The sequence below is a fragment of the Aeromonas sp. QDB23 genome, assembly GCF_027707745.1.
Taxonomy (GTDB): domain Bacteria; phylum Pseudomonadota; class Gammaproteobacteria; order Enterobacterales; family Aeromonadaceae; genus Aeromonas; species Aeromonas allosaccharophila.
On sequence record NZ_JAPCJA010000009.1, the window covers coordinates 57,403 to 106,574 of the forward strand.

Genomic DNA, 49,172 nt, shown 5'->3' on the forward strand with positions numbered 1-49,172 from the left:
TGTGCGGGTATTGGCGCAGCCCCCCACCAAACTGCGCACCGCCATCTGGTTGACCTGACGGGCGTGGATCTCCCGCACCAGACTTGGGTGCAGCTTGAGGAAGTTGATCTCGAACTCCTTGATGTACTGGGTGCTCACCACATCCTGACCGGCATGATCGATGGCCAGCTGGCAGCCGAGCATCCGCAGGGAGCGCAGCGGCCGCTTGAGCGCCTCGAAGTGACGGGTCACCTGGGATTCGGAGAGTTGCAGGATCAGCCGCTCGTTGGTGCTGCGCGGCAGCTGGAACAGGGCGAAGAAGAGCCAGCGCTGGAACTCGCGGTTGAGCAGGCTCTGGGCACTGAGGGTCAGACTGATGGGGCAGCTCTGCTCGGAGCGCTGGCGCAGCAGGGCGAGGGTCTGTTCCGCCACCAACCGATCCAGTTGCAACAACAGCCCGACTTTCTCCGCCATCGGCATGAAGATCCCCGCCTGCAGGGCTCGCCCCTGTTCGTCGTGCAAGTAGGTGAGCAGCTCCAGCTGCAGCACTACCTGCCCCCGATCCTGCTGGATCGGCTGGGTGTAGAATTCGATGCCGTGCTCTTCGAGGCGGCGACTGATCAGGGTACGCCAGCGCACCGTGCCCTTGCTGCTCTGCTCCTCATCCAGCTGCTTCTCGTAGAGGAACCAGCCGTTGTGCCCCTGCAGACGGGCACTCTTGAGGGCCAGCTCCGCCTCCTCCTGCACCTTGAGCAGGCTGTCTTCGGCCTGATAGCAGACGGCGCCGAGATAGACCGCCGTGTCGGGATTGATCTCCTGCGGCCAGTGCAGTCGTTGCAGGCTCTTGAGCAGCTGGCTGGCACTATCCACCATCTCGCTCTCTGACATATTGGGCAGCAGCACCGCAAAGACCTGACCGGCATAGCGGGCCTGCAGGGCGCCGTTATGCTTGCGCACGAAGGCGCCGATGGTGGCACTCGCCTCCAGCAGCAGGTCGTGCCCCAACAGCTCGAACTGTTCGGCCTCCAGATCCTCCAGACAGGCGAGATCGATCAGCAGCACGCCGCCGCTCATCACGCTCGCCTCCATGATGGCGCTCTCCAGCCGGTTGTCGAAAAACAGCCGGTTGCCGATGCCGGTCATCTTGTCGACGAAGGCGTTGCTGCGAATGAAGTTGTCGAAGCGGCTGCGCTCCTTGCGGGCATCGGCCAGCTCGGCCAGCAGATGGTCGAGGGCCTGACTGGCGGCCACCGGCCACTCTTCGGCGGGGTCGTGGCTCAGCTTGGAGAGTTTGTCATCGAGGATCAGCTGGGCGCGAATGCCCAGTAGTTCGGCACCGCGCAACTGCTGGCGCAGCCAGCGAATGGAGTACCAGAGGCCGAACACCACGATAAAGACGCCGAACGAGATGCCGGACATCGCCCTGATGGAGTATTCCGCCTCCTTGAAGGGACGCTCCAGCTTGAAGTTGGCCTGCATGCCGGTCTGATGGGGCAGCGGGTGGCTGTATGGTTGCAGCAACTGTTCGTCGACCGGATTGCGCACATCGCGGAACCAGTAGACCCGCTGGTCGTTCTGGCGCACCTCCAACTCCACCACATGAGCCGCCCGCAACAAGGTGGGCAGCCAGCGACTCATATCCTCCATGTCGTGAGCGACATCGAGCTGCTTGTCGATCACTTCGACCAGCGCATCGACCTTCTTCTGCTGCAACTCCATGCCCAGCTCGCGAAAGCTGAACACCCCGCCAATCAGCACGGTCGCCATGGCCGCGATCACGCACAGGGTGATAAATGAGACAAGCTGTGTTGTGAGTTTCATGCGCCTTTCCGTATGCCCGGCATCATCCATTGGAGCTCATGGTAGCAGCGGCGGAGTCACCATCACTATGGACGGGGATCCCGCTTCTGCAATTTAAGCGGGCAAGCATAACCCAAAGCAGAGGGAGAATACCAAGGATGACGGGCTGCGAAAGCGGGAGAGGACAAAGTGACGGGCAGAAAAATGGTCCCTCAAAGGGGACCAAAAGGAACACTCATATCAAAACTAACACTCTGTGCTACTGACAAAAAACAGATACAGGAGTATTGAACACACGGTGAGTCAAACCGCAGGGCTACTCTAATGCAGTTCGGATAAGCTGGGCAATTGTCATTTATGACAGGTCAGCGATTGAATCTTGCCAAAGTTAATAATAAAAACATTTAAAATCATATAGTTAAAAAATCAATCAACAAGTGCGACACGTCTGACTCAAATTGATTGCACTAATGCACTATGATGACCTATCCCATTTGTGTCTCATGAAACTGGCAGGTACCCCTTGTTGCGCATCTCATCGGTCTGGATCTCTCTGCTGCTGTTTACCCTGCCCATCGTGGCCAGCCAGTCGCTGGGGTTATGGCTTGCCAAGCCGTTGGCCAACTACCTGCTGGAACAGAAAGTGGCCGAGATAAAGCAGGCACTGGAAGAGCGTCACAAGGAGCTCGATACTGCGCTAACGGAGCAGTTGGCGCAATTTGACTTTGACTGTGGCCCAACGGATATGGCACTGCTGCGCGACCCCCGCTACTACAGCGCCCACATCCGCCTGCAGGGGCTCACACTGGCATCCGGCGCCAGCTGCTCGAGCCTGGGGCCGGGGCTTCCCATTGTCATCACGAATTATCAAGATGATATCCGGCTCGGTAACTTCGGCTTAACCGCGACACCGGCCAAATTCAATACCGAGCAGGAGCTGGTGGCCTACTACCAATCTGGCGAAAATATCGCCTACTGGGTGCTGGATAACAGCTGGAGCCACCAACTGCTGCAGCACCCCTGTGCCAACTGCTTCTATCTGGAATTCAGTGAGCAGGATCCCGAGGTGACCACCACCTACTTCCCCCGCGGCGACAAGACCATCAAGAGCGAAGAGGGACGCCGCAGCATGAGCTTCACCGATCCGGCCGTGCTGACCAGACAGACGGTCTGGGCGGGCAAGGCGCTCAATCAATATGCTCTGCAGCAAGTCAGACTTTACGGTCTCTGGGCTGGCACCCTTCTGGGTGTGGTGCTGACAACAGGTTATTGGTTATTGCGCAACTACCGACGCTCTCTCAAGGGGCTACTGCAGGCGGGGCTGGCACGACAACAGTTCATCCCCTTCTACCAGCCCGTGGTGGACAGCCAAAGCGGCCAGGTTGTTGGATTCGAGGCGCTGCTGCGCTGGCAACGGGGCAACGAACTGATCCCGCCCGGCACCTTTATCGACTATGCGGAAGAGCAGGATCTGATCCTGCCGATGACCAGCCAACTACTGGAAAAAGTGATCGCGGATCTGCCCCAACTCGCACCCAATCAGTGGGTCAGCGTCAACATAGTGGCCGCCCATCTCGAACAATCACACCTGCACGACTTGCTGCAGCGCCATCAATGGCCCTCTCCTGCCCGACTCACCTTCGAACTGACCGAGCGCAAGCCCATTATCGACATCGGGGCCGCAAGCAACCAGATCTCCGCCCTGCAGGCAAAGGGCTATCACTTCAAGCTGGATGACTTCGGGACCGGCTACGGCGGCTTTGCCTACTTGCAAAGCCTGGGGATCCGCCAGATCAAGATCGACAAGATGTTCGTCGACACAATAGGCACCGACGACCTCAAGCGCAGCGTACTGGATGCCACCATCGCCTTTGGCCGGGAATCCGGCATGGAGATGATCGCTGAGGGAGCAGAACGTCAGGAGCAGGTGGACTATCTGCAGCGACACGGCGTGCATCTGATCCAGGGTTATGTCTATGCAGCGCCGATGCCGCTGAACAAGTTGACGCTCTGGTTGCTGGCCTGGCAGCAACATCACTCGAAGGCGGCATAAGTACTCCCCGCCGCACAGGCAAGCCTTGATCAATCGGAAGTCGAGTGGCAAAACCCGACCTCCTCATCTCTTGTAACAAAATGATTTTTCCTTGAGCAGGCAATCGCCTTTATCATTGGCGGGGCCGTCACCCCGGTGACTCGGCCCCACTTTCGCCATACCCCGTCGGTTTAGACCGCCCAGAGATGAGAACCATTGCCTATGAAGACAGTTATCCGGCAAGAGATTGCCCTGCCCGTCGGCCTGCTGACCCTGCTCTTTTTCAAGACCCTGGGCAGCGACCTGCTGACAGAGACAACTCCGCTCGGGATCTATCTTCCGGTATCGGCGGGGCTGCTGGCCATCGTCACCTGGGCCATCTTCTCGGTGGTGCGCCACTCCGACGCCCTCGCCATCAAGCTGGGCGAGCCCTTCGGCACCCTGATCCTCACTCTCTCGGTCATTTCTCTGGAGGTGGTGATGATCTCCTCGGTGATGCTGACCGGCGAGCCCAACCCCACTATGGCGCGCGATACCATGTTTGCGGTGGTGATGCTGGTGAGTACCGGGCTGGTGGGCTTCACCCTGCTGTTTGGCGGCTGGCGCTACCACACCCAGAGCTTCAATCTGGACGGGGTCAAATCCTATCTGGTGGCCATCATTCCGCTGGCGCTGCTCTGTCTGGTGCTGCCCAACTTCACCGAGGGTGGCGCAATCGGCAGCATGTCGCGCGCCATGTCATGGATGCTGATCATCATCTCGATCCTGCTCTACGGCGTCTTTCTGCTGATCCAGACCCGCAGCCACAGCCACTTCTTCGTCGACAGCGATCACGAGGATTACGAGGAGCACCACGGCCCGCTGCAGAGCAACATCTACCATACCCTGCTGCTGCTCGCCTATCTGCTGGTGGTGATACTGCTGGCCAAGACCCTGGCCGTGCCTATCAACTTCGGCGTGAAGATCATGGCGGCGCCTCCTGCGCTGGGGGGCTTTATCGTCGCCTGTATCGTGCTGGCACCCGAGGCGGTCGGCGCCATCAAGGCAGCCATCAACAACCAGCTGCAGCGGGCGATGAACCTCTACTTCGGCTCGGTGCTGGCCACCATCGCCCTCACCGTGCCTGCCGTGCTCTTTATCGGCGCCATGCTGGGTCAGGAGGTGCGCCTCGGCCTCTCCGCCGCCGACATGGTGCTGCTGGTCACCACTCTCATGGTGTGCAAGGTAACCTTCAGCAGCGGCCGCACCAATGTGCTGCACGGCGCTACCCATCTGGTGTTGTTCGTGGTCTATCTGTTCCTGATGTTCGAGCACGAATAACCGCATTCAACCAGCGCCAGAAACGCAAAGACCGCCCGATTGGGCGGTCTTTTATCATCTACTCCCGGATCTCACGGGCGCCAGTGAAGCGGCTTCTCCCTCATCCCCAACCCTTCTCCCGCCAGGGGAGAAGGGGGACCAAGGCTTACAGGCTGGGCAGCACCCCGACCGGGATCAGGTCGTTGTAGCTCGCCTGAGCCAGCAGCTCGGCAGCCGCTTCGATGTCCGGCGAGAAGTACCTGTCCTTGTCGTAGAAGCTCACCTCTGCCCGCAGGCGTCCCTTGGCCAGCTCGATCAGCTCGGTACTGCGCAGCGGCGCGCGGAAATCGAGCCCCTGTGCCGCCGCCAGCAGTTCGACCGCCAGAATGCCGCGGGTATTCTCGGCCATGTCTGCCAGCCGACGACCGGCGAAGGTGGCCATGGAGACGTGATCCTCCTGGTTGGCGGAGGTGGGCAGGCTGTCCACCGAGGCGGGATGGGCCAGCGTCTTGTTCTCGGAGGCGAGCGCCGCCGAGGTGACCTGCGCGATCATAAAGCCCGAATTCACCCCGCCGTTGTTGACCAGAAACGCCGGCAGACCGGACATCCGCGAGTCGATCAGCAGCGCCATCCGCCGCTCGGAGAGGGAACCGATCTCGGCGATGGCCAACGCCAGATTGTCGGCAGCGAAGGCCACCGGCTCGGCGTGGAAGTTGCCGCCGGAGAGGATCTCCTCGTCATCGGCAAACACCAGCGGGTTGTCGGAGACCGCGTTGGCCTCGCACACCAGCACCTCGGCGGCGTGGCGGATCTGGGCCAGACAAGCCCCCATCACCTGCGGCTGGCAGCGCAATGAGTAGGGATCCTGCACCTTCTCGCAGTTGTGATGGGACATGCCGATCTCGCTGCCATCCACCAGCAGGTGACGATAACAGGCGGCCGCGTCGATCTGGCCGCGCTGACCGCGCACCGCGTGGATGCGGGCATCGAACGGACGGCGGCTGCCAAGGGCGGCTTCCACACTCATGGCGCCGATGGTGATGGCACCGGCGAACAGATCCTCGGCGTGGAACAGCCCCTCCAGCGCAAAGGCGGTGCTCGCCTGGGTGCCGTTGAGCAGCGCCAGCCCCTCTTTTGGCGCCAGCGCGATGGGCTCGAGCCCGGCAATTTTCAGCGCCGTGGCGGCGTCGATCAGCTCGCCCTTGTGGCGCGCCTTGCCTTCACCGATCAGCAGGCAGCTCATGTGGGCCAGCGGTGCCAGATCGCCGGAAGCGCCGACGGAGCCCTTCTTCGGCACCACCGGATAGACCTCGGCATTGACCAGCTTCATCAGCGCCTCCAGCACCTCCAGCCGGATGCCGGAGAAGCCCCGCGCCAGCGAGTTGAGCTTGAGCACCATCATCAGCCGCACGGTGGCGTCATCCATATAGGTGCCAATCCCTGCCGCGTGGGAGAGCACGATGGAGCGCTGCAACTCGTCAAGCTGCTCCACCGGAATGCGGGTGTTGGCCAGCAGGCCAAAGCCGGTGTTGATGCCATACACCACCCGGTTCTGCTCGATCACCTTGGTGACCACCGCAGCGGAGGCGTGGATCCCCGGCAGGGCGGCCGGATCCAGTGAAACATGTACCGGCTCGCGGCTGACGCGGCGCAGGGTGGCAAGATCCAGCTCGCCCGGAGTAATAGTCAATTCAAACATGGTGTTACACCTTTCCTTTGACACCGTGGGCGCCGTCAATCATCGGCAGATCCAGTTTCGCCTCATGGGCACAGTTGATGGCAATCTCGTAACCCGCATCCGCGTGGCGCATCACGCCGGTGGCCGGATCGTTACGCAGTACCCGACCGACGCGGCGGGCCGCATCGTCGGTGCCGTCACAGACGATCACCACGCCGGAGTGCTGGGAGAAGCCCATGCCGACCCCGCCGCCGTGGTGCAGGGAGACCCAGGTCGCACCACCGGCGGTGTTGAGCAGGGCGTTGAGCAGCGGCCAGTCGGAGACGGCATCGGAGCCATCCATCATCGACTCGGTCTCGCGGTTCGGGCTGGCCACCGAGCCGGAATCCAGATGGTCGCGGCCAATCACGATAGGCGCCTTCAGCTCGCCATTTTTCACCATCTCGTTGAAGGCCAGACCGAGCCGCACCCGATCCTTGACCCCGACCCAGCAGATCCGCGCCGGCAGCCCCTGAAACGCGATGCGCTCGCGAGCCATGTCGAGCCAGTTGTGCAGGTGGGGATCGTCCGGGATCAGCTCTTTCACCTTCTGATCGGTCTTGTAAATATCCTCCGGATCGCCGGAGAGGGCCACCCAACGGAACGGGCCGATCCCCTCACAGAACAGCGGGCGAATGTAGGCTGGGACGAAGCCGGGGAAATCGAAGGCGTTCGCCACCCCCTCCTCCAGCGCCATCTGGCGGATGTTGTTGCCGTAATCCAGAGTCGCCGCGCCACGGGCTTGCAGGGTCAGCATCGCCTCCACCTGACGGGCCATGGAGCGACGGGCGGCCAGATTCACCTCCTGCGGGGCGCTTTGTTGCAGCTCGCGCCACTTGGCAACGCTCCAACCCTGCGGCAGGTAGCCGTGGATCGGGTCGTGGGCAGAGGTCTGGTCGGTCACCACATCCGGCGTGATGCCACGGGCCACCAGTTCGGCAAATACGTCGGCGGCGTTGCCGAGCAGACCGACGGAGACGGCGCTGCCGCTCTGCTTGGCTTCCTCGACCATGGCCAGCGCCTCATCCAGCGTGTGGGCCTTCTTGTCCACATAGCGGGTCTTGAGGCGAAAATCGATACGGGTCTCGTCGCACTCCACGGCGATCATCGAGAAACCGGCCATGGTGGCAGCCAGCGGCTGGGCACCGCCCATGCCACCGAGACCACCGGTGAGGATCCAGCGGCCCGCAGGCTCGCCGTTGAAGTGCTGATTGGCCACCGCGAAGAAGGTTTCGTAGGTACCCTGCACGATCCCCTGAGTGCCGATGTAGATCCACGAACCCGCGGTCATCTGGCCGTACATCATCAGGCCCTTCTTATCGAGCTCGTTGAAGTGCTCCCAGTTGGCCCAGTGCGGCACCAGGTTGGAGTTGGCGATCAGCACTCGGGGCGCGTCCTTGTGGGTCTGGAACACCCCGACCGGCTTGCCGGATTGCACCAGCAGGGTCTGATCCTCCTCCAGCCGGGTCAGCACCTCGACAATCTTGTCAAAGCAGGCCCAGTTGCGGGCGGCGCGACCGATGCCGCCATAGACCACCAGCGACTGGGGATGCTCGGCCACCTCGGGATCCAGATTGTTCATCAGCATCCGCAGCGGCGCCTCGGTGAGCCAGCTCTTGGCTGTCAGTTCGGTGCCGCGCGGGGCACGGATCACGCGATTGGGATCGTGGCGGGGATCCTGCTGTTGCACAGACATACACACTCCTTGTTGTATCAATACGGTGCCTTCGGCGATGTGTGGCCAAAGGGTTAACGGGTCAACAGATGAACCAGCCGCGCGGCCACGCGGGCGCTGCGGTTGTCCTGATCCAGCGTCGGGTTGTACTCGGCCAGATCGGCGAGCCTGAGCTTGCCGCTGGCCCGGATATGGGCGATCAGTGGTTCGATCACCGCCAGCTCCACGCCACGGGCGGCGGGGGCGCTCACCCCCGGCATCACGGCACCGGGCAGCACATCAAGATCGATGGTCAGATATAGGTGATCACAATCGGCGATAAAGGCATCCAGCCCGCTTAGCAAGGCTGGCAGCTCGGTCTGAGTCATCGCCTCATCCAGCACATGCCACACGCCCAGCGCCTTGGCTCGGGCAAACAGGGCTTGGGTATTGGCAGTCTCGGCCACCCCGAGGCAGGCGTAGTGAAATGGCGTACCCTGAGCGGCGCACTGCTCGGCGATCTGGAAGAAGGGAGTGCCGGAGCTTACCAGCTCCTGTTTCATCCGCAGGTCAAAGTGGGCGTCGAAATTGATAATGCCGACCTTGCCACTGCCGCTCAGATGCAGGTTGAGGCCACTCCAGCTGCCGAAAGCAACCTCGTGACCGCCCCCCAGCACCAGCGGGAAGTGGCCCAGATCGAGCGCGGCGGCGACCCGTTCGGCCAGTCGGCCGTGGGCGGCGTCGAGATCGCCGTCGGGGCAGCTCACATCCCCGCCATCGTAGACGGGCCGGTTCAGGTGCCAGGCGGTGTTGGCCAGCAGCTTGCGCACCGCTTGCGGCGCACCGACAGCACCAATGCGCCCCTTGTTGCGGCGCACCCCTTCGTCGCAGGCAAAACCGAGCAGTACTACACCAGCTACCTCTTTTGCCCCGGCTGCCCAGGGCTGCACCTCTTGCCAAGGCAGAACTTTGTCGTGCCAGCGCAGGGCCAGCTCACCATCTTCCGGATCCTGCCGCCCTTGCCAGAGCGACATATCGACCGGGTTGAACTTATCCATGAAGGCTCTCCTCACCGTTGAAGATGCGGCTTGCCAGCTGATCGACGCCGACCATGTAGCTCAGCTCGGCCGGATGGGCGCAGTGCCAGATCAGGAAATCGGCCACCATCCCCACCCTGAGCTGGCCAAGGCGCTCCTGCTCGCCGAGCGCTTTGGCGGCGTGGCGGGTCACCCCGACCATCGCCTCCACCGGCGTCAGGCCAAACAGGGTGCAGGCCATGTTCATCGCCATCCGCAGCGAGACGATGGGGGCGGTGCCCGGGTTGATGTCGGAGGAGACAGCCATCGGCACACCCGCCTTGCGCAGGGCGGCAATCGGCGGCAGCTTGGTCTCTTTGAGGAAGTAAAAGGCGGTGGGCAGCAGGGTGGCGACCACGCCACGGTGGGCCAGCGCCAGGATCCCTTCCGGATCCAGATACTCCAGATGATCCACCGAGAGGGCGCCAAAGTGGGCGGCCAGCGTGCTGCCGCCGAGATTGGAGAGCTGATCCATGTGCCCCTTCACCGGCAGGCCGTATTGATCCGCCGCCAGATAGACCTGCTCGGTCTGGGCCAGCGAGAAGCCGATGTGCTCGCAGAAGACATCCACCGCATCGGCCAGACCCGCCTCGGCGGCGGCCGGGATGATCTCCTGACAGATGGTCTCGACCCAGCTGTCAGGATCGTCGTGATACTCCGGCGGCACCGCATGGGCCGCCAGCAATGTAGTCTTGACCCGGATCGGCAGCGCCTCTCCCAGTCGGCGGGCCACCCGCAGCATCTTGAGTTCGTCATCCAGCGTCAGGCCATAGCCGGACTTTATCTCCACCGTAGTGACCCCTTCGCGGATCAGGGATTTCACCCTTGGCAACGCCAGCTCGAACAGTTGCTCTTCGCTGGCGGCACGGGTGGCACGCACCGTGCTGATGATGCCACCGCCCCGACGGGCGATCTCCGCATAGGGCACGCCCTGCTGACGCAACTCGAACTCTTCGGCACGGCTGCCGGCAAAGACCAGATGGGTGTGACAATCGATAAGACCGGGGGTAACCAGCTTGCCCTGCATATCCAGCCAGTGGGTGGGATGGGAGCCCTTCAGCTCGGCCATCGGCACCAGCGCGTGGATCTTGCCTTCCTTCACACCGATGGCGTGGAGCGGCAACAAGCCGTAGTCGGCCAGCTCATCATTCAGGGTGGCGGGCGTCACGTTGAGCCAGATCCGCTCGCAGTTCAACAGTTCCTTGTTCATAGCGACCTCAAATGTATATACATATATTTATAGTCGATCTCTATGATGAAAGAAAGAGCGGAGTTCACATCCTGATAACAGCATCAAACTTAGAGTTTAAGCACAAAAAAGCCCACCAGGAGGTGGGCTTTGCAAAATAGAGCTGTATAGACATTCACTCTAACTGAGCCTTGGAGCTGAGCTTGTAGCGGGAACCGGGGGAGAGTAAACGGGCATAGGAGACCAGATGCCCCTCCGACCAGGTACGCCGGTGCAACAACAGGCAGGGGGAATCTACGCGGATCTGCAACAATCCCGCCTCACCGGCACTCGGCAACACGGCTTCCACCACGTGCTCCATCTCGGAGAGGGGGCAGACATCCATCAGATAGCGGTTGGGGGTTTGTCGGGTGAAATCCTGCTCGCCATAGCCCGGCAGGCGCCCGGCATCGACGAAGCGCTCCTCCAGCTGCAGTGGCTCGCCATCGGCCTGATGGACGATCAGGCTGTGAAAGATGGGGGCGCCAACCCGCAGTCCCAGTTGTACCGCTACCTTCTCGTCGGCGGCCAGCCGTTGCAGGCGGATCACCCGGGCGCTGTATTCACTGCCCCGCTCGGCAATCTCGTCGGCGATGTTGCGAATGGCCAGCAGCGGCGATTCGGTACGCCGGTCCGCCACGAAGCTGCCGGAACCGGCGGTACGCACCAGCCACCCCTCGGCCACCAGTTCGCGCAGCGCCCGATTGACCGTCATCCGGCTCACGGTGAACAGCTCGCACAGGGCAGCTTCGGTCGGGATCCTGTCCCCCGCCTGATAGTGGCGTTCGCGGATCCCGTCCAGAATGTGCTGCTTGATCTGCAGATAGAGGGCTGGCGCCACCATGAAGCTCCCTAGCGCCGACGATGGGGCGGACGCATGTCCGGCCAGGCGCGATAAACATCGGGGATCTGATCCGGCCCGCTGATGCAGAGATCGAGATCGTGCAGCAAGCCATCCTTGATCCCGTAGATCCAGCCATGCACCGCCAGCTCCTGCCCCTTGCGCCAGGCGTTCTGGATGATGGTGGTATGGCAGACGTTGGCGACCTGCTCGGCCACGTTCAGCTCGCACAGGTAGTCGAAGCGCTCATGCTCATCCTCGATGGCCTCGAGCTCTTCACCATATTTGAAGTAGACATCCTTGATGTTGCGCAGCCAGTTGTCGATGAGACCCAGCTCCTGGTTCTGCATCGCGGCCTTGACGCCACCGCAACCGTAGTGACCGCAGACGATGATGTGCTTCACCTTGAGCACTTCTACCGCGTATTGCAGCACGGAGAGGCAGTTGAAATCGGTATGCACCACCAGATTGGCGACGTTGCGGTGGACGAAGACATCCCCCGGCAGCAAGCCCATCAGCTGGTTGGCGGGCACCCGGCTGTCGGAACAACCGATCCAGAGGTATTCGGGGGCCTGCTGGGCAGAAAGGGTGGCAAAGAACTCGGGATCTTCGGCCTTGATCCGTTCGGCCCACTCACGGTTGTTGGTAAACAGGTCGTTCAACAGTTTCACTTCTGCTCTCCCTAATGTGGCAGTGGCGGCAACATAACACACTCAAGGGTAACCAAAGCAAGGCCGACCAGATCCTTGCGAAACAAAAACAGGGCCATCAGGCCCTGTTTTTATGAGAGGAAGCATCAGGCCTCCATGGCATCTTTCAGCTTCTTGAGTGCGTTCTTTTCAAGCTGACGCACACGCTCGGCAGAGACGCCGTAGGTATCGGCCAGCTCCTGCAGAGTGGTCTTGCTGTCATCATCGAGCCAGCGGGCGCGGATGATGTGCTGGCTGCGTTCATCCAGCGTAGCGAGGGCCGAGCTCAGGCGACGGGTCGCGTGATCGTCCCAGTTATCGTTCTCGATGGTCGCGGCCAGATCGGAGGATTTGTCCTCCAGATAGTGAACCGGTGCGAAGCCGCCCTCTTCTTCATCGTCACCCACCAGATCGAACGCCTGATCGTAGTTGGCCATCCGCGCTTCCATCTCGGTCACATCGCTTGTGGAGACGCCGAGATCAGCCGCCACGGCCTGAACCTCTTCGTGGTTCAGCCAGCCCAGACGCTTTTTGGATTTACGCAGATTGAAGAACAGCTTGCGCTGGGCCTTGGTGGTGGCCACCTTGACCATGCGCCAGTTGCGCAATACATATTCGTGGATTTCGGCCTTGATCCAGTGCACGGCAAAGGAGACCAGACGTACGCCGACCGTCGGATCGAAGCGCTTGACCGCCTTCATCAGGCCGATATTGCCTTCCTGTACCAGATCGGCCTGAGGCAGGCCGTAACCGGCATAACTCTTGGCGACATGAACGACAAAGCGCAGGTGCGACATAACCAGCTGACGGGCAGCCTCGAGATCGCCATCCTGCTGCAAACGCTCAGCCAGTTCACGCTCTTCCTCTGCGCTCAGCACCGGAATAGAGTTTACTGCCTGGATATAGCCTTCCAGACTACCTTGCGGAATCAGAGCCATAGTGCGCTGCAATGAAGTTCCCATCTGTTACCTCTTACTTTTCAATCGAATCAGTCTAACACCCTGAGAGGGTCTGTCTACTGACCGGATGCCATTCTGCGGCGTGTATCAAAGAACATGCCCAGTTTTAGACCGGCTTATCTTAAGCCTGCAGGATGAATCATGAATGAACAGTCAAAAAAAGGGGGTCACAATGAAGGACCCCCGAAAAGTAGCATGCTAAGTCCATTGTTGCGGAGCTCGCAACCTTCACATGCTTGCCAAGTCTGACGAGCAAGGCAGAGGGGCCACACTCGTATAAATGCTTCAGCTTAATAGACTGCTTATAAATCAGAAGGTTCCACGGATCCAGCAAAGATCCGGAAGATCATTGTTATTCAGAATACTCTGACTATGGGGGCCAAGCCAGAAACGGCCCCTTTTTTACTTGATCCACCTCGCAAAATCCAGCGATTTACCCTGATGATAAAGTAATCAGGATGGTTCGATGTCGCGAATGTGGCGATGGACCGAGAACCAGGAGGCGATCAGCCCCAGCAGGGCACCCAGCAAGATCAGATTGATCCCGTCTACCGCCCCCATGCCGACCAGCCGGAAGTTACTGTTATACAAGCCCGCCAGCTCCTTCACCACCCCTTCGCTCCAGATCACCATCACTTCGGTCAGCCACCAGGCCAGCATGCCGCCGATCACCCCGAACCAGATGCCGGTATAGAGGAAAGGACGATGAATAAAGGAGTCTGTCGCCCCCACCAGCTTGAGCACTTCGATCTCGGAACGCTGGTTGAGGATGTTGAGACGCAGGGTATTGCCGACGATCAGCAGCACGGCCGAGAGCAGCAACACGGCGATACCGGTAATGGTGTGGCGCAGCAGGTTCATGATCCCCTGCAATCGGGTCAGCCACTGCAGATCCAGCTTGCCCTGCTCGACCCCATCCTCGTTGTTGAGCTTGCCGAGCAGCTCGGCGGCCCCTTCCGGATTCTGCCAGCGTGGATCCGGGATCACACTCAACACCGGCGGCAGCGGGTTGCTGTCCAGATAATCGAGGGCATCGCCGAAGCCGGAGATCTCGCGAAACTCCCGCAGGGCATCGTCACGGCTCAGATAGGTGACCGAATCCACCTCGGGATAGAGCAGGATCCGGTGCTGCAGATCGAGAATGCTCTGCTCCGGCAGATCCTTGCGCAGGTAAAGGGAGATCTGGGAGCTGGTCTGCCAGCTCCCCTCCACTACCTCGGCGTTTTTCAGCAGCACGTGGAAGCAGGAGGGCAGCGCCAGACTGACGCCGAGCACCGCCAGCGTCATCAGGGAGGCGAGCGGATTGCGCCACAACTCCCCGAGACTGGCAAACGCCTGCCGCACATGGTCAACCCCGTACATCATCAGACGGCGCAGCGGCGGTTGTTTATGACGAACGATAGCCATCAGAGCTCCTCCCCGGCCGAATACATGCGGCCCGCCTTGAGGGTCAGGGTGCGATAGCGCATGCGGGCGATCAGTCCCAGATCGTGAGTGGCAATCAGCACCGAGACCCCAAAATTGTTGAACTCCTGAAATAGCCGCATGATGTCCATGGAGAGCTGGGGGTCCAGGTTACCGGTCGGTTCATCCGCCAGCAGCAGCGGCGGTTTGTTGACGATGGCACGGGCGATACCGACCCGCTGCTGCTCACCACCGGAGAGCTGGCGCGGCTGGTAACGCTCCTTGCCGAGCAACCCCACCTTATCGAGCGCCGCCGCGACCCGCTTGTTGATATCGGCGTGGCTGTAGCCATCGATCACCAGCGGCAGCGCCACGTTGTCGAACACGGTGCGGTCCATCAACAGCCGGTGATCCTGAAAGATCATCCCGATCTGGCGGCGGACATAGGGGATCTGGCTGCGCTGGATATGGCTGACATCGTCGCCATGAAAGAAGACGCGACCATCGGTCGGGCGCTCCATCACGCTGATCAGTTTGAGGAGGGTACTCTTGCCCGCCCCCGAGTGCCCGGTCAGAAAGGCCATCTCCCCCTTGCGCAGGTGAAAGCTGACCTTTTGCAGCGCCTGATGGCCGCCGCTGTATACCTTGCTGACCTTGTCAAAACGAATCATAACGGTTCCCTGAAATTGACAAACCCCGACCGGAGTCGGGGTATGGAACACTTACTCATCACGGCTGAGCTGACTCATCGCGGCCGGACTTATTCATCGCGGCTAAAGAGCGCCTCGATGAAGTCGTTGGCAACGAAGGGACGCAGATCGTCGATCCCCTCGCCCACCCCGATATAGCGGATCGGGATCTGGAACTTGTCGGCCACCGCGAAGATGACGCCGCCCTTGGCCGTCCCATCCAGCTTGGTCAGGGTGATACCGGTCAGGCCCACTGCCTCGCTGAACAGCTTGGCCTGGCTCAACGCATTTTGCCCGGTGCCAGCATCCAGGGTCAGCATGACCTCGTGAGGGGCCTCTTCGTCCAGCTTCTTCATCACCCGCACCACTTTCTTGAGCTCTTCCATCAGGTTGCTCTTGTTCTGCAGGCGACCGGCGGTGTCGGCGATCAACACATCGGCGCCGCGGGAGCGGGCAGCCTCGATGGCGTCATAAATCACGGAAGCGGAGTCGGCACCGGTATGCTGGGCGATCACCGGAATATTGTTGCGCTGACCCCAAACCTGCAACTGCTCGACCGCAGCGGCACGGAAGGTATCACCCGCCGCCAGCATCACACTCTTGCCTTCGGCCTGGAACTGCTTGGCCATCTTGCCGATGGTGGTGGTCTTGCCGACGCCGTTCACGCCGACCATCAGGATCACGTAAGGCTTCTTGCTGGTGTCGATCACCAGCGGCTGCTCGACCTTGGCCAGCATCTCGCCCATGTCCTGTTTGAGCAGGCCATAGAGCGCCTCGGCATCCTTGAGCTGTTTGCGATCCGCATGCTGCACCAGGCCTTCGATGATGCGAGTGGTGGTATCCACGCCGAGATCGGCGGTCAGCAACTGGGTCTCCAGCTCTTCGAACAGCTCATCGTCAATCTTCTTGCCACGGAACAGACCGAAGAAGCCGGAGCCGATATTCTCCTTGGTGCGCACCAGACTGCGCTTGAGGCGAGCAAAGAAGCCCTCCCGCTGCGGTTTGTCCTGAGTGTCGTCGTCCACCTTGGCGGCCAGTGGCAGGGCGGCCAGCGCGGCGGCCTCAGCCTCCATCTCGGCGACCAGCCGCAGGTCTTCCGCTCGCTGGGCCTCTTTGGCGATACGCGCTTCTTCCGCAGCTTGAGCTTCAGCGGCAATACGCACTTCTTCTGCAGCGCGGGCTTCGGCTGCAATACGAGCCTCTTGCGCAGCACGGGCTTCGGCAGTAATGCGAGCCTCTTCCGCGGCGCGGGCTTCGGCGGCAATACGGGCTTCTTCCGCGGCACGGACTTCGGCAGCAATACGAGCCTCTTCTGCAGCCTGAGCTTCGGCGGCAATACGGGCTTCTTCCGCGGCACGGACTTCGGCAGCAATACGAGCCTCTTCTGCAGCACGAGCTTCGGCGGCGATACGGGCCTCTTCCGCTGCACGGGTTTCAGCAGCAATGCGAGCCTCTTCTGCAGCACGAGCTTCGGCAGCAATACGAGCCTCTTCCGCAGCGCGGACTTCGGCGACGATACGCGCTTCTTCTACGGCGCGGGCTTCGGCTGCAATTCGGGCCTCTTCCGCGGCGCGGGCTTCGGCAGCGATACGAGCTTCTTCCGCAGCCTGCACTTCTGCGGCAATACAAGCAGCTTCGGCAGCTTGTGCTTCTGCCGCGATACGAGCGGCTTCGGCAGCTTGCGCCTCTGCGGCTGCACGTTCCTCTTCGGCGAGCAGCGCTTCGTTGACGATCACCGGCTCCAGATCGGAGGCGCACTCCTCAACCACCAGCGGACCGTGGTCGTCCAGCTCGGTCGGCAGGCAGCAATCATCTTGCAAAACGGTATTGTGTGCGCTGGCAGGCACTTCGGGGGCAACAGCCGGCGTACTATCGGAAACGGGAGCGGGGGTAGCAGCGACCTCGGGCTCAACGGTAACGGGGGTGGCTTGGGGTGTCTGTGGTTGGACAGCCTCAGCCTCTTCTTTCTTGCGGCCGAAACCCAGCCAGGAAAACAAACCTTTTGCCATCTAAAAATACTCACATCAAAGGCTGACTGCTAAGATAGCCGTCCCTTGGCGGGTCGGCATAAAAATGAACCGCCTTATACTACCACTTTATTTTCTGACGATGAAACGCGATGCCCAGAGTGAAATCCAGCCGTAGCAACCCGAGCAAGAGTCCCGCCCCGCAAGGAAAATCGGGCTTTGTAAGAATCATCAGCGGCCAGTGGCGAGGCCGCAAATTGCCGGTCAAGGATGTGGAAGGGCTCAGACCCACCACGGATCGCGTCAAAGAGACCATCTTCAACTGGCTAGCCCCCCACATTCGCGGCACCCGCTGCCTCGACCTGTTTGCCGGCAGCGGTGGACTCGGCCTGGAGGCGCTGTCGCGCTATGCCGAGCAGGTGACCCTGATCGAAATGGACAAGGGGGCCGCCGACCAGATCAAGAAGAATCTGGCCGCCCTCGGCAGCAGTCAGGGTCAGGTGATCCAGTCTGATGCGGTGAGCTGGCTGCAAGGCCCTGCCACCCCTTTCGATCTGGTGTTCCTCGATCCACCGTTTCGCCGCGAGCTGCTGCCGCAAGTTTGCGAACTGCTGGAGCAGCGCGGCTGGCTGGCAGCGGATGCCCTGATCTATCTGGAGCGGGAAAAAGAGATGGCCGATCTGGCGCTGCCTGCCAGCTGGCAGTTGCTCAAGGACAAACAAGCAGGCCAGGTCTGCTACCAACTCTATCTAAGGGAGGTAAACAATGAAGCGAGTCTTTAATCTGCTGGCGATGGGGCTGGTACTGTTCTTCTGGTTTGGCGTGCTGGTGAGCCTGATTGCCCCGCTGCCCGGCAAACTCAACGGTTTTCTGCCGGTCTGCGGCGTAATTGTCGCGCTGCTGCACTGGCTGCAGGCCAGCATGATCAAGGCAGCTTGCAAACGCTACTTCGCGGTCACCAAGACCGAGTTTGTCACTGTGCTGATATTTGGTGTGTTTGGCATGGTCGACATTCGTCAGCGCCTGCAAGAGATCGTCAACGCCGCCCAGCGCGGCAATCTCTCGGGCAAACCATAAAAGAAAAGGGGACGGCGGTAGCCGTCCCCTAGAGTCGTGTCGTCCTGTCCGTAGAACTGCAATGCTCCCTGCAATCCCTGACGTTATCCTAATCCTTTGGAATATCCCCTTTCCAATCCGTTGGCGTGTCCTGCGGCGTTCCTGGCCTGGCAATTCATCCTGAACTGCTTCACTGTCTCCATCCTGGAGGTGTCCATTACCACGTCCTGTGGGGGTCCTTGCGTCTTCCTGACCGATAACCATCCGGGTTATCTCACTTCATCCTGAAGTATTCCTCTCGCATCCGGCGAGGTCCTGTTCATCCTGAAGAACGAGGTTCCGTTCGTTCTGCTCTCATCCCGAGAGTGTCCTGCCGCGTCCTGCGGTGTTCCTTTATTCATCCGTGACGATAATCATCCTGATTATCGAGCTCATCCTGAGGTGTCCCTTGTCCACATCCTGCGGACTATTCCATCTTTATGCGCTGCCCTGCATCCTGCCGGACCAGCTCCGTCCTTGTGAGACCCATAGTAAGGAAATGCGCACCCCGAACAAGGGCCATCCGATGATAAAGATCTGATGCCGCTCCCATTTCAAAAAACAAACTTAAAAACTAACCCTTTAATATCAGATAGTTAATTAGTTTCACAGGAAATCTCGATCATTCTGGCATGGCTTCGCGTACGGTTCAAAGCGCCAGCCTCTTACAGTGGCTATGGCAGATCTCTTACACGGGTTTCGCCCCCAAAAACGGGGCAGGAAAACGGTTCAATCCTGTCGTTAAGACTTAAAAATTAGTTGAATAAATATGCTTAAAAAAACAGCAAAAAAAAAGAGCCGAGACCAGGCTCGACTCTTCACATGCAATTTCTTAATCAGCTCAAGCGGTTGGCCGGATTGAGATAGGCCTTGCGCAGCGATTCCGGTGCCAGCACCTCCAGTTCACCGCTGATGTTGTTCAGCCAGCTGCGAAACTCCGGGGTGTCCTGCACTTCGGTCTCCACCACCACGCTGCGCTTGTCATAGCGGGTCATGCGCGGGTTGTTGCCGGGGATCTGATTATCCACCAGCGACTGGCTGTTGGCATCGATCCGGCCGACGAAGCGGATCGGGCCGCTCACATCCTGATAGCCCTGATCGCGGATCAGCTTCTGGATATTGAAATCCTTCGGCTGGGTGGCGCTGAAGTTGGTCAGCTCCACGTTCTTGATATGGTCAAACGGGATACCGTAGACCTTGGGATCCAGCTCGGACAGGGTGCAGAGCAGGATCGGACCGTCCGGCTGATTGAGAATGCCGAGCGGGTTGATACGGTCGTAGCAGAGCCACACGGTGCGCTCTTTGATCACGCGCTGGATCTCGGCACTGAACTTGCGACCACGCCAGAGCGCATCGCGGATCAGGGTGCTGCGGCGGATCTCCGGGTTGCCGGCAAACGGACGCGGTGACTGGTGGACACTCTCCAGCCAGCGTTCGGCCAGTTCACTCTGGCTGTCGCGGATCACCTGGCTCGCCTTGTCGACCAGCGGATTCAATTCGGTCAGTACACTCGCCGGCAACAGTTGGCTCGCCTGATCACTCCAGGTTTTCAGGGCCACAGCCAGCGAGAGCGGCATGATATTGGCAAAGTCATTGAGGCCGTGGCGCTCGAAGCACCAGCCATGGGGTTTGCTGCGCTCGTCCGAGGTGAGGTCGAACAGTCCCATGCCGGACATCTCCTCCAGGTCCCGTTGCACGGTACGCAGACTGACGTGGATACCTTCCTCTTCCAGTTTTACCTGGAGTTGGCTGGCGGTCAGCTTGTAAGGGCGGTGCGGGATGCAACGCGCCAAGGTCAGTTGTCGTAACAGCTTCTTGCTCATGGTGCTTGCCTTCACTGGTTTAGCGTTGACTGTATGCTAGTCGTGACTTGCGACAGTCTATGTCGCAAGTTTTGCTGCGACAACTGTCGCCATTTTCATACAAACACAATCATGATGTTGATATATAAGAGAAAATATGAAAAAAGCAGGGGCGGAGAGGGATAAAATCAGCAACAAAACCATCAAATTAAAGTTCTAGGGGATGAACTTGCGACAGGTAAACAATCCAAAATAAAATAATTAAACAGAATAATATCTCGATAGGGGGAGGCGTACCTCCCCCGAATCATTTACAGCAGCCACGACCAGGCTGACTTGGTGATGGCTGCACCGACCATGTAGCCAAACACCGCCAGCGCCGCCACACCGGCCACCAGCTTCTGACCGCGGGCCGGGCGCTTGAGCGCCATGACACCCAGACCGATATAGAGCACCAGTGCCATCAGCTTGGCCATCAGCCAGGGTTGTTGGCCGGGGCTCAGCTGCAAGGTCACCGCCAGCAGCACACCAAACAGCAGCAGGAAGGTGTCGTTGATATGGGGCAGGATCTTCAGCCACTTCTGCTGCAACCGATCGCTGCCGGCCAGCGCCAGACTCCAGCGATAGATAAAGAGCAGCAGACTGACCAGCGCCAGCGTCATATGCAGGTGTTTGAACATGGGGTAATAGGCAATCATTTTGCTTCCTTGTCGTCGTCGGGTAGCCCGCTGTTCCAGTTGTGGGCATGGATACGCTCCTGCCCCTCCTCGTCGTCTTGCAACAGATCGGAGAGGATCTCCCGGTATTGCAGGCTCTTGTTGATATAAGTGTGTTCGTCGTCCAGATAGTTGACCTGCTCGCGCAACAACCAGTTATCGTGCTGCTTGAAGGTCTGCCCCGCCCGCCAGGCTTGGTTGGCTCTAAACCCAAGCTGGGTCAGGGCCTCCACCCCCAGATCGACCGCCGAGCCCAGGGTTTCCCGGTGCACGCTCTCGACCCCGTGCCGCAGGATCTCGTGGGCATGGGGTCGATCCAGCGCTCGCGCCAGGATCTTCAGGTGCGGGAAGTGCTTCTGCACCATCTCAATCACCGCCAGCGAGGTGGCAGGATCGTTGATGGAGAGCACCAGCAACTTCGCCTTGTGCGCCCCTGCGGCATGGAGCAAATCGATCCGGCTGGCATCGCCATAGAAGACCTGATAGCCATACTTGCGCAGCGTTTCTATCTGGCTGGCATCCTGCTCGAGGATGGTAGTGCCGATGCCGTGACCATGCAGCAGACGCCCCACGATCTGACCGAAGCGGCCGAAGCCTGCGATGATCACCGGATGCTCCACCAGCTCAGGTTGCTCATGCTGCGGTGTGTCGCTCTGGTTACGGTAATCGAACCAGGGCTGGATCACCCGATCGTTGAGGATCAGCAGCAGCGGGGTCAACGCCATGGAGAGCGCCACCACCAGCGTCAGCAGCGAGATGGTCTCACCGGGCAACACCCGGTTTTGCGCCGCAAACGAAAAGAGCACGAAGGCAAACTCGCCCCCTTGCGCCAACGCCAGTGCGAAGGTCCAGCGCTGACTCGGCGAGATGCGGATGGCAAAGCCGAGCGCCATCAGCACCAGCCATTTGAGCGCCATCAAACCAACCACCAGCGTAGGGATGAGGAAGGGGTGCTCGGCAAACAGGCCAAAATCGATCCCCGCCCCCACCGACATAAAGAACAAACCGAGCAGCAAGCCCTTGAACGGCTCTATGTCCGCCTCCAGCTCGTGGCGATATTCGCTGTCGGCCAGCACCACACCGGCGAGGAAGGAGCCAAGAGCGGGCGAGAGGCCCACCGACTCCATCAGCACCGCGATGGCGATCACCAGCAGCAGGGCGGCGGCGACGAAGATCTCCCGCATATGGGACTGGGCGATGGCGCGAAACACCGGCCGCATCAGGTAGTGGCCACCCAGCACGATGCCGGATATCGCCGCGACCACCAGCAGACCATGTTGCCAACCCGCCAGTTCGGAGCCGCCATTGCTGGCGACCGGCGCGATGGCCAGCAGCGGCAGGATCGCCAGGATCGGAATGACCGCAATATCCTGAAACAGCAACACGGCAAAAGCGGAGCGACCGCTCTCGCTCTGCATCAGTTTGCGCTCCTGCAGGCTCTGCAACACGATGGCGGTGGAGGAGAGCGCCAGGATCAGGCCGATGGCCAGCCCCTGTTGCAGCGGCAGACCGATCAGGTGCGCCACGCCGGTCAGCGCCGCCGTAGTGAGCAGCACCTGCAGGCCGCCGGTGCCGAGGATCGGCCCCTTCAGCTGCCACAAGAGGGCCGGACGCAATTCCAGCCCGACCAGAAACAGCATCAGCACCACGCCAAACTCGGCGAAGTGCATCACATCCTTCTGTTCGCCCACCAACCCCAGCAGGAAGGGGCCTATGATGATCCCCGCCAGCAGGTAGCCGAGCACCGAGCCCAGCCCCCAGCGTTTGGCCAGCGGCACCGCGATAACGGCGGCAGAGAGGTAGATAAAGGCATCAAACAGGATCCCGTGGCCCATCAGTCAGCCCTCCGTGTGAAGGTCTGATCCGGCTCATGCGCTCGGCCAACAAGCTGCCCGTATTTCATCAAAGCACCTCCAGCAAGTCGCGCAGATAAGGGCGCCCAGCCAACTGCTCCGGGGTCAAGTGATCATCACGCAAGGCACAAAGCAGCTGGCGGTAATCCTGCCCACAACGGCGAAGGGCGGCGGGATCCTTGATCTTGTGAAAGGAGTGCAGCACGAAGGGGGGCAGCCAGTTCATGCCGCACAAGGTGGCAGCCTGCTGAAATGGCAGCAGAAAATCGAGCAGCGGTCGGCTGTTGTACCCCTCGCTGCAGTAGGACTCCGGCGCCCCGCCGGTGGTGATGGCGCTCAGCCACTGCTTGCCCTTGAGGGCATGGGCTTCGGGGCCGTAGGCGTAGCCGTACTCCAGCACCAGATCCATCCACTCCTTCATGATGGCCGGGCAGGAGTACCAGTAAAACGGGTGCTGAAAGACGATGATGTCGTGCTCACAGAGCAGCGCCTGCTCCCGCTTCACATCGATGAACATGTCGGGATAGTGCTGGTAGAGGTCGTGAACCGTGACCCCCTCCAGCCCCTCAATCGCCTGCAACAGCTGCTTGTTGGCCCGCGAGCTCTGCAGAGCGGGATGGGAAAAAATTACCAGAATGCGTTTCATGACCACATCACCCGAACAAAGCCTTGCAGTGCAAGGCACGGTAAACAGAAAAGGGGAGTCTGGGGAGCTGCATCGTAAAGGTGCACCGGAAAGCGACCTTATCAGGAAGCGCCATAACCTGCCAACTCGGGGATCAGCTCCCGCAGCGCCGGATTGAGGGTCTGGTGGGCGGGATAGCAGAGCCCAATCCGGCGAAACATCCGCGGCCCGCTCACCGGCAGGGTACAGAGCCCCGCCTCATCCTCCACCAGCCCGTCCGGTAGAAAACTGATGCCGACCCCCGCCAGCACCAGCGCCATCACCAGCCCCTTGCTCTCGGCCTTGGCCACCAGATTGAGGGTAAGGCGGTCACAGGCCAGCAGGCCGATAGTCTGCTGATGGGCTTCGCAGGGCGGGCACTCAATAAAATCATAATGTTGCAGCTCGGCCAGCTCGATCCTTTCGCGGCTGGCCAGGGGATGGTGGACCGGCACGCAGAGCACGTAATCCTCCTCCCACAGCGGCAGGAAGATCTCGTCCTCCCGGCGCAGGGCATCCAGCGTCAAGCGGCAGTCGGCGGGCGTGGTGTAGTCGGAGAGGGTGAGATCCAGCTGCGGCAGCACGCGCTGTACTTGCTGCAGCAGCCCGGCCACCCAGCGGCGACTCAAGTCCGGCATGATGGCGATATTGAGCTTCGCGCGCGTCGCTTTCTGGCGAAACAACTCCGGCAGACGGCGCGCCTCCTCCACCAGCTTGACCGCGTGGGGATAGAGATAGTGGGCCGGATCTTTCGCCACCACCCCCTTCTTGCCCCGGACAAACAGACTGTCACCGAGCGCCTCTTCCAGCTGGCGCAGTCCCGCCGAGAGGGAGGGCTGGCTGACGTGGCAGCGCTCGGCCGCCGCCGTGATGTTCTTCTCTTCATAGATGGCGATGAAGAAACGCAGCAATCTCAAGTCCAGCATAAGCCCAACCATAGTTTTTTCAGATGATAACCAGCGGAAAACAATATTTATCACTTATAGATGCAGTGACTATAGTGATTGGGTTCCGTGCTGGCCAGCCACCTGTTTGCTCAAACCGACTCTTGAATCAGAAGGAAAGACCCATGTCCAAATCTCTCGTCGTGATCACCGGCGCCTCCGCCGGGATCGGTGCCGCCATCGCCCGTGCCTTCTCTGCCGCCGGTCATCCGCTGCTGCTGTTGGCCCGCCGGGTCGAGCCGATGCAGGCACTGAACCTGCCCGATACCCTCTGCATCGGGGTCGATGTGACCGACACCGCCGCCATGAAGGCCGCCGTCCAGCAGGCGGAAGCCAAATTTGGCCCGGTCGGCTGCATGGTCAACAACGCCGGCGTCATGCTGCTGGGTCAGGCTGACGTGCAGGATCCGGCCGAGTGGCAGCAGATGCTCAACATCAACGTGATGGGGGTGCTGAACGGCGTCCACGCGGTGCTGGCCGGGATGAAGGAGCGCCGCAGCGGCACCATCATCAACATCAGCTCCATCGCCGGTCGCAAGACCTTCCCGAGCCATGCTGCCTACTGCGCCACCAAGTTCGCCGTCCACGCCCTGACCGAGAACATCCGCGAAGAGGTGGCCGATGTGGGCGTACGGATGGTGACCATTGCCCCGGGTGCGGTCGAGACCGAGCTGCTCAGCCATACCACTGACGAGAACATCAAGGCCGGTTACCACGACTGGAAAGATCAGATGGGCGGCGTTATTGCGCCGGAAGTGATCGCCGATGCGGTGCTCTACGCCTGGAACCAGCCTGCCAACGTCTGCGTGCGCGAGATCGTGCTGGCGGCGACCCGTCAGCAACCTTGAATCCGGGCTGACTGACACCATGGGGAGGGCTTGACCCTCCCCCGGGGCACAGGGTTACCATGTGCCCCTTGTTATTTTCGAGTCATTCCATGGTTCTCACCCGTCGCCAACTCGCTCACGCCCGTCGCTGGCTCCCCTTGTGGAGTCTGGTGCTGGTGTTGATGTCGTTTGGCAGCCGGGCCGCAACCGACCTCTGTACCCTGACCACCCACTGCAGCCAGAGCGAGCGTACCCTGGAAAAAGCGATGCCCTGCGGCAGCTTTACCACCGCCCTCTCGATGACACTGGTAGGCAGCGACAGCCTGACGGTCGCCGTGCTGGAACCGGATACCCCCGACTTCGCCTCCCCCTCTCTCTTTATGCCGGACGCCCCGTGCGAGCGGCTCGAACGTCCCCCACGCACCCAGATCTGAAACGCATCCCGTATCGGGCATCTTTTCTTTCAATCTGAGGTGAGTGATGTACAAACCCCTGTTACTGGCCATGCTGGCCGGTACCGTCAGCTTTTCGGCTCTCGCGGCCGAGAAGATGACCGTCTACAAATCCAGATATTGTGGCTGCTGCCAAAGCTGGAACGAGCACATGGAGCAGAATGGCTTCGAACTGGAGGTCATCGAAACCGAGCAGCTCGGCGCAGTGAAGCAGCAATACGGTATCGCGCCGGAACTGGCCTCTTGCCATACCGGTATCGTAAATGGCTATGTGATCGAGGGGCATGTACCGGCCGCCGATGTGCAGAAGCTGCTCAGGGAAAAACCGGCAATTCGTGGCCTGACCATTCCGGGCATGCCCCAGAGTGCGCCGGGCATGGATATTCCGGGCCATCCCTATGAGGTACTGAGTATCAGCAACGAGGGCGCGACCACCCACTGGTCGAGCTACCCCGGCTGACGAAGACTGGTCATGAGAGGACACTCCCATATCATGTGAGGCACACCTGAGCGGACTCTTGCCGCTCATGGCCAGAAAGAGGGCCGCTATCGCGAGATAGCGGCTTTTTTTGATTACATTTCCTGCAATAACAAGGGATTGCTTGCAACCACCGGCAACAAGGGGCAGATTTAATGCCAATTCATGGAGCCGATGCTCAGGTCTACCAACCCTTTCCAGCGCCAAGGATGCGACATGTTTACCTTTTCCCGAGGAGTTCTGCTGCTAGCCTTTCTGACAGTTCTCCCCCCCACTTATGCCAATGAAGAGCCCGTCATGCTGACAAGCGAACATCCAATCCAGCCGCCCGTGGCCGCCAAACATCCCCGCACCCTGAAAAAACACGGGGATACCCGCATCGACAACTACTACTGGCTGCGCGACGACCAGCGTCAGGCGCCGGAAGTACTGCAATACCTCGAGGCCGAGAACGCCTATACCGAGGCCATGCTCAAGCCGACCCAGCCCCTGCGCGAACAGCTCTACAAAGAGATGGTGGCCCGCATCCCCCAACAGGATGAGTCGGTGCCCTATGTGAAGAATGGCTACCGCTACCAGACCAGCTATGAGCCGGGCAAGGAGTACGGGATCTATTCGCGCACCAAGCTCGGCGAAGAGCAGGCGAGCCTGCTGCTCGACAGCAACCAGCGGGCTGAAGGGCACGAGTTCTATGCCCTCGGCGCCCTTGAGGTGAGCCGCAACAACCGCTGGCTGGCTGTGGCGGAAGATTTCCTCTCCCGTCGTCAGTACCAGATCCAGTTCCTCGATCTGGAGAGCGGCCAGTGGGCCACCGACAAGCTGGAAAATACCTCCGGCAATCTGGTGTGGGCCAACGACAACAAGACCGTCTTCTATGTGCGCAAGCACCCGCAGACCCTGCTGCCCTATCAGGTCTATCGCCATACGCTCGGGACGGATCCGGCCACGGACAAGCTGGTCTACGAGGAGAAGGATGACTCCTTCTACGTCAGCCTCTACGCCACCACCTCGGAAGATTTCATCGTCATCGCCCTCTCCAGTACGACTACCGGCGAAGCACGACTGATCGATGCCAACCAGCCGGAACACGCCCCCCGCCTGTTCCTGCCCCGTCAGGTGGACCACGAATACAGCCTGGATCACTACCGCGGCCGCTTCTATGTGCGCTCCAACAAGGACGGCAAGAACTTCGGCCTCTACGAGACCAAAGAGAGCCCGGTCGATCGCTGGAAGGCGGTGATCGCCCCCAATCCGGACGTGCTGCTGGAGAGCTACGCCCTGTTCAAGGATTGGCTGGTGCTGGAGGAGCGCAACAAGGGGCTGACCCGACTGCGCCAGATCAACTGGCAGAGCGGTGACGAGAAGGAGATCGCCTTCGACGATCCCGCTTATGTCACCTGGCTCGCCTACAACCCGGAGCCGGATACCAGCGCCCTGCGCTATGGCTACTCCTCCATGACCACCCCCGCCTCCACCTATGAGCTGGATATGGCGAGCGGCAAGCGCACCCTGCTCAAGCAGCAGCCGGTGGCAGGTTTCAAGGCCGACCAGTACGCCAGCGAGCGACTCTGGGTGACAGCCCGCGACGGCGTAGCGGTGCCGGTGTCGCTGGTCTATCGCAAGGACAAGTTCAAGAAAGAGCAGGCCGATACGCCCAAGAATCCGCTGCTGGTCTATGGCTACGGCTCCTACGGCGCCAGCATGGATCCCGACTTCAGCAGCTCGCGCCTGAGCCTGCTGGATCGCGGCTTCGTCTACGCCATTGCGCATATCCGGGGTGGTGAAGAGCTGGGCCGCCACTGGTACGAAGATGGCAAGTTGCTGAAAAAACAGAATACCTTCAATGACTTCATCGATGTCACCAAGGCGCTGGTGGAGCAAGGCTACGGTGCCAAAGATCAGGTCTACGCCATGGGCGGCAGCGCCGGTGGTCTGCTGATGGGGGCCGTCATCAATCAGGCGCCAGAACTCTATCGCGGCGTGGTGGCGCAGGTGCCGTTCGTCGATGTGGTCACCACCATGCTGGACGAGTCCATCCCCCTCACCACCGGGGAGTATGACGAGTGGGGCAACCCGAACCAGAAGCGCTACTACGACTACATGAAGAGCTACAGCCCCTACGATCAGGTGAAGGCGCAAGCCTACCCCAACTTGCTGGTCACCACCGGGCTGCACGACTCGCAAGTGCAGTATTGGGAGCCCGCCAAGTGGGTCGCCAAGCTGCGCGAGCTGAAAACGGATGATAACAAGTTGTTACTGAACACCGACATGGACGCCGGCCACGGTGGCAAGTCGGGCCGCTTCAAAGCCTACGAGGATATCGCGCTGGAATACGCCTTTATCCTGGATCTGGCCGCCCCGGCCAACTGATCCATCATGACTCCGGCCCTTGTCACGCAAGGGCCGCATAAGAATCCTCTCGTAGTTTTTCCCTCTTCCATTTCCCTTCATATCAAATTAATCTGCGGCTAGAAAATGAATGATCGAGGTCATGTTTCTCAAGATTTAACTCCGTGATTTTGCCATTTCGTTTGATTTATGTTGGGTGAATGTGCTTAATCGGAGTGCTTGCAACTTTTTATTTGGCCCCTCAGGGGCCAATTTATCTTCGACCGACAGGAGGTCGGTAGCCTCACCACAGGATGGGGTGACTGCCGGAAAGGGGTGATCAACTCCCCCGCTTTCGTGCAACGAGAAGAGTGGGCAAGCCCGGCGCAGAACGGGGTTGCCATCAATTTATCCGGGGAACGGATAAACAAAATCAAAGAAAAGGGAGAAAAAATGAAAGGATTAACTTTGGCGTGCGCCCTGTCGGCGGCTCTGGTCGGTGTCTCATTCGGTGGTCCGGTACAAGCGCAGGAGCGCTTCGTGACCATCGGCACCGGCGGTCAGACCGGCGTTTACTATGTCGCTGGCCAGTCCATCTGCCGCTTCCTCAATCGCGGCGCCGCCGATCACCAGATCAAGTGCAACGCCCCGGCCAGCGGTGGCGGTGTTGCCAACGTCAACGGCATCCGTAGCGGCGAATTCAACTTCGGCATCATGCAATCCGACCACCAGTTCAAGGCGATGAAAGGGCTGCCGCCGTTCCAAGCCGAAGGTGCCATGGATGACATTCGCGCCGTTTTCTCCCTGCAGAGCGAGGTGTTCACCATCCTGGCTCGCCGCGATGCCAAGATCGCCAGCTTCGACGATCTGAAGGGCAAGCGCGTCAACATCGGCAACCCGGGCTCCGGCCAGCGTGACACCATGGAAGAGATCATGGCGGTCAAAGGCTGGAAGAAGGGCGACTTCGGTCTGGTCTCCGAGCTGAAACCGGCCGAACAGGCCTCCGCCCTCGGTGACAACAACATCGACGCCATGAGCTACTTCGTGGGTCACCCGAACGGTGCCATTCAGGAAGCCTCCACCACCACCGATGCGGTACTGGTACCTGTGACCGGCGCCGACATCGACAAACTGCTGGCCGAGAAGAGCTACTACAGCAAGGCCGAGATCCCGGGCGGTATCTACAAGGGCAGCGACAAGCCAACCCCCTCCATCGGTGGCAAAGCGGTGCTCTCCACCAGCGCCAAAACTGATCCGGAAGTGGTCTATCAGCTGGTCAAGTCGGTGTTCGACAACCTGGATCGCTTCAAGCGCCTGCACCCTGCCTTTGCCGACCTGAAAGAGGCCGACATGATCAAGGTGGGTCTCTCTGCACCGCTGCATGAAGGGGCTGCCCGCTACTACAAAGAGCGCGGCTGGCTCTGATTGAAGGCCCCGGGGCCTTTGTCACTCTCTTCGACACCCGTCTGCCGCCTGATTGCGGGGGCGGGTGTCGCTCTTGTTGTACTCGTTGGCACAAGTTAACCCTATGCAAGATAAACAACTCTCTACCGAGGAACTGATCGCCCAGGATGTGGGCGCTCGCCTGCCGCTGGGCCCGCTGGGCTGGATCATCACCGCCCTGGCGCTGGCCTGGTCGCTGTTCCAGCTCTGGATCGCCTCACCACTCCCCTTCATGGTGGGATTTGGCGTACTCAATGACACCGAAACCCGCTCCATTCACCTCACTTTTGCCCTGTTGCTGGCTTTTCTGGTGTTCCCGGCATTTCGCTCCTCGCCGCGAGATCGGGTCCCCCTCGGCGATATCGCCCTCGGCCTGATTGCTGCTGGCGCCGCGTCTTACCTGTTCGTGATGTATGAAGCGCTGGCGCTGCGTCCCGGCACCCTGACCACCGCCGATCTGGTGACCGCCTGCATCGGCATTCCGCTGCTGCTGGAAGCGGCGCGCCGCGCGCTGGGGCCGGCACTGGCGGTCATCGCCATCGTCTTTTTGGTCTACAGTCTGGCGGGCCCCTGGATGCCGGGACTGCTGGCACACCGCGGGGTCAGCTTCAGCGCGCTGGCCAACCACCAGTGGATCACCACCGAAGGGGTGTTCGGCATCGCCCTTGGCGTCTCCACCAGCTTCGTGTTCCTGTTCGTGCTGTTCGGCGCCCTGCTGGAGCGGGCCGGTGCCGGTCACTACTTTATCCAGCTCGCCTTCAGCCTGCTCGGTCACCTGCGCGGCGGCCCGGCCAAGGCGGCAGTGGTCGCCTCCGGCCTGACCGGTCTGATCTCCGGCTCGTCGATTGCCAACGTGGTGACCACCGGCACCTTCACCATCCCGATGATGAAGAAGGTGGGCTTCAGTTCAGAGAAGGCGGGGGCGGTCGAAGTGGCCTCCTCGGTCAACGGCCAGATCATGCCACCTGTGATGGGAGCCGCCGCCTTCCTGATGGTGGAGTATGTGGGCATCCCCTACGTGGAGATCATCAAGCACGCCTTCCTGCCTGCCGCCATCTCCTACATAGCGCTGCTCTACATCGTCCATCTGGAGGCGCTGAAACTGGGCATGCAGCCCATCGGCAACCATCAGCCCAAACCCTGGCTACGCCGCCTGACCGGCTTCGCCTTTGGCGCGGCCCTCATCAGCGGCCTGTCACTGGCGGTCTACTATGGCCTCGGCTGGCTCAAACCTGCGCTGGGTGACTACGCCCTGCCGGGGATCTCGGTACTGCTGGCTGCCACCTATGTGGCCCTGTTGAAGATCGCCGCCAGCAATGAACCGTTGCCCGCCGAAGATCCCGACAAGCCGCTCACCGAGTTGCCCGATACCCGCGCCGTGCTGCTCTCCGGCCTGCACTTCCTGCTGCCGGTGGTGGTACTGGTGTGGTGCCTGATGGTGGAACGCCTCTCGCCGGGGCTGTCCGCCTTCTGGGGGACCGTGATGCTGGTGATCATCCTGCTGACCCAGCGCCCGCTGCTCAACTGGCTGCGCAAGGACGGCAAGCACGACTACGGCACCGTCGTGGACGGCGTGGTGGATCTGCGGGAAGGGCTGGTCGCCGGTGCCCGCAACATGATCGGTATCGGCATTGCCACCGCCACCGCGGGGATTATCGTGGGTGCGGTCTCCCAGACCGGGGTTGGTCTGGTGCTGGCTGATCTGGTGGAGTTCCTCTCCATGGGCAACCTGCTGCTGATGCTGCTGCTCACCGCCCTGTTGAGCCTGATCCTCGGCATGGGGCTGCCCACCACTGCCAACTACATCGTCGTCTCCAGCCTGCTGGCACCGGTGGTAGTGACGCTGGGGCAGCAAAACGGGCTGATCGTGCCGCTGATCGCGGTGCACCTGTTCGTCTTCTACTTCGGCATCATGGCGGATGTGACGCCGCCGGTGGGGCTGGCCTCCTTCGCGGCTGCAGCTGTCTCCAAGGGCGATCCCATCAAGACCGGGATCACGGCGTTTTACTACAGCCTGCGTACCGCGGCGCTGCCGTTCCTGTTTATCTTCAACACCGATCTGCTGCTGATCGACGTGGACTTCGCCCACGGGGTGCTGATCTTCATCGTGGCGACCATCGCCATGCTGATCTTCGCCGCCGCCACCCAGGGCTGGTTCCTGGTGAAGAGCCGCTGGTACGAGAGCCTGCTGCTGTTACTGGTCGCCTTTACCCTGTTCCGCCCGGGTTTCTGGATGGACATGGTGCACGACCCCTATCGCGAGACCCCGCCTGCCCAGCTGGCCCAAACCATGGGTGAAGTGGAGGCGGAGAGCACCCTACGGCTGCGGATCCTCGGTGAAGATGCGGTGGGCAAACCGCGCAAGTTCACCCTGCTGATCGCCGTACCGGATGGGGCGGATGGCGAGGAGCGGCTGACCAATCTGGGGCTGAGCCTCTATGAGCAGGATGGCAAGACGCTGATCGACAACGTCGCCTTTGGCAGCCCGGCCGCCACCATGGGGCTGGAGTTCGATCAGGAGATCCTCACCGTCAAGGCGCCGACCGAACGCTGGACCAAGGAGTGGATGTGGATCCCGGGCTTCCTGCTGTTCGGGGTGATCGTCTGGCTGCAGCGTCGCCGCAGCAAGGCCGGTTAATCCGCCGGGCAGATTAGACCGAGGGCCGCCAGTGCGGCCCTCTTTTTATTGCCTTACCCTCTGCGGCTCTTGCGATGGGCGACGGTCATGGAAAAGTTAAACGGTGGCGAGCAACCAAAAAAAGTGGGGTGACATGTCCATGTCACCCCCTCGCAAATAGCATGTTCCATATTGGAGTCCGGCCACGCCGGGTCTCTGTTTCACTTTCCGATAGTTCGCTACCCATCTGAAGTGAGCGCCCATTGCCGCGAAGCAACTGGCCAGCAACCCGTAACAACCCTCGTCCACACGGCAGACAAGCCGCCGTGTTTGTCCTTGCAACTGAAATATTACGCATAAAAACAAAATAAAAAACGTTTTTATGCCCATTCCATTCACATGCAAGTACAAAAAACAGCCTTATCATCACCACTAAATTGTTATAAAACAGCCAGATAGATCCAAGCATGGTTATTCACCCGCAAGGGTCGTCTGCAATGGCTTACAAGGCTTTGCGAGATCTCGCACAAAAAATGGCCGCCTCACAGCCAGCGGCGCAGCGGCAACCAGTCGCTCAGGCGGGCCACCAGCCGCCTTGACCACCCCTCGGGTTTGCGCGGCGATCCCTCGGCCTGCTCCTGCCAGCGAGCCAGCCACATTCGCAGCGCCTCGCAGATCGGCGGGCAGTGCAGATGCAGCATCAGCTCGGTATTGAGAAACAGCGAGCGGGGATCGAGGTTGAGGCTGCCAAACAGCGCCCGATCCTGCCCCAGCAGGATCAGCTTGGCGTGCAGGCTGCCGTGGCCATGATCAAACTCGGCAACCCGGATCCCGCGGCGCTGCAACCAGCCGAGATAGCGCTGATAGGCGCCATAGACCAGCGGCACATCGGTGCTGGCCAGCGAGTTGGTGAGAATGTCGATGGCGACCCCCTGCTGGCGCAGCCGCGCCAGACGGTGCCGAAACCCGCGGGTCAGGATGAGGTAAGGAGTCACCAACCCAAGCGAGCCGGGATTGTCAGCCAGCTGGCGCCACAGCTGACGGGCGGTGGTGGGGCGGGAGATCAGCCCCTTGCCGGGACGGTCGAACCACACCTCGGCCCGCCCCTCGTGCCATTGCAGCGGCACATCGCTCTCGTCAAACAGCGCCGCAGGCAGATCGTAGACCGTGGCCACCGCCGGATCCGTCATGGTGAACAGGAAGTCATTGACCACCTGAATTTCAGCGGGCAGCAACTCGCGGCGTAGCAGATGGCGGATGGGGTGGCTCCAGCGGCTGTGCCAGAATTGCTCGAACCCCTGCACCATCTGCTGGCACAGCCCCCCCTGACAGGCGAGATCGAGATCCACGAAGGGGGCCTGCAGATCCATCCCGAAGTAGCGATCGCCGATGTTGCGCCCGCCGATCAGCGCCAGCTTGCCATCCACCAGCAGCAGCTTGTTGTGCATCCGGTGGTTGATGCGGCGAAAGCTGAGCAGCCCCTCCAGCAACAGTGCCAGCGGGCGCCAGCCCCGCAGCCAGAAGGGGTTGAACAACCGCACCTCGATCCCCGGATAGTGAGCCACCATCTCCAGAAAGCGGTTGTCACCGGCATAGAGATCATCCACCAGCAGCTGCACCTTGACGCCACGCCGGGCGGCATGGAGCAGCTCGCTCAGCAGCAGCTTGCCGCTGCTGTCCTCCTCCCAGCTGTAGTACTGCGCCTGGATCCGCTCGCAGGCATGGCGGATCCAGTGGCAACGCACCTTGAGTGCCAGCCGGGGATCGTCGATCAGGGCAAAGGATCCGGGGATCATGGTGTCATCCTGCTGTCATGGCCGGGTGTCATAACGCTGGCGAGCCTCTTCACATATTCAAAAGGAGTTGCTGATGGAACTGCATGATACCCCGATGTTGCGCTATCTGGGCCAGCTCAGCCAGCCAGATCTCATCCCGACCACCGGCCCCGCCCACTGGTTTTTGCAACACAGGGACGGTGGCTGGCAATTGCCGACCGTGCAGGCGACCCTGCCGGTCAACCGGCTCAGGGCTGAGCCGCTTCGATAGCGGCAGCCTTGCCCTCGATCTGGGGCAGGCTGAAACGATAGGCCACGTAGTACTTGTAGATGGTGCCGACATAGTTGATCGGCCCCTGCCCAACTTCGTTGGCCACCAGCTGATCCACGTTGCCGAACCAGACGTTGGGATCGAGCCCCAGCTTCTCGGCCTTGCCCCGCAGCGCCTGCACCCGGTTAGGCCCCGCGTTGTAGGCGGCGAGGGCAAACAGGTGGCGGTTGAGCCGATCCAGCTCGGGATCATTGAAGTAGGTATCGAGGATCAACCGCATGTAGCGGCAGGCGGCTTCCACATTGCCCTCAAGGGTGGTCAGTCTGGCGCCGTTGATACCGACCTCCCGCCCCGTGCCAGGCAGCAGTTGCATGATGCCCACGGCCCCCTTGTGCGAACGCACCTTGGGATTGAGGCCGGACTCCTTGTAGCCGAGCGCCGCCAGCATCAGCCAGTCGAGATCGTATTGATTGGCGTACTTCTCCAGCACCTTGCGAATGGTCGCCAGTCGCCCCATGGGGTCCGGCGCCAGGATATTGCTCATCTGATCGCTGTGAACCAGCAACCGGCGCAGGGTCATGTCGCTGTAGAGGCTGTTGCGGCTGACACTCGCCAGATAGCCATTGACCGCCTTGAGCAGCTCGGGGCTGTTCTTGCGTAGCGCCCAGGCGCTGGTGCCGTTGCTGCGTAGGGGGATCAGCTTGTGAGCCTTGAGGCCGGAGATCATCCCCCCCAGCCAGATCCGCCCCTTGTAGCTGTCGGTCACCGTCAGGGGAATGATGCCGGCGGCCACCATCTCCAGCAGATCGCCATCCTGCAGGTATTCGGGCACCGTCTCGATATAGACGGGGGGCAGCCCCAGCTCGCGAAACAGCCAGTTGAGCTGACGCAGACTCTCGTAGTAGCTGGAGCTGGCGCGCACCCAGACCCGCCTGCCGGAGAGCTGGGTAATGCGGTTGAAGGCGGGCAAGCTGTTCTGGCTCACCACCCACTCCTCGATGGAAGAGATGAGCGGCCGGGAGAAGGCCACCTGTTCACGCCGGGTCGGGGTCACCGTCATGGTCGCTGCCACCAGATCGCCGCGCCCTTCGGCCAGATAGTCCAGCAGCTTGTCCTGGCGCACCGGGATGTAGACCACCTTGAGCTTGACCTTCTCCTTGGCGAGATAGGTCTTGTTCAGCCAGCGCTCGAACCCTTGTAGCTGGTTGACCAGAATGCCGTACTGGGAGCCGCGATCGAGAAAATAGAAGCCGCGCTCATAGACCACCAGAGCCCTGAGTTCGCGTTTTTGCAGAATGCTTTCGAGATCCCCGGGTTGGGGCAGACGCAGTGGCTTGAGTTCAGCCGCCAGCAGGGGAAAACAGCAAAGGGCCAGCAGAGCCCAGATCCAGCGTCGCATCACGATGGCTGCCCCTGCGCTAACGTCACGCCTGCTGCCGATTGGCAGCACGGATCACGATAGAGGGTGGGATTGGGGGCAGAGATCCATCGCTGCGTCATGATGTTTGCGCCTTCTGTTGGCCGACTCGCGCCGGGCAAAAACGTCTGTGGGATAGAGTAACTATAGAACGCCGACCCACAGCAGAAGGGTCAACACGGCAGGCAAACCTGCCGCGTTATCAGACCACTCAGATAGAGCGGGCCCGCATTTCGAAAATCAGTTTTTCGGCGGTGCAGGTGAATTGCAGGCGGGCTTTCAGGATCACGCCGTTGGCGCCCTGGGTCAGTTCGCTGCTCACTTGAGCTTCGGCAGTGACCTGTTTGGCCAGTGCTTCATAGGCAGCCAGCTTGGCGCGGGCATCAGCCTCGGCCGCGGCTTCAATAACCAGATCCATCACATCGTCGCCTTCGCCGATGATGGTGCCGATCTCGGCAAAACAGCCGCAGCTGTCACAGGTTTCGTTCAGTTCAACTTTCTCGTCTACAGACATTTTCTACTCCTACTGCTTATTTCGGATGATTTGCGTCGTCACGCATCGCCTTGCGAAAATCTTTGATGGCGGTCCCCAGATCCTCACCTGCACCGGCAAGACGCTTGCTGCCGAAGACCAGCACAACGACCAGCAAGAGGATCAGCATATGCCAGATATGAATTCCACCGAGTCCCATAGGGATACTCCCTCACAAAGAGATATCTATTACTTGTATCAAAATAGAGCGCTGGGATTGTTGGGCAAAATCAAGGCAGGTGCAAGTGAGCAAATAAATCATAGCCAAAAAATAGGGCGACCCTGAGGTCGCCATATTGATTGTGCTACATGTCCCCTCAACCGCTACATCCTGTACCAGTGGTTCATGCGAACCTGAGACCATTCGAGGATAAGATCGCCAAGATATGAAAACAAATGGTATAAATTCATCTTAGAATTGAAGAGGATTCATATCATGCTGCTGGAACAACTGGGTCGCATCGACCTCAATCTGCTGATTATCCTGCAGGTACTGCTGGAAGAGCGCAACGGCAGCAAGGCGGCACGCCGCCTTCATCTGAGCCAATCCGCCGTCAGCAAGGCCCTCGGCCGCCTGCGCGATACCTTTAACGATCCCCTCTTCATCCGCTCTGCCTACGGGCTGGAACCCACCGGCCGTGCCCTTGCGCTGCAACAGCAGTTGCAACCCATCCTGCTGTCGCTGGACAATCTGATCCAGCCGCCAGAGTTTGACCCCGCCAGCTCCGAGCGGGAGTTCGTCATCGCCAGCATGGACAGCGCATTTACCCTGTTTGCCCCGCTCTACCTGAGCGAGCTGAAGCGGCAGGCACCAAGGATCCGCCTGCGTTACGAGGAGTGGACCGAGAACAGTCTGACCGAGATGAGTCAGGGGCAGGTGGATATCGCCTTCGCGGTGCGGGAGAACTGCATCAGCTCCGATTACCGGCTCGATACCCTGCCCGACAGCATCTGTCAGCGAGTGCTGGCGGTCGATGATCTCACCTGTCTGGTGCAGCAGCACCACCCCGCGCTGCGGGAGCCCAACTGGAATCTGGATCACTATCTCAGCTACCCCCATGTGCAGACCTATTGCGAGGGACGGGATCGCTGGATGCTGGATCACAAGCTGGCGGAGCAGGATCTCTATCGACGTATCGAGGCGACCGTGCCCTCCTTCGAGGCGGCGCTGCGGATGGGGATGCACTCCGACATGATAGTGACCCTCTCCAAGCTCTACGCCCGCCACGCCACCCAGGTCTATCCGCTGTTGCAACTGCCACTGCCCATCGGGTTGGACAGCATCTCCCACCTGCTGATCTGGCATCAGCGTCACAGCGAGGATCCGGGCCACCGCTGGCTGCGGGAGCTGTTGCTGTCCCTCATCATGAGCAAACTGGAACCCGCAGCGACCACACACGGGTGACGGCACACCTGCTCGGCGGCACAAAAAACGGGGCTCTGCATAGCCCCGTTTCATTTATTTCGGCATGTAAACCGGTCAGCCCTGACCGGTCACCGCCAGATAGTGATGTACGCCGTCCAGCAGCATCTGGACCGAGATCATCACCAGCAGCATGCCCATTAATCGCTCCACCGCAGTGAGTCCCCGCTCACCCAACAGCTTGTTGAATACCTCGTAGAACATCAGGATCACCGCGCTGGCGGCCCAGGCCATGAAGAGCGCCAGCGACCAGTCCACCATCCGGGCTGGCTCCTGATTGGCCAGCAGCATCAAAGAGGCAAGGATCGACGGGCCGGCGATCATCGGGATCGCCATCGGCACCAGGAAGGGCTCCTCGCCCGCCGCCAGTCCGGTCACCCCCCCTTCACTCGGGAAGATCATCTTGATGGCGATCAGGAACAGGATGATGCCCCCGGCAATGCTGACCGCTTCCTGCCGCAGATTGAGGAAGCCGAGGATCTGCTGACCGACAAACAGGAACAGCATCATGATGGCCAGCGAGAAGAGCAGCTCGCGGATCATCACCTTGCGGCGTCGCTTGGGATCGATATGACGCAGGATAGAGAGGAAGACCGGCAGGTTGCCCAGCGGGTCCATGATCAGAAACAGCATGACTGCGGCAGAAAAAGTATCCATACAACGCCCGGGCTACGCCCTGAATAGGGAAAAGAGAGGGGGCGAAATATAGCAAAGGGCGAAGAATTGAGCGAGCGCCAGATGCGCTCGCTGGGGGTTAACCGTGGTTGCAGATCTTGTCGGCATGGGTCTGGAAGCCCTCTGCCGAGTCGATAAATTTGCCACGAGCGGCCAGGAAGTCGATCAGCGCCTCCGCATCCATCTCACTGGCACTGCAGGTATGAAAACGGGCCTCGGCACCGAACCGCTCCGCCATCGCCTGTTTCAGGCTGGCACGGGTAAATTGCCCCCCTTGCGCCAGCATCATTTCCATCACTTCGTGACCATGAACCGATTGCGACATCTCTCACCTCAATAATGAACATATTTAATGCCAATTAAATATCGCCCCGCCCGGAGGGATCTTGATATAGGCCAATAAATTGCGCATTACCTGGCCAGGGGAGTGGTCACCGCCGCCGCTTTGTCGATAATGTGGCAACCCGCGTCAGGGATCGCTACACTGGCGCCCCTTTTTGGCCATCGCAGACAATGTATAAGGATATTGGCGTCATGCTGTTCCATGGAGAGGCTCTCAAGCCCTGGCAGATCTGGACCCGCCGCCCCCTCTGGCTCAAGACCCTGATCGGCATGCTGACAGGGATTGGTCTGGGCGTCGGTTTTGAACAGCAGGCCCTGCTGCTCAAGCCCCTTGGCGTCTTGTTCGTCAACACCATCCAGATGCTGATGGTGCCCCTTATCTTCTGCTCAGTCATCGCCGGTCTCACCTCGCTGCTCAAGGGCAAGGCCCTCGATCGCATCGGCAGCAAGGCGATCTGTCTCTACTTCTGCTCGACCGCCATCGCCATCTGCATCGGCCTGATGATGGGCTGGCTGCTGGAGCCCGGCATGGGTGCCGACATGGGCCCCTATGAGCGGATCGGCATGTCGGAACCGCCCACCCTGGCCAGCGTGCTGAGCCATCTGGTGCCGAGCAACCCGGTACAGGCGATGGTAGATGGCAAGATCCTGCAAGTGATCGTCTTTGCGGTGGCGCTGGCGGTGGCCCTCAACGCCAGCGGTCGCCGTGGTCGTCCCGCCATCCTCTTCTTCACCTCGCTGGCCGAGGGGATGTTCAAGCTGACCCAGATGGTGATGGCGCTCGCCCCTTATGGTGTCTGCGCCCTGATGGCCTGGATGACCGGCAAGTACGGCCTCGATCTGCTGCTGCCGCTGCTCAAGGTGATCGGCGCCGTCTACCTCGGTTGCCTGCTGCACGTGCTCGGGGTCTACAGCACCCTGCTGCTCCTGCTGGCACGGCTCAATCCGTTGCACTACTTCAAAAGCATCGTCGATGCCCAGGCGGTGGCCTTCACCAGCAGTTCCAGCAGCTCCACCCTGCCCATCAGTCTGGCCTGCGCCGAGAAGCGGCTGGGAGTCTCACCCGCCATCACCGCCAAGGTGCTGCCCATCGGCGCCACTATCAACATGGATGGCACGGCCCTCTATCAGGGGGTCACTGCGCTGTTCGTGGCTCAGGCATTCGGGGTGGACCTGCACATGGTCGATTACCTGACCATCATCAGCATCGCCACCCTGGCCAGTATCGGCACAGCTGGCACCCCGGGCACCGGGTTGATGCTGCTGACCCTGACGCTGACGGCGGTGGGCTTGCCGCTGGAAGGGGTGGCACTGATTGCTGGCATTGACCGGATCCTCGACATGGCGCGCACCACGGTCAATGTATCGGGGGATATTCTGGTGTCGGTGCTGATCGCCCGCAGCGAGAACGAGCTGGATCTGGCGATCTATCATGATGCCAGCGCGGGGGAAGATATCGAGTTCCCGCCGCGCTAGCGGAAGAAAACTCAGCTGTCGTGGGGATCGTGATGACAGCGCCAGCAGACCTCAAAGTTGGCGCCGTTCTCCTCCCCGCACTGACCGCACAGCCAACCGTTACCCTGACGCTGCTGGTAACGCTCGATGACCCGCCCCGCCCTGCTGCGATCCTCGGCCCGCACCATCAGGGTCACCTGCAACATGTCGACCGGCAGTTCGCCAAGGGCGCCGGAAAGCCCCTCGCCATTGAGCCGCACCAGCACCCCTTCTGCCTCCAGCGCCCCTTTCAGGGCGTGTGCCTCCAGGGTATGAGAGGCGCGATAGAGATTGATCCAGTTATCCATAGCTCCCCCTTACAACAGCTTGTCGATGCCAAACTCGGCGCCGTTCTCAATCATGAAATCGATGAATGCCCGCAACTTGCGCGGCATCAGCCGCCGCTCCGGAAACAGCAGGTAGATGGGCACCCTGGGTTGCTGCCACTCTGGCAGCAGGATCACCAACTCGCCGCTGGCCAGCTCATCCTGACAGAGCATAGCGGGTAACGAGGCCAACCCCAGCCCCGCCTTCGCCGCCTCTCGGGCACAGGTAATATTATTGACCCGAAAACGGGATGGGGGGTCAACCAGCACCTCTCTGCCATCCAGCTCGAAGCACCAATGAGAGGCGAGAAACCCGCTGCTCACCGTCACCCGCTCGTGATTGACCAGATCCTCCGGCCGCGCGATGACCGGACTGCGCGCCAGATAGTCCGGGCTGGCACAAAGCAGCCGTCCGGTGCTCCAGAGCCGGCGGGCCGCCAGATTGGAGTCGCTCATGTCGCCAATTCGCACCACCGCATCCAGCCCTTCGCTGATGGGGTCCACCACCCGATTGGTCAGCTCCAGCTCCACCTGCAAGGCAGGATAGGCCTGCAAAAACTTGGCGACCAAGCGCCCGACCACCAGTTGCCCTGTCTCGATGGGCACCGCCAGTTTGAGGATGCCGGTCACCTCCTGCTGGCTGGCGCTCAGCATCAGCTCGGCTTCGGTCAGGGCATCGACCGCCTTGCTGCAGTGCAGGTAGTACTTCTCCCCCTCCTCGGTCAAAGTGAGCTGACGGGTGGAGCGATAGAGCAGTCGCACCCCGAGCCGCTGTTCCAGCTCGGCGATACGGCGGCTGACCATCGCCTTGGTCATCCCCAGCTCGCGGGCGGCTCCCGTAAACGAGCCTTTGTCGACGATACGCACCAGAATTAACGCGGCATTGAGATCCATTGTTGCACCAGTGAAACTGTATATCTCGTGAACCAATACTAATCGAAACAGTTGACCAGTGTTAGCCTGCGCCCCTTAAGTTCAGGAATCACAAAAATGAGTCAACACAAAAAAATTCCCCTGCTGGCAGCCATGATATTGGCGCTGCTCGGTCTGCTGTTCGCCGGTTACTGGTATCTTCACGGCCGCCATTTTGAAAGCACCGACAACGCCTACCTGCAGAGTGAAGTGACCGGGATCAGCTCCAAGCTGCCCGGCTATATCCGCGAAGTGCTGGTCACCGACAACCAGCCGGTCAAAGCGGGCCAGCTGATCGCCCGGCTCGATGACCGTGAATACAAGACCAAAGTGGCCGAGGCTGAGGCCGACCTGCATCTCAATCAGGCGACGGCCGAAAATCTCGCTGCCACCCGCACCCAACAGCTGAGCCTGATCCAGCAAGCCGAGGCCAAGGTCGCCTCCGCCAATGCCGAACAGCTGCGCGCCAGCCAGCAGGTCAACCGCATCAGCCAGCTCAACCAGCGCCACTACAGCTCGCAAGACAGTCTGGACGAGGTGCGTGCCGGTCTGCAGGTCAATCAGGCGCAAGCCCAGGAGGCCAAAGCCGCCCTGCAGGCGGCCCGTGAACGCCTGCTGGTACTGGATGCCGAGCGCAAACAGAACCTGGCCAAGCTGGCATTGAGCGAAGCACAACTGGAGCAGGCCAAGCTGGAGCTTGGCTACACCGAACTGCGGGCGCCTGCCGATGGCATCATCGGCAAGCGCAGCCTGCGGGAAGGGCTCTACGTCCAGTCCGGCATGCAGGTCGCCAGTCTGGTGCCGCTGCAGCAGGTGTGGGTCGAGGCCAACTTCAAGGAGACCCAGCTCGCCCATATGCAGCCGGGCCAGAAGGTCGAAGTGGTGCTCGATGCCTACCCGGATCAACCGGTCGAGGGGATCATCGACAGCCTGGCCCCGGCGACCGGTGCCAAGTTCGCCCTGCTGCCACCGGAGAATGCCACCGGAAACTTCACCAAAATCGTGCAGCGGGTGCCGGTCAAGATCCGCATCCCCGAGCCGGGCCTGCTGGCTGGCAAGCTGCTGCCGGGTCTCTCTACCGAAGTGATCGTGGATACCCGCACGCCTGATCCCGTGGTTGCCGCCAACTAATGGAACCCATTCCACGTCGCAACTGGATCGCGGTCATGGGGGGCCTCATCGGCGCCTTCATGGCCATCCTCGATATCCAGATCACCAATGCCTCCCTGAAGGATATTCAGGGGGCGCTATCGGCCACTCTGAGCGAAAGCTCCTGGATCTCCACCTCCTATCTGGTGGCGGAGATGATCGCCATCCCCCTGAGCGGCTGGTTGAGCCGGGGGCTGAGCGTGCGCCGCTACCTGCTGTGGACCACCGGCGCCTTTATCGTCGCCTCCGTACTCTGCTCGTTCAGCTGGAACCTCACCAGCATGATCGTCTTTCGGGCGCTGCAGGGTTTCACCGGCGGGGCGCTGATCCCGATGGCTTTCTCCCTCATCGTCACCCTGTTGCCGCTACAGAAGCGGGCCACCGGCATGGCGCTGTTTGGCCTCTGCGCCACCTTCGCCCCCGCTATCGGCCCGACCCTCGGCGGTTGGCTCACCGAACAGATGTCATGGCACTACATCTTCTACCTCAACGTGCCGCCAGGACTGCTGGTGATGGCCATGCTGGCCCACGGGCTGGACAAAAAGCCGGTGGACTGGGCCGTGATCAAGCGGGTGGATCTCATCGGCATCGTCACCATGGCGCTCGGGCTCGGCTTGCTGGAGGTGGTACTGGAGGAGGGCAATCGGGAGGACTGGTTCGGCTCAAGCTTCATCGTGCGACTGGCGGTGATCTCGGCGGTGGCGCTGGTGTTCTTCGTCATCAGCCAGCTGATCCGCCGCCACCCGCTGGTCAATCTGCGGCTGCTGCATAACCCGCGCTTCGCGCTGGCCTGCTTCGCCTATCTGATCCTCGGGATGGCGTTGATGGGTTCCATCTATGTGTTGCCGCTCTACATGACCCAGATCCACAACTACAACGCGCTGGAAATCGGCGAGGTACTGATGTGGATGGGACTGCCGCAACTGCTGGTGCTGCCGCTGGTGCCCAAACTGACCCACAAGATAGACCCGCGCTATCTGGTGAGCTTCGGCTTCCTGATCTTCGCCGTCAGCTGCTTTATGAACGTCAACATGAGTGCCGACTACGCCGGGCCGCAGCTGATCCAGTCGCTCATCGTGCGGGCGCTGGGGCAACCCTTCATTATGGTGCCGCTGTCGCTGGTAGCGACCGCCAGTCTGAGCCACGACGAGATACCCTCCTCCTCGACCCTGCTCAACGTGCTGCGCAACCTCGGCGGCGCCTTCGGTATCGCCATCATCGCGACCTTGCTCGACAACGATACCCGCACCCATGTGCTGCAGATTGGCAGCACTCTGGCCGCCAGCAGTATCGAGGGGCAGAGCTATCTGCTGCAGCTGGCCCAGAGCATGATGGCGCAGGGCTCAGGCCCCGAGATTGCCCAGCAGCAAGCGCGGGCCATGCTGGCCAATACCATCAACCGGGAGGCGGCCATCATGGCCTATAACCAGGTGTTCTACATCATGGGGATCTTCCTGCTGATCGCCAGCGGCCTGATGCTGTTGCTCAAATCCCCCGCCCCACGGGCAGCGGATGCCGAACCGCTAGAGGCGTGAAAAAACGCCGGGCATAAAACGAAAAACGGGCCAATGCCCGTTTTTCGCTATCTATTACCTGTACTCAACCAGAAGGCATTATCCCGCCAGCGATCCCGCAATCAGGAATTGCGCGGCGAAGTAGCTGCTCATGACCCAGGCCCGAGCGTGGGGAAAGGGGCGGCGGAAGCGATCGAGCGCCAGCATGCTGTCGGAGAAGAGGAACATCAGCGCCCCCACCAGAGCGGCGGCAGAACCGGCAGTGAGAGAGGCATGCCAGGCACCGGCGGCCACCCAGGCCATGCCGATGATCACCAGCATGTAGCAGAAGACCGGGATCCGCATCTCCCCCAGCTTGCCCCACAGCAGACCAAAGACCATGCCGGCGATCAGCAACAGCAGCAAACCATCCAACAGATTGAGCACCAACGGCCCCTGGGCAAAGCCGACGATATAGCAGAGATGCGCGACAAAAAACGCCGCTAACCCCTGAATGAAGCGATCGCTTGGCAGCATCAGCAGCACATCGCCCGCCAGCGAGAGGCAGAGGCCGAGCAGGATCCAGGCGTGAGAACCGTCGTGGTCATAACTCTGGTAGCCGAACGCCAACGCGATGATAAGCAGCATGGTCAGCGGCTTGCTGATATAGAACTGGCGGCTGTCTGAACCGTAGGCAGCACGGATGTGCCACCAACCTGAAGCGATGATCAAGAAACTCAATAACATGCCCTGCTCCTCACCTGTTGCTCGCAGTCATACGGCAACCGTTTTTATCATGGTGCAGGGTAACAAATTCCCTCCCCCAGTGGCAGGGGTGCTTATCAAATGGACAGACTAAGCCTAAAGTCTAATTGCCGCCCCGAGTGGTTCAGGGCATAAGTGACGGGTCTGGAGGATCACCATGGAAGAAGCTATGAAAAACTATCTGCCCGCCATCGATATTATGATGTGCCATCTGGGGATCAGCTTTGAGCAGGCCTGCGAACAGCTGGGTCTCAGCCAGCAGGAGCAACAGGCACTGGATCAGTTGCAGCAACAGCAGAGCCAAACCAACTAGCCCTCCCGTTATTGGATATCATGATGTGCCATCCGGGGATCAGCTTTGAGCAGGCCTGCGAACAGCTGGGTCTCAGCCAGCAGGAGCAACAAGCACTGGATCAGTTGCAACAACAGCAGAGCCAGACCAACTAGCCCGTTCAAACATGCATACCAAAGAGAAGACCGCCAGCAGGCGGTCTTCTCTTTAAGTCTGTGTGATACCCCGGCAAGGCATCATGCAATGCCTGCCAGCAGGCGACTCCAGCTGCGTTTACCTGCGATGAAGCCATCCCGCAAAGCGCGGTACTCCAGTTGCAGCTTGAGGCGGTCATAGCGCGCCAGCGCCTTGCGCTTGCGCAGCTCCAGCAGCCGTTTGCGACTGGCGTAGTAGTGTTGCAGTTGCTGGCTCAGCTTGTCGTACTCCTCCTGCAGCAGTGCCTGCCACAGTTCGCGATCCTCCTGCTTGCGCAATCTGGCTTGCGCCCGCTTCAGCTGCATCAGCAGCCGGGCCTGCTCAATACGCTCCTCCGGCGAGGATCTGAGATCCCCCGCCAGACCACACCAGGAGGCGAGCCGGATCAACCACTTGGTCGGATCGAACTGCCACCAGTGAATGCCGTTGCGGTAGTCATTCTCGAACAGGTGGTGAAAGTTGTGGTACCCCTCACCAAAAGTGAAAAAGGCCAGGATGCCGTTATCGCGAGCGGTATTGCGGTCGGTATAGGGCTGACTGCCCCAGATGTGGGCCAGCGAGTTGATGAAGAAGGTGGTGTGGTGAGTCATCACCATCCGCAGCACGCCCGCCAACAGCAGCATGCCGAGCAGATCCCCGTGCCACAGGCCAAGCAGCAGCGGCAGACCCAGATTGGTCGCCAGCACCAGCATCAGGTAGTGACGGTGCTGAAACGCGACCACAGTGTTGTTCTGCAGATCCCGCACATTGCTGTAATCGCCATAGCGATCTCCCTGATGCTCCCGCAACATCCAGCCGATGTGGGAGTACCAGAAACCGCGCCCCGCGCTATAGGGGTCTTTTTCATTGTCATCCACATGGCGATGATGACGGCGATGATCGGCCGACCAGTGCAGGGCCGAATTCTGCAGCGCCAACGCGCCGCCGATGGCAAACAACCACTGCAAAGCGGGGTGCGCCTTATAGGCCTTGTGCGACCAGAGTCGGTGATAGCCTGCGGTGATGGAGAGACCACTCAGGCAGAACAACAACAGGAAGCTGGCCCACTGCCAGAGATCGTAACCGTGGCTCATGCCGTACCAGGGCACGACAATCAACGCCACTATCCCGGAGAGGGAGAACAGCAGGGTATTGGTCAAAATAATCGGGGGTCTGGCCATCTCATAGCATCCTTTCAGCGAACAGCTGTTCACCATTTTCCATGGCGATTTCCTCAGGGTCAATGGTAAAAAAGTAGGATACAAACCTGATCCTGAGGCGCCTTCGGGTTATCATTTGGCCTCGATAAGCTGAAGGTGACTGATTCTGTGGGTATTCGCGCTCAACAAAAAGAAAAAACCCGGCGTACATTGATCGATGCTGCATTCAGCCAACTGTGTGCCAACCGGAGTTTCTCCAATCTCAGCCTGCGGGAAGTCGCTCGTGAAGCGGGTATTGCCCCCACCTCTTTCTATCGCCACTTTCGCGACATGGAAGAGCTGGGCCTGACCCTGGTTGACGAAGGGGGTCTTACCCTGCGCCAACTGATGCGCCAGGCACGCCAGCGCATTGCCGGTGGCGGCAGTGTCATCAGCACCTCGGTGCAGACCTTTATGGAGTTTGTCGAGAACAACCCCAACATCTTCCGGCTGCTGCTGCGGGAGCGCTCCGGCACCTCGGCCGCCTTTCGTCAGGCGGTGGCTCGCGAAATCCAGCACTTCATCGCCGAGCTGACCGATTATCTGGAAGCCACCACCGAAGCGCCACGGGAAGATGCCTACATCCAGGCTGAAGCCATGGTCACCATCGTATTCAGTGCCGGCGCCGATGCGCTCGACATGACCAGCGAAGAGTGCCGGGCACTCTCCGACCGAACCATTAGCCAACTGCGGATGATCGCCATGGGCGCCGAGGTACAAAACCAGAAGCGCCGTGCACCTCACCCATGACCACAGGATGGAGAACGACATGCCTGAACAGCTTATGATCCCGAAAAAACCGCTCGCCATGGCGATGCTGATTGGCATCTGTGGCGACGCCTCTCTGGCCGTGCTGACCAACTCGGTCGTACCTTTCTCCTTCTTCCCGCTGATTGCCCTCTGGCTGGCGGCCTATCAGCTGTTCCAGCACTATCGCCATGAACCCATGGTGGGCAATACCCCCATCTGTACCCTGTTCTGCTTCTTTATCGGTGCCTTCGGCCACTCTGCGCTGCTCAAGGTGCAATACCCGGAGCTCGGCAGCAACTTCTTTTCCCTGATCATGATGCTGCTGCTACTGGCAGCCCTCTCCATCAAACTTGGCCTGAGCATTGGCAACAAAGAGAAGCCCTGATAAATCGACCGAGTGATGGTAATCACCTGATAGATAAAGCAAAGAGGCCTTTCCAACGGGAAGGCCTCTTTGTTTGTGGTACACACTGTAGTGGTCAACTAAATCCGGACACTTGGTTAGGCCGAACCTCGGCTTTTGCTGGCGGTATCCCGTCATTGTATTGATGTGGACGCCGCCAGTTGTAGTAATCCATGAGGTAACAACTGATATCCCGCTTTGCTTCCCGCAGGCTCATGTATCCCCTTGCCGGGAGCCACTCTGACTTCAGGCTTCTGAACAATCGCTCCATCGGTGCGTTATCCCAGCAATTACCACGCCGACTCATGCTCTGGGTCATGCGATAGCGCCACAGTCGTTGCCGAAATGCCCGACTGCCGTATTGGCTACCTTGGTCAGAGTGAAACAGCACACCGGATGGGCAACCTCGCAGCTGATAGGCCATCTCCAGTGCTTTTATTACCAACTCTGCATCAGGTTTGTCAGACATCGCCCAGCCCACGACCCGCCGGGTATGCAGGTCGAGCACTGCGGCCAGGTAATGCCAGTGACCACCGGCCCAGACGTAAGTGATATCGCCACACCACACCTGATTGGGTTGCTGGACATCAAATTCGCGGGCCAGCAGATTGGGAATATCCGGTCGTTCAGACTGTGCCACCTTATAACGGTGTGCGCCCAGCTGCCTGGATGCCAGCCCGGCTTCCTTCATCAGGTTACGTACTTTGAATCGACCAATCTGATACCCCAACTCCCGCATCATCGACATCAAGGTGCGGCTGCCTGCCGAGCCTCGGCTCTCTTTGAACAACCGGCGCAACTCGCTGCGTTGCTGTATCCGCTCACGGTTAATCGTCCGCTTGCTAGCCAGATAGTCGTAAAAACAGGAAGTGGGAACATCGAAAGCGCAGCATACCAGGGTGATGGGGGCTTGCTCTCTTAATTGGTCTATCAGCGCGTACGTGTGAACTCGTCCGTCATCAAGAGAGCCGTAGCCTTTGTTAGAATGTCCTTTTCGCGCTCGAGCCGATGGATGCGGGCTTCCAGCTCCTGAATTTTCTGCTGCTCAGGAGTCAGTGCTTTGCTAATAGGAGTGGTGCCGGTTCGTTCGGATTGTAGTTGCTGAACCCAGCGGCGAAGTACGGTTTCACCGACATTCAGTGAACGGCTTGCTTCGGGGACAGAATATCCCTGGTCGAGCACCAGGGATGCGGCTTCGAGTTTGAATTCGGCAGTAAATGAGCGACG

The 49,172-nt window shown here is 60.3% G+C and carries 45 protein-coding genes (1 of these 45 running past the window's edge); 18 read left to right on the top strand and 27 right to left on the bottom strand.

What is annotated here, in order from left to right:
• Positions 1 to 1,800: the 5' portion of an EAL domain-containing protein gene (locus PG888_RS06385; protein ID WP_182938835.1), read on the bottom strand. It extends 129 nt beyond the left edge of the window; 1,800 of the gene's 1,929 nt are visible here — the first part of the coding sequence; its start codon is at positions 1,798 to 1,800; its stop codon lies off the left edge, out of view.
• Between the two features lie 505 nt (positions 1,801 to 2,305).
• On the opposite strand from PG888_RS06385, the gene PG888_RS06390 reads away from it, so the two are divergent.
• Positions 2,306 to 3,832 carry an EAL domain-containing protein gene (locus PG888_RS06390; protein WP_418133795.1) on the top strand — a complete coding sequence of 509 codons (1,527 nt, stop codon included), beginning with the start codon at positions 2,306 to 2,308 and terminating at the stop codon, positions 3,830 to 3,832.
• 201 nt (positions 3,833 to 4,033) lie between these two features.
• Positions 4,034 to 5,131, top strand: coding sequence for a calcium:proton antiporter (locus tag PG888_RS06395; RefSeq protein WP_182938833.1), 1,098 nt, complete (start codon positions 4,034 to 4,036; stop codon positions 5,129 to 5,131).
• 145 nt (positions 5,132 to 5,276) lie between these two features.
• Here the strand turns inward: PG888_RS06395 and hutH are convergent, their stop codons facing one another.
• The 10 genes from hutH to ftsY form a co-directional block, all read right to left on the bottom strand.
• A complete protein-coding gene (gene hutH / locus PG888_RS06400; protein WP_182938832.1) occupies positions 5,277 to 6,809 on the bottom strand; it encodes a histidine ammonia-lyase in 1,533 nt (510 codons plus the stop codon).
• A 4-nt stretch (positions 6,810 to 6,813) separates the two neighbouring features.
• Positions 6,814 to 8,523 carry a urocanate hydratase gene (gene hutU / locus PG888_RS06405; RefSeq protein ID WP_182938831.1) on the bottom strand — a complete coding sequence of 570 codons (1,710 nt, stop codon included), beginning with the start codon at positions 8,521 to 8,523 and terminating at the stop codon, positions 6,814 to 6,816.
• Positions 8,524 to 8,576: 53 nt separating this feature from the next.
• Positions 8,577 to 9,539 (bottom strand): formimidoylglutamase, encoded by a 963-nt coding sequence (hutG, locus tag PG888_RS06410; protein WP_182938830.1) that lies wholly within the window; start codon positions 9,537 to 9,539, stop codon positions 8,577 to 8,579.
• Positions 9,532 to 10,767, bottom strand: coding sequence for an imidazolonepropionase (hutI, locus tag PG888_RS06415; RefSeq protein ID WP_182938829.1), 1,236 nt, complete (start codon positions 10,765 to 10,767; stop codon positions 9,532 to 9,534). The genes hutG and hutI overlap by 8 nt, the downstream gene beginning before the upstream one ends.
• A 154-nt stretch (positions 10,768 to 10,921) precedes the next feature.
• Positions 10,922 to 11,626 carry a histidine utilization repressor gene (gene hutC, locus PG888_RS06420; protein ID WP_182939698.1) on the bottom strand — a complete coding sequence of 235 codons (705 nt, stop codon included), beginning with the start codon at positions 11,624 to 11,626 and terminating at the stop codon, positions 10,922 to 10,924.
• Positions 11,627 to 11,637: 11 nt separating this feature from the next.
• The gene (gene can / locus PG888_RS06425) at positions 11,638 to 12,297 is read right to left on the bottom strand and encodes a carbonate dehydratase (protein WP_041206790.1); all 660 of its coding nucleotides are present in this window, start codon (positions 12,295 to 12,297) and stop codon (positions 11,638 to 11,640) included.
• 125 nt (positions 12,298 to 12,422) lie between these two features.
• Positions 12,423 to 13,277: an RNA polymerase sigma factor RpoH gene (gene rpoH / locus PG888_RS06430; protein WP_182938828.1), complete on the bottom strand. Its 855-nt coding sequence runs from the start codon at positions 13,275 to 13,277 to the stop codon at positions 12,423 to 12,425.
• A gap of 450 nt (positions 13,278 to 13,727) precedes the next feature.
• Positions 13,728 to 14,681: a permease-like cell division protein FtsX gene (gene ftsX / locus PG888_RS06435; protein WP_033137698.1), complete on the bottom strand. Its 954-nt coding sequence runs from the start codon at positions 14,679 to 14,681 to the stop codon at positions 13,728 to 13,730.
• Entirely contained in the window at positions 14,681 to 15,349 is a 669-nt protein-coding gene (gene ftsE, locus PG888_RS06440) for a cell division ATP-binding protein FtsE (protein ID WP_042057091.1), read from the bottom strand. The genes ftsX and ftsE overlap by 1 nt, the downstream gene beginning before the upstream one ends.
• 89 nt (positions 15,350 to 15,438) lie before the next feature.
• On the bottom strand, positions 15,439 to 17,376 hold the full coding sequence (gene ftsY / locus PG888_RS06445) for a signal recognition particle-docking protein FtsY (RefSeq protein ID WP_270693004.1): 1,938 nt from the start codon (positions 17,374 to 17,376) through the stop codon (positions 15,439 to 15,441).
• 110 nt (positions 17,377 to 17,486) lie between these two features.
• Between ftsY and rsmD the strand changes: the two genes are divergently transcribed.
• Together rsmD and PG888_RS06455 are read left to right on the top strand one after the other, a co-directional pair.
• A complete protein-coding gene (rsmD, locus tag PG888_RS06450; protein ID WP_042057088.1) occupies positions 17,487 to 18,116 on the top strand; it encodes a 16S rRNA (guanine(966)-N(2))-methyltransferase RsmD in 630 nt (209 codons plus the stop codon).
• Positions 18,100 to 18,411, top strand: a complete 312-nt coding sequence (locus PG888_RS06455) for a DUF1145 domain-containing protein (RefSeq protein ID WP_042057085.1) — start codon at positions 18,100 to 18,102, stop codon at positions 18,409 to 18,411. The genes rsmD and PG888_RS06455 overlap by 17 nt, the downstream gene beginning before the upstream one ends.
• Positions 18,412 to 19,265: 854 nt before the next feature.
• On the opposite strand, the gene PG888_RS06460 is transcribed toward PG888_RS06455, so the two are convergent.
• The 5 genes from PG888_RS06460 to PG888_RS06480 form a co-directional block, all read right to left on the bottom strand.
• Positions 19,266 to 20,252 carry a helix-turn-helix transcriptional regulator gene (locus tag PG888_RS06460; protein ID WP_042057084.1) on the bottom strand — a complete coding sequence of 329 codons (987 nt, stop codon included), beginning with the start codon at positions 20,250 to 20,252 and terminating at the stop codon, positions 19,266 to 19,268.
• Between the two features lie 290 nt (positions 20,253 to 20,542).
• On the bottom strand, positions 20,543 to 20,929 hold the full coding sequence (locus PG888_RS06465; protein WP_182938826.1) for a SirB2 family protein: 387 nt from the start codon (positions 20,927 to 20,929) through the stop codon (positions 20,543 to 20,545).
• On the bottom strand, positions 20,926 to 22,782 hold the full coding sequence (locus PG888_RS06470; RefSeq protein ID WP_270693005.1) for a monovalent cation:proton antiporter-2 (CPA2) family protein: 1,857 nt from the start codon (positions 22,780 to 22,782) through the stop codon (positions 20,926 to 20,928). Before PG888_RS06470 ends, PG888_RS06465 begins: the two co-directional genes overlap by 4 nt.
• A gap of 67 nt (positions 22,783 to 22,849) precedes the next feature.
• Positions 22,850 to 23,446 carry a glutathione-regulated potassium-efflux system oxidoreductase KefF gene (gene kefF, locus PG888_RS06475; protein WP_182938824.1) on the bottom strand — a complete coding sequence of 199 codons (597 nt, stop codon included), beginning with the start codon at positions 23,444 to 23,446 and terminating at the stop codon, positions 22,850 to 22,852.
• Positions 23,447 to 23,547: 101 nt separating this feature from the next.
• Entirely contained in the window at positions 23,548 to 24,390 is an 843-nt protein-coding gene (locus PG888_RS06480; RefSeq protein WP_182938823.1) for a LysR family transcriptional regulator, read from the bottom strand.
• A 143-nt stretch (positions 24,391 to 24,533) separates the two neighbouring features.
• Between PG888_RS06480 and PG888_RS06485 the strand changes: the two genes are divergently transcribed.
• The 6 genes from PG888_RS06485 to PG888_RS06510 all read left to right on the top strand — a co-directional run bounded on the left by PG888_RS06485 (position 24,534) and on the right by PG888_RS06510 (position 32,574).
• Positions 24,534 to 25,256, top strand: a complete 723-nt coding sequence (locus PG888_RS06485; protein WP_182938822.1) for an SDR family oxidoreductase — start codon at positions 24,534 to 24,536, stop codon at positions 25,254 to 25,256.
• Positions 25,257 to 25,345: 89 nt separating this feature from the next.
• On the top strand, positions 25,346 to 25,669 hold the full coding sequence (locus PG888_RS06490) for a hypothetical protein (protein ID WP_005342845.1): 324 nt from the start codon (positions 25,346 to 25,348) through the stop codon (positions 25,667 to 25,669).
• A 46-nt stretch (positions 25,670 to 25,715) separates the two neighbouring features.
• Complete coding sequence (locus PG888_RS06495) at positions 25,716 to 26,147, top strand: DUF411 domain-containing protein (protein WP_182938821.1); 432 nt, start codon at positions 25,716 to 25,718, stop codon at positions 26,145 to 26,147.
• Positions 26,148 to 26,381: 234 nt separating this feature from the next.
• Positions 26,382 to 28,535, top strand: a complete 2,154-nt coding sequence (locus PG888_RS06500) for a S9 family peptidase (RefSeq protein ID WP_182938820.1) — start codon at positions 26,382 to 26,384, stop codon at positions 28,533 to 28,535.
• A gap of 411 nt (positions 28,536 to 28,946) precedes the next feature.
• The gene (locus PG888_RS06505; protein WP_042057072.1) at positions 28,947 to 29,918 is read left to right on the top strand and encodes a TAXI family TRAP transporter solute-binding subunit; all 972 of its coding nucleotides are present in this window, start codon (positions 28,947 to 28,949) and stop codon (positions 29,916 to 29,918) included.
• Between the two features lie 103 nt (positions 29,919 to 30,021).
• A complete protein-coding gene (locus tag PG888_RS06510; RefSeq protein ID WP_182938819.1) occupies positions 30,022 to 32,574 on the top strand; it encodes a TRAP transporter permease in 2,553 nt (850 codons plus the stop codon).
• 521 nt (positions 32,575 to 33,095) lie between these two features.
• On the opposite strand, the gene PG888_RS06515 is transcribed toward PG888_RS06510, so the two are convergent.
• A complete protein-coding gene (locus PG888_RS06515; RefSeq protein WP_182938818.1) occupies positions 33,096 to 34,349 on the bottom strand; it encodes a phospholipase D-like domain-containing protein in 1,254 nt (417 codons plus the stop codon).
• 73 nt (positions 34,350 to 34,422) lie between these two features.
• Between PG888_RS06515 and PG888_RS06520 the strand changes: the two genes are divergently transcribed.
• Positions 34,423 to 34,599: a hypothetical protein gene (locus tag PG888_RS06520; protein ID WP_182938817.1), complete on the top strand. Its 177-nt coding sequence runs from the start codon at positions 34,423 to 34,425 to the stop codon at positions 34,597 to 34,599.
• On the opposite strand, the gene PG888_RS06525 is transcribed toward PG888_RS06520, so the two are convergent.
• The 3 genes from PG888_RS06525 to tatA form a co-directional block, all read right to left on the bottom strand.
• Positions 34,577 to 35,998: a lytic transglycosylase F gene (locus tag PG888_RS06525; RefSeq protein WP_182938816.1), complete on the bottom strand. Its 1,422-nt coding sequence runs from the start codon at positions 35,996 to 35,998 to the stop codon at positions 34,577 to 34,579. The genes PG888_RS06520 and PG888_RS06525 overlap by 23 nt on opposite strands.
• A gap of 229 nt (positions 35,999 to 36,227) precedes the next feature.
• Positions 36,228 to 36,530 carry a YfcZ/YiiS family protein gene (locus tag PG888_RS06530; RefSeq protein ID WP_005339945.1) on the bottom strand — a complete coding sequence of 101 codons (303 nt, stop codon included), beginning with the start codon at positions 36,528 to 36,530 and terminating at the stop codon, positions 36,228 to 36,230.
• A 16-nt stretch (positions 36,531 to 36,546) separates the two neighbouring features.
• Positions 36,547 to 36,708, bottom strand: coding sequence for a twin-arginine translocase TatA/TatE family subunit (gene tatA / locus PG888_RS06535; RefSeq protein WP_042057064.1), 162 nt, complete (start codon positions 36,706 to 36,708; stop codon positions 36,547 to 36,549).
• 276 nt (positions 36,709 to 36,984) lie between these two features.
• On the opposite strand from tatA, the gene PG888_RS06540 reads away from it, so the two are divergent.
• Positions 36,985 to 37,953 (top strand): LysR family transcriptional regulator, encoded by a 969-nt coding sequence (locus PG888_RS06540; protein ID WP_042658151.1) that lies wholly within the window; start codon positions 36,985 to 36,987, stop codon positions 37,951 to 37,953.
• A gap of 75 nt (positions 37,954 to 38,028) precedes the next feature.
• Here PG888_RS06540 and PG888_RS06545 read toward each other — a convergent pair whose 3' ends face one another.
• On the bottom strand, positions 38,029 to 38,628 hold the full coding sequence (locus PG888_RS06545) for a YhgN family NAAT transporter (RefSeq protein WP_042057060.1): 600 nt from the start codon (positions 38,626 to 38,628) through the stop codon (positions 38,029 to 38,031).
• A gap of 97 nt (positions 38,629 to 38,725) precedes the next feature.
• Complete coding sequence (locus PG888_RS06550) at positions 38,726 to 38,971, bottom strand: YecH family metal-binding protein (protein WP_042057059.1); 246 nt, start codon at positions 38,969 to 38,971, stop codon at positions 38,726 to 38,728.
• 209 nt (positions 38,972 to 39,180) lie between these two features.
• On the opposite strand from PG888_RS06550, the gene PG888_RS06555 reads away from it, so the two are divergent.
• Positions 39,181 to 40,464 (top strand): dicarboxylate/amino acid:cation symporter, encoded by a 1,284-nt coding sequence (locus PG888_RS06555; protein ID WP_139409338.1) that lies wholly within the window; start codon positions 39,181 to 39,183, stop codon positions 40,462 to 40,464.
• Positions 40,465 to 40,475: 11 nt separating this feature from the next.
• On the opposite strand, the gene PG888_RS06560 is transcribed toward PG888_RS06555, so the two are convergent.
• Positions 40,476 to 40,790 carry a putative signal transducing protein gene (locus PG888_RS06560; RefSeq protein WP_042057054.1) on the bottom strand — a complete coding sequence of 105 codons (315 nt, stop codon included), beginning with the start codon at positions 40,788 to 40,790 and terminating at the stop codon, positions 40,476 to 40,478.
• 9 nt (positions 40,791 to 40,799) lie between these two features.
• Positions 40,800 to 41,702, bottom strand: a complete 903-nt coding sequence (locus PG888_RS06565; protein ID WP_042057053.1) for a LysR family transcriptional regulator — start codon at positions 41,700 to 41,702, stop codon at positions 40,800 to 40,802.
• A gap of 96 nt (positions 41,703 to 41,798) precedes the next feature.
• Between PG888_RS06565 and PG888_RS06570 the strand changes: the two genes are divergently transcribed.
• Together PG888_RS06570 and PG888_RS06575 are read left to right on the top strand one after the other, a co-directional pair.
• Complete coding sequence (locus PG888_RS06570; protein WP_182938815.1) at positions 41,799 to 42,851, top strand: HlyD family secretion protein; 1,053 nt, start codon at positions 41,799 to 41,801, stop codon at positions 42,849 to 42,851.
• On the top strand, positions 42,851 to 44,404 hold the full coding sequence (locus PG888_RS06575) for a DHA2 family efflux MFS transporter permease subunit (protein ID WP_182938814.1): 1,554 nt from the start codon (positions 42,851 to 42,853) through the stop codon (positions 44,402 to 44,404). The genes PG888_RS06570 and PG888_RS06575 overlap by 1 nt, the downstream gene beginning before the upstream one ends.
• A 78-nt stretch (positions 44,405 to 44,482) precedes the next feature.
• Here PG888_RS06575 and PG888_RS06580 read toward each other — a convergent pair whose 3' ends face one another.
• Complete coding sequence (locus tag PG888_RS06580; RefSeq protein WP_042658155.1) at positions 44,483 to 45,109, bottom strand: lysoplasmalogenase; 627 nt, start codon at positions 45,107 to 45,109, stop codon at positions 44,483 to 44,485.
• 187 nt (positions 45,110 to 45,296) lie between these two features.
• On the opposite strand from PG888_RS06580, the gene PG888_RS06585 reads away from it, so the two are divergent.
• Positions 45,297 to 45,440, top strand: coding sequence for a hypothetical protein (locus tag PG888_RS06585; protein ID WP_167573640.1), 144 nt, complete (start codon positions 45,297 to 45,299; stop codon positions 45,438 to 45,440).
• 215 nt (positions 45,441 to 45,655) lie between these two features.
• Here PG888_RS06585 and PG888_RS06590 read toward each other — a convergent pair whose 3' ends face one another.
• Positions 45,656 to 46,774: a fatty acid desaturase gene (locus PG888_RS06590; RefSeq protein WP_182938813.1), complete on the bottom strand. Its 1,119-nt coding sequence runs from the start codon at positions 46,772 to 46,774 to the stop codon at positions 45,656 to 45,658.
• Between the two features lie 147 nt (positions 46,775 to 46,921).
• Between PG888_RS06590 and fabR the strand changes: the two genes are divergently transcribed.
• Positions 46,922 to 47,542, top strand: a complete 621-nt coding sequence (gene fabR, locus PG888_RS06595) for an HTH-type transcriptional repressor FabR (RefSeq protein ID WP_058054236.1) — start codon at positions 46,922 to 46,924, stop codon at positions 47,540 to 47,542.
• Positions 47,543 to 47,561: 19 nt separating this feature from the next.
• Positions 47,562 to 47,927, top strand: coding sequence for a YijD family membrane protein (locus PG888_RS06600; protein ID WP_182938812.1), 366 nt, complete (start codon positions 47,562 to 47,564; stop codon positions 47,925 to 47,927).
• Positions 47,928 to 48,021: 94 nt separating this feature from the next.
• Here the strand turns inward: PG888_RS06600 and PG888_RS06605 are convergent.
• Positions 48,022 to 49,172, bottom strand: a protein-coding gene (locus PG888_RS06605; RefSeq protein WP_270693017.1) for an IS3 family transposase whose coding sequence is annotated in 2 segments (ribosomal slippage) — positions 48,022 to 48,926 and positions 48,926 to 49,172 — 1,152 coding nt annotated over the 2 segments. Because the reading frame shifts where the segments join, the coding sequence is not laid out codon by codon here. This gene is flagged as partial in the annotation.

Coding starts and splice junctions, on each gene's coding strand:
- PG888_RS06395 (WP_182938833.1), top strand. CDS start 4,034: ATGAAGACAGTTATCCGGCAAGAGATTGCCCTGCCCGTCGGCCTGCTG.
- hutH (WP_182938832.1), bottom strand. CDS start 6,809: ATGTTTGAATTGACTATTACTCCGGGCGAGCTGGATCTTGCCACCCTG.
- hutU (WP_182938831.1), bottom strand. CDS start 8,523: ATGTCTGTGCAACAGCAGGATCCCCGCCACGATCCCAATCGCGTGATC.
- hutG (WP_182938830.1), bottom strand. CDS start 9,539: ATGGATAAGTTCAACCCGGTCGATATGTCGCTCTGGCAAGGGCGGCAG.
- hutI (WP_182938829.1), bottom strand. CDS start 10,767: ATGAACAAGGAACTGTTGAACTGCGAGCGGATCTGGCTCAACGTGACG.
- rpoH (WP_182938828.1), bottom strand. CDS start 13,277: ATGGGAACTTCATTGCAGCGCACTATGGCTCTGATTCCGCAAGGTAGT.
- ftsX (WP_033137698.1), bottom strand. CDS start 14,681: ATGGCTATCGTTCGTCATAAACAACCGCCGCTGCGCCGTCTGATGATG.
- ftsE (WP_042057091.1), bottom strand. CDS start 15,349: ATGATTCGTTTTGACAAGGTCAGCAAGGTATACAGCGGCGGCCATCAG.
- ftsY (WP_270693004.1), bottom strand. CDS start 17,376: ATGGCAAAAGGTTTGTTTTCCTGGCTGGGTTTCGGCCGCAAGAAAGAA.
- rsmD (WP_042057088.1), top strand. CDS start 17,487: ATGCCCAGAGTGAAATCCAGCCGTAGCAACCCGAGCAAGAGTCCCGCC.
- PG888_RS06455 (WP_042057085.1), top strand. CDS start 18,100: ATGAAGCGAGTCTTTAATCTGCTGGCGATGGGGCTGGTACTGTTCTTC.
- PG888_RS06460 (WP_042057084.1), bottom strand. CDS start 20,252: ATGAGCAAGAAGCTGTTACGACAACTGACCTTGGCGCGTTGCATCCCG.
- PG888_RS06465 (WP_182938826.1), bottom strand. CDS start 20,929: ATGATTGCCTATTACCCCATGTTCAAACACCTGCATATGACGCTGGCG.
- PG888_RS06470 (WP_270693005.1), bottom strand. CDS start 22,782: ATGGGCCACGGGATCCTGTTTGATGCCTTTATCTACCTCTCTGCCGCC.
- kefF (WP_182938824.1), bottom strand. CDS start 23,446: ATGAAACGCATTCTGGTAATTTTTTCCCATCCCGCTCTGCAGAGCTCG.
- PG888_RS06480 (WP_182938823.1), bottom strand. CDS start 24,390: ATGCTGGACTTGAGATTGCTGCGTTTCTTCATCGCCATCTATGAAGAG.
- PG888_RS06485 (WP_182938822.1), top strand. CDS start 24,534: ATGTCCAAATCTCTCGTCGTGATCACCGGCGCCTCCGCCGGGATCGGT.
- PG888_RS06490 (WP_005342845.1), top strand. CDS start 25,346: ATGGTTCTCACCCGTCGCCAACTCGCTCACGCCCGTCGCTGGCTCCCC.
- PG888_RS06495 (WP_182938821.1), top strand. CDS start 25,716: ATGTACAAACCCCTGTTACTGGCCATGCTGGCCGGTACCGTCAGCTTT.
- PG888_RS06500 (WP_182938820.1), top strand. CDS start 26,382: ATGTTTACCTTTTCCCGAGGAGTTCTGCTGCTAGCCTTTCTGACAGTT.
- PG888_RS06505 (WP_042057072.1), top strand. CDS start 28,947: ATGAAAGGATTAACTTTGGCGTGCGCCCTGTCGGCGGCTCTGGTCGGT.
- PG888_RS06510 (WP_182938819.1), top strand. CDS start 30,022: ATGCAAGATAAACAACTCTCTACCGAGGAACTGATCGCCCAGGATGTG.
- PG888_RS06515 (WP_182938818.1), bottom strand. CDS start 34,349: ATGATCCCCGGATCCTTTGCCCTGATCGACGATCCCCGGCTGGCACTC.
- PG888_RS06520 (WP_182938817.1), top strand. CDS start 34,423: ATGGAACTGCATGATACCCCGATGTTGCGCTATCTGGGCCAGCTCAGC.
- PG888_RS06525 (WP_182938816.1), bottom strand. CDS start 35,998: ATGCGACGCTGGATCTGGGCTCTGCTGGCCCTTTGCTGTTTTCCCCTG.
- PG888_RS06530 (WP_005339945.1), bottom strand. CDS start 36,530: ATGTCTGTAGACGAGAAAGTTGAACTGAACGAAACCTGTGACAGCTGC.
- tatA (WP_042057064.1), bottom strand. CDS start 36,708: ATGGGACTCGGTGGAATTCATATCTGGCATATGCTGATCCTCTTGCTG.
- PG888_RS06540 (WP_042658151.1), top strand. CDS start 36,985: ATGCTGCTGGAACAACTGGGTCGCATCGACCTCAATCTGCTGATTATC.
- PG888_RS06545 (WP_042057060.1), bottom strand. CDS start 38,628: ATGGATACTTTTTCTGCCGCAGTCATGCTGTTTCTGATCATGGACCCG.
- PG888_RS06550 (WP_042057059.1), bottom strand. CDS start 38,971: ATGTCGCAATCGGTTCATGGTCACGAAGTGATGGAAATGATGCTGGCG.
- PG888_RS06555 (WP_139409338.1), top strand. CDS start 39,181: ATGCTGTTCCATGGAGAGGCTCTCAAGCCCTGGCAGATCTGGACCCGC.
- PG888_RS06560 (WP_042057054.1), bottom strand. CDS start 40,790: ATGGATAACTGGATCAATCTCTATCGCGCCTCTCATACCCTGGAGGCA.
- PG888_RS06565 (WP_042057053.1), bottom strand. CDS start 41,702: ATGGATCTCAATGCCGCGTTAATTCTGGTGCGTATCGTCGACAAAGGC.
- PG888_RS06570 (WP_182938815.1), top strand. CDS start 41,799: ATGAGTCAACACAAAAAAATTCCCCTGCTGGCAGCCATGATATTGGCG.
- PG888_RS06575 (WP_182938814.1), top strand. CDS start 42,851: ATGGAACCCATTCCACGTCGCAACTGGATCGCGGTCATGGGGGGCCTC.
- PG888_RS06580 (WP_042658155.1), bottom strand. CDS start 45,109: ATGTTATTGAGTTTCTTGATCATCGCTTCAGGTTGGTGGCACATCCGT.
- PG888_RS06585 (WP_167573640.1), top strand. CDS start 45,297: ATGAAAAACTATCTGCCCGCCATCGATATTATGATGTGCCATCTGGGG.
- PG888_RS06590 (WP_182938813.1), bottom strand. CDS start 46,774: ATGGCCAGACCCCCGATTATTTTGACCAATACCCTGCTGTTCTCCCTC.
- PG888_RS06600 (WP_182938812.1), top strand. CDS start 47,562: ATGCCTGAACAGCTTATGATCCCGAAAAAACCGCTCGCCATGGCGATG.